Below are 56,224 nucleotides of genomic sequence, written 5' to 3' on the forward strand. Positions count from 1 at the left end.
GACAGGCCGCGACGAAGATCGACTTGCCGGCCTCGGAGAAGGTGTCGAGTTGCTTGTTGTCCTTGTCGAGGAAGAGGTCGGCCAGGATCGAGACCTCGGTGAAGCGCTGCGCGAAGCTCGGGGCCTTGGCGATCCGGGCCAGAGGATTGTAGCGATGCGTGGCATTGGCCCAATCAAACGGGCTGAAGCGATAGACCTCGTCGCCATTCAGCGCCCGCAACCGCGCTGTCTTCTCGAAGTTCTCACCCTTCACGTCGAGCACCACGACCGAACCCGCGAAGCTTAGGAGGTTCGGGATCACGAAGCCGACGCCCTTACCGGCGCGGGTTGGGGCGACCATCATCACATGCGGGATCGTGGTCGAAGAGATGAACTCAGCCTTCGAGGTCGGCGCGCCGAGTTTGCCGCAGACAAAGCCCTTGCCCGGCGCCTGCAACATGTCGTTCTTCTTCAGCTCCGCCTTGGTCTGCCAGTGTGCCGAGCCGTAATCGTCCCGCTCTTTCTTCCAGGTCCAAGCCAGCGCCAGGGTGCCGAGACCGATCGCGCCAAAGCCAACGGCCCCGAAGCCCACCTTGAAGGCTTCGGGATGTACCGCGCGGGTGCTGGCGCTCGCCTTCCAGAGCGCCAACATGTCGAAACTCTGAAACCCCGTTTTCAGGGCCAGGGTCAGGTAGAAGGCGGCAACGATGGTGCCGATGACGGCGCCGCAGATCACACCGAAGAGGAGCGCTGCCCAGAGGGGAAGTGTCTTGGTCATGGTGGTCATCTCCCCTTTAGAATTCCATCTCGTCATCGAGACCGCGGTCCCGACCGAGATCACGCCCCAACTCCTGCACCTCCTGCTGGCCGCGCAATCGCGCCACCTCGGTCGCCTTATCCTGCTGCAACCCGGCAGCGCGGTCGGTGAAGACCTGATCGCCGGTTTCCTCAAACGTCATCTCAAGGAACTCCTGCGTGACGGTGATCTGATCGAGCTTGCTCGGCAGCGCCGCGTCCAGCACCTCGTAGTTGCCGCGGCGAAGCTCGGCCAAGCCTTCTTCGCCCAACTCCTTGAAGAGCTCGGATTGCAGGGTCCGCTCGACCGTCTCTTCCTGTTCCTCGCTGAGCTTGCCGTCGCGCAACATGTGGGCGAGGTCCTGCAGGTAGGGATTGGGCGTCCGGTCGTCCTCGTCGATGAGCGGCAGCGTCGCCTCTTCCTCGTCCGCGAGGGTCCGACCAATCTCGACACCCAGTTCCTTGGCGCGTTCCATCAGCGCGTCCATCACGCCGTCGACCTTCTCGAGCGCGGCGTCGAGTTGGTCGTCACTCGCGGTCTCCACGCTCAGACCGTCCTTGGCCAGCACCGCGTTCATGTCCCGCTCGACCCAGTCCTGTGCCATGCCGTAGTTCCGCGTGCCGCCGGCACTGATCCGCGCCACCAGTTCCTCGCTATCCATCCCGACCTCCTCGGCCCGCTCGAGCACGTCACGCAGCCCTTCGTCATTGCCCGACTGCAGCGCGGCGATCAGAACCTCACTGCCCGCCCCCGGCGGATAGGGTTCTTCGAGCTGCTTGCCGAAGCGCACGCGCAACTCCGGGTCCGGCACCATCTGCGAGAGGTCCGCGATGATCGGCGCGGCCTTGGCCTCGAACGCGGCGCGCTCGGCCGGGTCCAGTTCCTCGGCCTTGAGCCTCAGCGCCTCGATCGTGCGCTCGGAATAGTCGATCGCATCACCGACGGTCTTGATGTCCTTCATGTCTATCTCTCCTTCGGTGAAGTTCCACGGCGTGCCCGAGCCCAGTCCGTCCGCCATGCCGCGCACGGCGCGCGCCATGTGGCGCTGGTCCATCCGGTCCAGCAGATCCGCGAGGTTCTTGTAGTCCTTGGCGAAGCCCACCACCTGCGCCTGCGCGATGGCAGTTTCCTGGGCCGTCATGACGATCTCGCGCGGCAGGCGAGCCTCTTCCTTGGCGCGGTAGATCTCCTCGATCCCGGCGGGCTTCTCGAAAATGCCGCGCTCGAGCCGCGTGGTGGCATCAAGCATCACGCCATAGCGTTCCGCAATTTCAGCCTGCTTCTCGCGCATGAGCTGCGGCGACATCACGCCCTCGGCCCAACACGAAAACCAGGTGCCCTTCTCGACGCCGCGATTGTTCAGGATGATATGCGCGTGCTTGTGCGCCCGGTCGTCATGAACCGCGAGGACATAGTCCCATTGGTCGCCGTATTCGCCGCTCTCGAAGAAATGCTCGGTCCAGTCTATCGCGATGTCGCGAACCTGATCGACCGTCACGTCGGTCGGGAAGGACAGCAGCATGTGCGAGGTGAACCCGAGCTTGGTCGAGCCGCGCCAGGTCCCGGCCCAGTCCTCGACGATGTCCTCTTTCTGTTCCTCAGACAGCACCGCCGCATCGGTCAGCGCGTTGGTCATCGTCGAATAGGTGTAGACCGCCTTGTCATTGATGTAGGAGATCTGCGCCCCAAGCGAAGCACGCGTCTTGCAGCCCCCTGCCCGGATCCGTTTGAACACCGCCGCTCGGCTCTGACCCGAGGCTACTTTCAGCGCGTTGCGCGCCGACATGGTTCCAACGCGCGCGAAACTCCGCCCCTGCCGACGCCCCGCCAACCGCGCGTCGATCCGCGCCGCGGCCTGGCCCCGGATGCGCTCATCCTCCCAGAGCCGCCCCATGACCGAGGTGTAGAGGGCGAGCGGATCAGCCATTCCTGACGAGCCTCAATCCGCGCTCGATCGCGCGCGGGTCATCCTCCAGGATCTCGTTCTCCGCCTCCTGCCCTTCTTCCTTTTGCGGCCATTCCTGATGACGCAGCGCCTGCGCCGCATCCTTCATCTGGCCCATCTCACGACTCATCGACTGCGCCAGATCGAGCAGTTCGATCAGCACCGCGCGGTCTGCCTCCGAGACCTCCAGCCGACCGCGATGGACCGCCTTGGCGAGCACCAGTCCGGCGTCGCTCATATCCTTCGCCTGACGCCATGCGGCGCAGAATTCCGAGACCAGATCACGGGGTATATCAAGGAACCCGCACCGTCCACGCAGCACCGCATTGAGCGCCTGTGATCGGTTGGCAAAGCCCCGTTCGCGCCACTCCGCATCGAAGGCGTCCAGCTCGGATCGGCTCGCCCGGAAGGCCACCGTCTCGCTTGGATCGCGCACCGCGATGCCCTCGCCCGCCTCCTCTTTCGCGAGCCGGTTCACGTGGCGCGGGGAGATGCCGAACGCCGCCGCCAGGTCCTTGGCGCTCTCGCCCGCCGCGAAGCGCTTTGCCACTTCGATGCGCTGCTCAAGCTTCAGGTTTTTCGCTGGCCTCGGCACTAGGACGTTCTCCCGCTTCCAGGGAAAAGATGCATGCGCAAACGCGCGCGAGGCAGCGATTGCTCGCAATCGCGTTCGCGTGCGGCGGAGCATTCAGCTTTGCGGGAAACGCCCATCACAGACCCCTCGGACAAAATGTGCAAACATTGGCCATATCCTGCCAACGTCTTCCTTCTCTCTTTTGCTTATACTTCAATACATCACATTGCGCAATATTACGTTTTGCATGATGTGTTTTTTTGCTTGCGATGAGGTGCACTCAAGACCGCTGGGCAGCGCGACATGGAGCGGTGCCGTCCTCATCGATGCGCGACAATCTGGTCGAATAAATCTGCTGAAACTTGCGCTGGAGCAGCACGCGATGTCAGGCAAACCGAGCGCCCGAGCCGGTCACGGATCGGGCGCCAGAAACACGAAAACGGCCCGCGCGGGATGGCGCGTGTCACGCCCGTTTGGGGCGTCACAATGTTGGTAAGGATCAGTGTCAGACCCCTGCGGATCCGAAGACCCGCAGGGGTGTCTGGGTCAGTGACCCAGTCCCTGACTGCGCAGATCGTCGTAGCGGCTGCGGGCGATCAGAGCCTCGGTCTCGAGGCTGTCGAGTGTCTCCGGATGGGCGTCTTCATCAAAGGCGGCGAGGTAGGCATCGAAAGCCATGTCGGCTTGCAGTTCGGCGAGGTCGATGGATTGTTCGAGTGTCATGGTGTGATCCTTTCCGTTGATCGTCGTTGGACGGATCGTGGAAAAGACCGGGGGCATGAGAGCGGGCTGCACCCGGCACGGGGCGGAATGAAATGGAGCACGCTGGGGGCAGGTTTGTTGTGAGCGATGCCCCGCAGCGCTCAAGGCGCCAGCCGTCCAGAAACCTGCCCCCGGCGTTGCCGGCCGCTCGACCCCGGGCTAGCGATCTCTAAGGCCAACAGGTCGACGGAAAGGCGCGCGGCGGTGACTCTGGCGTGAGACGTTGCCCCGGGATGCATGACGTTGATTTGCGACTTCCACCCTCGCGGCACAGGGTGAGTTCGGCGCCCCTGGTAGCTTCGCCAAGACGACCTAGGCGCGGGTTGTTCGACCGACGGAAGAGGTGCGCTTGGCTCGCTCAGTTGGCTCCCAGTTCTCCCTGCGGTCATTCGGTTCCGCCTCCATCGCGCGTGATCCACGCTGTCACTGAACTGAAAGATCGAAGCCGCGCCCGCGACCTATCCGGTCTGACGACCCGCCTCTGCGTCCGCTTCCGAAATATGCCGCGTTCTTCGGACACCGATAGTGCACCGGTCGAGGGCAAATTCCCCCGGAACGAGAAAAAGCCAGACCGCCGGAGCGGTCTGGCCTTTGGCTTAGGCGGCGTCTTTTGGGCCCCAGGGGATCACGGCCTGCAGGGACAGATCGTCCTGGTTCGCGGCCTTGCCGAGGTTGGCGTTGAAGCCGTGGTCGCGGATGGTCAGCGTGTAGTAGTCGGCGCCGGTCTCCTTGTTCTGCTTCTTCCAGATGCCGCCGCACTCGACAAGCTTGCCGCGCGGGGAGCGTCCGAGGACACGGTGCGTGGGGGCCATCGGGTTCGCGCTTGCGACGGGTTCGACCGTGATGTCGAGGTCGAAGGTCAGGGTCGAGATGGAGCCGACGCCCTTGGCGGTTTCGATGTCGGCGCTGGTGAATTTGATGCAGTTCGTGGTCATTGCTCTTCTCCTTGTTTGCGTTGCAATGATGGTCACCTTGCAGCTGGCCAAGGCCCGGTCACACCGAAGGCGAAGCGTAGCGGAGAGGGGCAGGCGCCGGTCTATTTGCTCCGCGCGGAATGGCCCGCAGGGACAGGGGAAAAAGATCGGCGACAACCTTTGTGGACGGGTCGACAGCTGCGACCAGCATGTCATGCAACTCAGACACCAGGAGAAGTGCGGTGGCCGCGAAGAAAGGAGGGTGAACAACCGAATGAGAGAAATGCCTGTGGTGGCGATATTTCTGTCCTCTCGCACCGAGCCGCATCCCGGCCAGTCAGAGCTTTGCTGACCCTGCCTCACGTGCCGCGACGGCTGGTTTCCGTGGCAACCCGATCTGTGTTGTCTGGAAGAGCTGCAGGGAGATCGTCGAAGCCTCGACACCGTTCCGCCCCCCCCGGATTTCGAACGGTCCCTCCACGGCACCCCGTAACGTGCGATCCGCGCAGCACGACCATCACCGGCCTGATGCCAGCTGCGGTCAAGGCAATCCGGCGGTCGTAGAACGCCGTTTGCGACCTATGATGACGGGGCGGCACGGCACGTCCGGCAAAGCAAGGAGCAACACCGGCCGAGACGCGAGATACGAGATCGATGTTGTCACGCGCCCGCCCAAGCGACCGTAACCGGAACGGCCGAGATGAAGCGTTGCCACGACCATGCGACGGCTGGCCGGGCTGGCTCCGGAGGAGACTGCACCGCCAGCAGCACGTCGCAGCGAGAGGCGGCGTTTCAGCTCGGGGCGGGCGGCTGCGTGCAGCCGACCGAGTAGGGCGCGGTCCTGACCAAAGGGCAGGAGGGGCCAATGTTCCCCTTGAATGCTTCAACTTAAGAATCAAAAGTTACTTCAACGGCAGGGCCATTGAGACAGGCGGAACACATTTTGATTGAGCTGAAAATCGAACTTGTTGGCATCAAACCACCCATCTGGCGCCGGATCCTCGTGCCGAATGACATCAGCTTGGACATCCTGCATTCCGTTCTCCAGGGCGCTATGCCTTGGCAAGACTATCATTTGCATGAATTCGAGATTGGCGAAGACAGGTTCGAGGCCCGCGACGAAAGTGACGACAGCTGGGACCCAAACGATGGCCGGAAGGACGAAAAGAGCTTTACTCTTGGCGAGCTGGTCAAGAAAGGCAATCAGTTCATATACACTTATGATTTCGGCGATGGCTGGCGGCACCTCGTCACTGTCGAGAAGGTTAGCAAACCAACCGGAAGACCAGATCTGGACTTTCCCGCCTGTGTTGCCGGAGCGCGAGCGTGCCCGCCAGAGGACTGTGGAGGGCCCTACTCTTACGAAGAGTTTCTCGACGCGCTGACCGACAAACGCCACCCGGAATATCGTGATACAAAGCAATGGGCCGGCGCGTTCGAACCGGAAGTGTTCAGCGTGCAGCAAGCCAATGCTGCCGTCGGTGCGATGTTCGTTTGGGCGAAAGAGTGTCGCGGTCTAAAGTGACTCCTGACGCTGGCTTGGCGCGCGATCCATATGGCGAACCTCGCAACCATTTTGAAGAACTGAGATCGAGGTACCGACGTGACCACAAGCTCGACCATCATGCAGCCGTTGGTGAAAGCATGGGTGGATCAATTCGAAGAAGCGGACCGGGCGGATGCCGCGATCCTCGCGTCCCTCATCCGGCTTGTCCCTGGTGATGCTTTTCGCCGCGATTTGACGCGGGTCCTTGAAGACCGCCTGAGGATCGGTCCCAACCCCGTGGCGCTTTACAACGAAACAGAGCGTAAGAAATGGAAAGGGCAACCCAACCGTTTGTTTCCCGAGACGTCCCGCGCGAGTAAAATTCAAAAAGGGAAGAAGACTGTGCGCGCATATGGCCGCGTCGGACCGCCGCTGGTGCCTCGTCAGCGACAGGTCGCCGAAGAAATAGGCAGTGAAGGGGTTGTCGCCAACGTCCTGACCCAGTTGCACAAGCGCCATCGAAGGTCGATCCTTCTCAACCCTGGGGCCGACATAATTCGCGAGAAGCGCGCGCGCCGGTTCGTTCTGGTAACGGACTTCATCGGAAGTGGAGATCGCGTCATCAACTATCTCAATGCCGCATGGAGGCTGCGGACAGTGCGCAGCTGGTGGTCGAGGCGCAGTCATTCCGGCCTTTGTTTCGAAGTGGTGGCCTACGCAGGGACAGAAGCTGGGGTCGAACGCGTAAAGGATCACGCCTCATCGCCCACCGTCAGCTTGGTGACACGATGCCCAACAATTCAAACGGTCTTTCCCCGAGGAAAAGTCAGGCGGATGGAAGAGCTGTGTCGTCGCTATGCGCCACCAGGGTCCAAACCCCTGGGCTATGGCGAAGTGGGGGCGCTTTTGGCGTTTGATCACGGCATGCCGAACAATGCACCTTCGATGTTCTGGAAGGATGCAAGAAGATGGTCGGCGCTGGTACCGGAGCGTGCATCCAGTACAGCTGGTTCCCCCTACCAAGAACCGCACACGCCAGAGAAAGAAAGAGCGCGTATTGAAGCGTCTGCCAAGGCGTCGGATACCGGGGCAATTCTGCGCCCGACGAGCTTGGAAACGATCATCCTGTCTGCACTGCGCCGATCTCCCCGTCATTCCGAAGCGATATCGGGTCGTCTCGGCATGAACATCGATGATGTGTGCGAAATCCTTGACCGCTTGAAAGGTTGGGGTTGGATAAACGCGTCGCATCAACTGACCGAACGAGGGCGGATGGTTGCGTCACGACTGATTCGCCAAGACCGCAAGAGCCCCCTTCCCCAAGGCGACGACACGATGTACTTTCCGAATGCGTTGAGAGCGCCACGCGATGTCTAGTGGTTGCCGGGGTAACGACCGGCACCGTTGGTGTCACGTCCTGCCCGCAGGAGGTGATGCCTGGGCCGTCGATTGCGATGGGCTCACGGTCAAGCTTTCGCTTGATGCTCAACTTGATCGAACCGCACGACCTTGCGGTCGCCGCAGCGGTAGGCTGACTTGCGATCCGATCAAGCTCACCCTGAAGGGTGGATAGTAGATGCGAACGTGGAACTCTCAACGCTACTTCGCCGAAGGCCTTGCGGCAGGAGTGGATGAATCCATCCTCAATAATGCAATCGCGACAGCTGAACACACATTGCGGCAGCCAAGTCCCGGCCCGCCGATCCTCACCCTTGGCCATCTGGGGCATTTGGCGGGCGTCGATGTCGGTATTTTGAAAACATATGCCTCAAGGCAGGATGCGGACCCTTATCGGGAGTTCTCGATCCGCAAGCGCCCGATCCCGGGCCAACCTCCGCGCTATCGAACAATTGCCGTGCCTGAGCCGCCCTTGCTGAGAGTCCAGACTTGGATCGCGTCCGAAGTCCTGCGCCACGCACCCTGCCATTCGGCGAGCACGGCGTTTGCACCAGGGTCTCGGTTGGCCCAGGCCGCGGCGCGCCACTGCCGCGCAGTTTGGATGGTCAAGATTGATCTGCGGAACTTCTTCGAATCGCTGACTGAAATCGACGTGCATCGGGTGTTTTTGGAGCGGGGCTACCAGCCGCTGGTCGCGTTTGAGCTTGCGCGCTTGTGCACCCGTCTCCGCGACAAACATCGCAACGATACTGCTGTCTTGCCTCAGCGACGAACGCCCAAGTTTCGGCACTCGTCCTTGACATCGCTTTATCCACGAGACCTGCTTGGCGTCTTGCCGCAAGGCGCACCAACCAGTCCAATGTTGGCCAATCTCGCAGTGCGCGACCTAGATGAAAGACTGACTGCTATCGCGAAGACCTTCGGCGTCCGATACTCGCGCTATGCAGACGATCTCACCTTTTCAACGACACGAAAGTCGTTTGGAAGATCCCGCGCACATGATCTGGTAGGGCGAGTCTATGAGACCCTGGCTGCTCGAGGACTGGCGCCGAACCAATCCAAGACGACGATTGTTTCTCCGGGAGCACGGAAAGTCGTGCTCGGCCTTTTGGTGGACGGAGACACGCCGAAGCTGACCCGCGATTTCCGCTCGCGGCTTCGAAAGCACCTGTATCACATAAGCGCTCCCGATCAGGGGCCGGTTCAACATGCAGCGCGGCGCGGATTCGCCTCCGTTGAAGGCCTCCGCCAACATCTGTTGGGCCTGATCGCGTTCGCCGGTCAGATCGATCCGGTCTATGCGGCGAAATGTCGGGCGATTTTAGACTCGTCAGATTGGTCGCAGACAAGGAGGTGAATTTAATCTGTTCGATGGGCGTCTTCTACCTACGGATTTTCATCAATTTGGAGAAGCTTCTGAGCTCAAATCACCACCGGAGAACCTAGAAGGTCTTTCCAGCCTGAGATCGCACTGATTTTGAACCGGTCCTGTGAATTAAGTGTCGGCCTTCTGCGTTGCTCCAGTATCTCTGAAATCCCAGTCACTTCATCAGACTGTTCGGGCCGCTATATCACCGCGCGTTTGGCCAAATAGGTGCAGACCGCGCAGGCTACACTGACAACCAGCTCGGCCTCTGGCGTATCAACCTGCTGTCCTTCCAACCCGTGACGAGCGTTGTTGGACGCATAGCCCCACAGTTTCTCGGCTGCGGTATCAAGAGGTTTTGGAAGGTCCAATCGCTTTACAAGCTGGCCGAATGTTGCTTTGGAATCGCCGGCCAGATCCCGCGCGGTCGCTTCCATCGCTGCGCAGGCATGCTGGATTGCCCCGGTCACATCCGGCTCTGGCCGCCGAGAAATATCGCGCAGCGCTTCGTGGATCTCGCGTGCGGCGGCACTGCGCCCGGTATGTTCGAGGATTTCGACGGCCTCTTGTGTCGCGCCGGTAAATGCTTCGGAGCCGCGATAGACTATCTGGCCGTCGTTCATATGCCAGCCGATGCCATTTTCGACAAAAAACTGGTTCAGCCGGCCATCGAACCTGCTTGCATTGTCGTTGAACCCTTGCGCGAGTGCCGTATGGAACGCTTCAGCAATGTCATAGACCTTGTACCAAGGACAGTCGGCAAGTAGCCCAACGACCTCTTCCCAGATGTTGGGGTGCTCCGACCAGTTGTTCCGGTCAGGCGGGACGAGCAACACCTGACAGATGATCCGGCGCATGGCGGACGGGCTCATGCCGATGTCCTGCCCAATCAGCGGGATCGCATAGCGCAGGTTTTCGGGCGCGTCCTCGTGAACGGTTATCTCCGCGGCTGCGCTGCGGTAGCCGTGCCGGTTCGAAAAACTCTCTGCCATTCTGCCAATCCCCTACGCTATCGGCACTGTGTGCAAATGGGCTTCGATCGCCTTGATCGCATCCGCGGTCAGCGGCAGGTTTCCCTTTTCGGCCTGCCAGTGCTCATGGAAGCGCGCGACAGTCTCGCGTGCGGTTCCCAGAACCAGCTTCTCGGATAAACCGGCGTTTGCAGCCAGGTGCGACAGCTCGTCCTTCGAGAACCCGGAGAACTTCTTGGTGCGGCTAAAGGTGAGCGCCGCCTTGTCGTCGTCTATGTAGGCAATGGTCGAAACAAAATCGTAACACGGCGCGAGCGCTGCCTGCCTACGATCCGGATAGATCAGCGACCAGTTCTTGAGGTGCATGTCGGCATTGCCGATCAGCACATTGAAAGTCAGCCGCCGGATAAACTCGGCGATGTCGGCCTCTCCGCATTCAGCGGCCAGTACCTGTGCGATGTTGCGCTGGCTTGCCTTCTCGTACTTGTCCTTGGGATAAACGCGAAAGACCTGCGCGAAGTCTTCAATGTGAACAGCGCTGCCATCACTTAGACGGTCAAATCTTTCGACCGCCAGCGCCTGACCGCTGACCTTATCCATGCCCTCGGGCAGGTTGCCGATGTCGGCAACATCGATCAGCCTTATCGGCGGAACATCCATGCCGCAGAGACGCGCGAGCGTCATCATCGAGAATTCATTCTCGGGGACAGCATCGAAGCCTTGCGCTGGCAACTTGACGATCCAGGAGCCGCCGACCCCCTTGGCCGGAATCGCAAGACCGCCTTGTTTGTCTCCCAAAGCCGAGAACTTCAACTGAACGCCTGCCAGCGAGAACCTCAGCGCCTGATCTCGATGATCATCGTGATGATCTTCACCATCATCAGCGTCGGGGGGCCACGCCTCACCATCGGCGGGCCGAACAGTGACCGCACCGGGAAGGTCCTCGCCGAGAACCCAGAGCAGGAAAAATTCACGGACGGGCTTCACGCCCGCGCGCTCGGCGAGATAGTCTCGCATGTGACCTTCGGGCAGAAGATTGGAGAAGAAGGGCAGCAGGTGCATGTTCTGCGTACCGAAATCAGTGGTCAGTTCCCCAAGCTCATTCTTGAAACCGAGGCTCAGAACCGGCCTGCCCGCATCGGCGACATAGCCTTCAGAGAAAGCAAAGAGCGAGGTATCACCGCTGACCCGCGTCAACGTACCTATCGGCTCTCCGTAGAGCAGGACTTCAAGGACACTGACATCAGCCATGATCGTCACCATCCAGACGATAGGCCGGACGCGGTAAGGATGGTGCAGATACACCCGCCCCATGGGCGAGTGCGTTGCGCAGCATGCGCAACTGGCTCTGCGCCTGCTCGACCGCTTCCAGATTGCGCGGATCGCTCAGGAACTCCTGCATGGCAGCAGACGCTTCTTGCAACTGAACAACATCATCGGCTGAAAGCTTGAAGTGCATCAATTCGCGCGCCCGGCGCTGCAACTCCTGAACGACAATCTCAGAGAGCGTTTCACTGGGAAGCGCTGCTATCTGGTCATCAAGGCGCTGCAATAGGTTCGTCGCCTTACGCGCGCTCTGAACGTCACGGTGACCATCATCATCACCGCGAATGATCGCCCGAACGGCAGGCAGCTTCTTGCGCGGGACCAGAGTCAATTCCAGATCAAGTACACGTGCAAGCTCGACCAGGCTGGACAGACGCAGATCGACCGCCCCGTTCTCGATCTTGGAGATGTGGCTCTGTGGAACCCCAGCCTTCGCACTGAGCGCGCGCTGAGAGATCCCTTTGCGTTCCCGCGCGGCTTTGAGCGACTCTGCGATGTGCTCTATTGCGTAACTCATGATCTATCTTGCTGCTTCGTTTGCCATCTATGATATTCATAAACATATCACTCACTGAAGCAGACTTCAAGATTGATGTAGAATTCTACATCAAGGCATGCGCGTGATGTTCTTTTATGTATCAAACGCCAGAGAAGTCACTTGCCGAAAAAAGATCCGCTGGAAACTTGGGAGCTTCGAGGATCGACGATCAGATGCTCTTAACAGCAGCCACGGAGCCGACGGCGTGCTCCGTGTGCAGCTTCTAAATGTACTTCCGATAGTCACTGCTGACCTTTTGCCCCGAGGGAACGTATTTCAACACGTCACCAACCTTACGGGCTGCTCGGATCGGAATCGGCAAGCGTTGGTTCATCTGGGTCGAGTTCCAGTTCACCTTCGTGAGGCTGAAAACTTCCTTCGCAATCTGTTCGATCGTGCTCTCGCTTTGCGGGTGCGGACAGAGCAACAGGGGGTTCGGGACATAGAGGCCAGGATAGGTCCCATAGTAGGGAATGCTGCCGTTGGTATAGAGCAGCCCATTGCCGTCCAGTTCAACGAAGGTGCCGCGGAGGACAGGGAAGTCGCCGTCGCGCAGCACCTTGACTGAATAGCTCTCATGAATCCAAACGAGATCGCGCAGTTCCACACCTGCCTCGTCGAGCGCCTTGCCAACACCCTCGGCCTCGTCCTCGCGAAAGCGCGACGTCTTCATGACGATCACGCGTGCCGGCATCGTTCTATGGACCGACTTGTAGGCGGCCAAGGCGCTCTCGGTAAGCTTGTGAGCCTCATCGATAGTGAGGAACGGGTGGCGACCCCGCGACTCTGACTGCGCAGGACCGCCTCTAAGAATGAACCCTCTGCCCCGCTCGTCGAACATTTGCGCAGCACTGGTCCATATCTCGTCGGTTTCGGCATCCTTGAAAAAGCTGATGCCAATGTAACAGGCGGTGAACTCGCCTTCTTCCGGCAATCTGCGCCAGGGCACCTTGCCGCTGCCCTTGTAGTAGAGCGTCGTCATGAGGTTCCATGCGAGGTCAGCTCGATCTTGGGTTTGGCGGTCAGAGTTCTCCTTGATCTTGCGAGGGATCTTGGCATCGGGGTTGATGACATCCTCCCAGACAATCTGAATTGAGAATCTGAGGTCCATCGCTCTGGCCTTGAGCAAGCCACGGAAGTTCGGAGAGGTTTCTCTGCCAGCTTTCGCGTCGGCCGCTTCGCCCTCTATACCTTCGTCATCGCGCGCCCGCTCGTTTCTCCAGACCCGTTCGATCAACTTGACAGGGAGAGAAACCATGACCACGTCCGGCCGTTCATGATGCGCCTCCAACTTTTCCAGTTGCGCCATAACTGCGTCGACGGCTATCTCCACAGCACGCGCATCGCTCGGTTCCTTGGCAATCTTCTCGATCTGACCTTTCGTCAGCACTCCATCTTCGGCAGCCACCATTTCAAACCGGCACCGATAGGGGTTCTGGTTTCTCAACCCAGGGAAGTCCGGGTGCAGGTTCGGGTGCTTTTCGGTCTTACCCTCGAACCCATCTTCGATCGCATTCAGAAACTCGCCTGATTTTTCGACGGTCAGAGCGCTGCCAACAACGCCGACTTTGATCGTGTCCCCCAGGTTCGTTTGCAACGGGCCCGCCTGTAGCAACCCCAATCGTGGATCAGGATGATGGTGTTGGTCACCAAATTCCAGTTCAGGCTCCGGGAAGATCTTTGTCTTGAAGTCGCTCATAGGTCAAAGCTGCCTTGTTCATTCGAGCCGGACGGCTTCTTCGACTTCTGCGCCTTCGCGCCCCACACGTCCTCGGGCACACTCTTTGGCAGTTCGATGGAAGGCGGGTCACCAAACTTGATGATACGATCCGTCTTGGTGTCGGGTGCCAGCAGTTCGCCGGCATCTTCAAATTCCATACCTGACAGCAATCGATGCCACATGATCACCTGGCCTCGAACGGTGTTGTTTGTGTCGAGGCGCTTCTTCCCGGACAACAAGGCATCCGGATAGTTGAGCGCGCGCTCTCCATCCGAAGTGAAATAGTAGGATGGGTTGATGATCAGGTACCATTGGTCCGCCAAGCGCTCGAACCGGGGATGGAATGAATGGTGCCGCACATAGTCGATGGGCCCCTCCCCCTTCGACTTCTGATAGACGCTGACAACGTCTGCCTGTGTCTTCTGCTTCGCACCAAGATAGCGAAACTTGCGCGCGACGCCTCCAGGTGTTGGCAAGAAGTAGAACTGCTTTTTCTTTCGGTCCCATCCAAGCAAATCCCGAAAGTCATGGCCCAGAGTATGTCGCAACAGACCCGCAAATTTGTATTGCTGATCCACTGCGTCGTGTTGTGCCAGAAAGTCGGTTTCGATCCGTTCGACCTGATCCCGTTCGACCAGGTCGCGAACGGGTGTGGTTAGTGGGTCGCAGAATGTCCAAAGCGAGGTTTCATCGACCATCCAATCGTACCGCTGGCCGTCCCGGACCTTATTCATCCGGGCGAGCGCCTTCTGGGTAGAGAGCTGTGTCTGTGCGACGAAGATTTCCTCAGGAAGCTGCAATGGCACCATGTTGATGATCGCTTCCTCCCCTCCCCCAAGTGGCGGGACGTAGTAACCGTGTCCTTGCTTGGCGACGGTCAGGGCAGCGAGGTGATTCTTCGCACGTCCGTCCAAGACGTCGCGCTCCTTGTCGAACTGCAATGTGCGTTCGGCCTCGCCAACGAGGTTTTCGAGCGATTTCCAGAAGAACGTGTCATCTGATTGCCTGTAGAGAACAAGGATCACGGGTAGGTTGGAGCCGCGCCAGTAGTCGAAATCTGAAGCGCGGACACGATAGGTGAAACCGGCGTCCGTCTCGCCGACATAGCTGCCACGCTCAGTAGCCTTGACCTGAACGGCAATCATCTTCGCTGTCGGCTGATCATCGTCCATCACCTCAGCGATGCCGTCTATCCCCGCTTCCAGCCGTGAACGCCCATCGAATTGGAACCCAATTCGCAAGAATTGAAGATTAGCCGCCTTCTCCCCGATTTCGCCAATGCGCTGACTGGCAGTAATCTTCTTGTTCACGCCAATAACCCGTACCTTCCATATGAAAGAGATAGCACTTCAATCAGCGTTTCGTAAGGCCTCGGATACTACATGTAGGCCATGATGGATTGAATGATCGCAGATGAACTGGGTAGGCGACCCTTGGACTGACCGGTCAATAGGTCTATCAAGCTTTCCCGACCAGATTTCAAAACGACTGACGTTGTCCTCACGATGGAATTCGTTGCTGCCGACGATGATGCCCAGAGGTAGATTCCGCGAGAGCAAAGTCGGGATGAATTCTATGCCGAGGATTCCAGTTCGTCAGCCGACGCCCACTTGAAGCAGCTACCCCACAACCCCCGCATCCTCCAACTGCTCCCGATCGGGAAGATCGTGCAGACTCTCCAACCCAAAAGCGACCAGGAACTGCTCGGTGGTGACGAAGGTATAGGGGGCCCCTCGCCTGGGCGACTTTGGCCCGGTCCCGATCAGGTTGCGCGAATGCAGCCGCCCTATCAGGTCGCGGCTGATCTCCTTGCCGAAGATGTCCTTGAGCCCGTCGCGGGTGATCGGTTGATGGTAGGCGATGGCGGCCAGGACCGCGACGTCGAACTCGCTCAGATCCAGAAACTGGTTCCCGACATCTGCCGCTGCGCGGATCGCGGGCGCGTAGGCGGCCCGCGTCCGGAACATCCAGCCGCCAGTGACCCGAGCGATCTCGAAGGCCCGCCCTTCCAGATCGGCGGCAAGGTCCTCGACCAGCAATTCGACCGAAGCCGCCTGCCCCACCACGCGGGCAAGGTCTTCGCGCGGCACTGGCGAGGCACTGGCGAAGAGCACGGCCTCGATCCGGCGCATCCATTCCCGCCAGCGCAGCTCGGGCGGCAGATCGGACAACTCGCGGTCAAGCTCAAGTTCGGGGCGATCCTTGGCCATCACTATACCCCGTAAAGCCGGAAGGTGTCCCGCCCGGTCAGCTCGCGCACAGCGCCGAGGTCGACCAACCGATCGCAGAGCCGCCGCGCGGCGCGATCCGGCAAGGGCAGCGCCGAAGGGGCAACCGCATCGCTGGTCAGGAACAACTCGACCGCCTGCCCTGCCCCCTTGGCCCGGAGTTTCGGCGCGACGGATTTCAGATGCGTCGTTCGGCGCTCGAGGTCAGCGGCAAGGCGCACGGCCTCGACTGCCGATGAGACGAGCGCCCGATGACAGGCGAGACGCAGGTCTTCGCCATGCTTGCGCAGGTCGGCGCGTTTCAGGGCTGGGGCCAGAAGCGGCACGAGATGATCCCAGCCGAGTGCCTGAGCGAGGGCCGCATCCGCGAGGATCAGTCCTACTACATCTGCGCGCGGCACCTCGTGCAGTACCGCCTCCAACACCTTCGCGGCCCAGGTTACCGGCGCCCCTTTCCCCACATCAAGCCACGCGGCAATTTGGCGGAGGTCGAAGCTGGGCAAGGCTCGACCCAGAGCCTTGATCGATACCGGCCGTTCCACAGCGCGTCGCCAGGCGAGGCTAGTTTCGCCCGCCGGTCCGGGCAGATCGCCGGGTCGCAGCAGGTGCACCGCGTCGCGCAGCTCCCCTGCCCGCTCCGGCCGCCCAGAGAACGCGATACAAGCCTCGGCCGCGCGCAGCGCGAGCCGGTCCCGAAACAAGGCTTGGGGCACCTCCGCGCGTCCCAACATAAGATGCAGGTGGTTCAGCGCCGAACCCGACAAAAACGCAACATCTTCAAGGGTTTCAGCGCGTGCAGAGGTGACCCAGGCGGGCATCCGGGGTAACGTGTCGAGGTCGACGATGTGATCCGGCCGGGCAAATGTCATGCCTGCAGCCTATATCAGCGCGGCGCTTTCTACCAGAAAATAGCACATAAACCGCCCCACCTTGTCGCTCGCAGTCATGTCCAATAAGTTTGCATTATCGGACACAAAAAGTTATGCTGGGAAGCAGTTCAATTTCACCGCCGGATTCACTGGAAAGATGCCCTCAGAGACCGAGAAATCAACGTCAGCGCCCTCTGATGAGCTGAATGATGCTCGCGTCGACGAGAGAGATCAAGAGGAAAGCGATGACATCGCCCTGCCCTCCCATGTCGCCGGTTCCGGCACACTGGATCGCCTGGTCGACACCGCCCGTGACTACGCGCGCGCCGCGGCCTCGGACAATACGTTGAAGGCCTATGCGAAGGATTGGGCGCATTTCGCGCGCTGGTGCCGGATGAAGGGTGCGGACCCGCTGCCACCATCACCGGAAATGATCGGTCTCTACCTCGCGGATCTGGCCTCCGGGTCGGGCTCCTCCCTTTCGCAGGCGGCGTCCCGCCCCCTGTCCGTCTCGACCATCGACCGCCGCCTGTCAGGCCTCGCTTGGAACTACACGCAACGGGGGTTCACTCTCGATCGCAAGAACCGTCACATCGCCACGGTGCTGGCCGGGATCAAGCGTAAGCACGCGCGACCGCAGGTGCAGAAGGAAGCAATCCTGGCGGAAGACATCCTCGCAATGGTCGCCACCCTGCCCTATGATCTGCGCGGGCTGCGAGATCGGGCAATCCTTCTTCTGGGATACGCCGGAGGCTTGCGCCGCTCGGAAATCGTCAGCCTGGACGTGCACAAAGACGATACGCCCGACAGTGGCGGTTGGGTCGAGATTATGGAGAAAGGTGCCCTCCTGAGCCTCAATGCCAAAACCGGTTGGCGCGAAGTCGAGATCGGTCGCGGCTCGAAGGATCAGACCTGCCCCGTGCACGCGCTCCAGCAATGGCTGCACTTTGCCAAGATCGATTTCGGTCCGGTCTTCGTTGGCACCTCACGCGATGGCAAGCGCGCCCTCGATGCCCGGCTCAACGACAAGCATGTCGCCCGCCTGATCAAGCGCACGGTCCTGGACGCCGGCATCCGGTCCGAGCTGCCCGAGAAAGAACGACTGGCGCTGTTCTCAGGTCACTCGCTGCGTGCCGGCCTCGCTAGTTCAGCGGAGGTCGACGAACGCTATGTCCAGAAGCAGCTCGGTCATGCCTCGGCCGAGATGACTCGCCGCTACCAGCGCCGACGCGACCGGTTCCGAGTGAATCTGACCAAGGCCGCCGGTCTCTGACCCCCTGCCCCATCACGCAGCCTGACCGCTGAGCCTGCCATAGAAGCTGCGCTCGAGATGCAACTCCCCTGCCCCGGCCTTTTCGACCATGCCGCGCAGATAGCCGCCCGGCGAGGAAACCTCGCCCGCGCAATGCTTCTCGAAGACAAGCGCCAGAGCCGCTGTCGCCACCTGCTTGCCCAGCCGGTCCTGCGCCACGTTCCAGGCATGCTGGGAGACCCCGATCATCGGCCTGAGTTGCCCTGCAACCCGGTGCAGATCGCCCCAATCCTTGAGGAACCCACCCATATTGCGGGCCCATGACGCGAATTCGGGACAAGCTTGCATGACAGTGGGCAAATCCAGCGCAGCGCGCTTCTTGCGCACTTCGGCAACCCATTCTTCCAGCTCCCTATCAACCTGATCTTCAGGCTGAGCATTGGGCACCACGGCCGCGACTTCCTCATTTTCTGAGGAATTACAGATTACAGGATTAAGTTGGGTTGTAATTAGTATATGGGGGCCGGAAATGACCTCCCTGGGGTTCATTTCTTGAGTCTTTTCGGAAGCTTGTTCCCTGGTTTCATTCATGTTTTCCACAGGCTCGACGACCTCGGTTGCCTTGAGATAGGCAGCCTCCACACGCTTCTGGAGCTCCTTGAACCAGCCCAGCAGCCGTGCAAGCTGCTCGGACGCTTCATGGCGGCGCGGAAGCCGGCCCAGAAGCTCCTCGAAGAGCCCCGTGAACTGCGTCCAGGGCCCGCGCAGCGCGCTGCTGACGGCCGCCTCGATCCGCGCGCGGATCATCCGGCGTGCCACGGTGATCTGACGCTTCAGGCGCTGGCAGAGCTCGCGTTCAGCCTGCAACTCGGCATGAAGCTCCTCGAATTCCTCGACACGCGCCGACAGCGGCGACAGATCGAAGCCATAGGCCTCGACGATACGCCCCTCGGCGTCCCTGCGGCCCCACCGCTTGCCGTTCGGACTGTCCTGAAAGGAAATCACACCGATCTCGGCTAGACGCCGTGCATGGCGCTTGAGCGCGGAGAGCGAGAACCCGGTCTGCTCCATCAGGTAGGCGTTCGACGCCCAGACGATAGGGCGTTGCCCCTCCTCCCAGTCTTGGGCCTGCGTAAAGGCCCCGAGCGTATCGAGGAGCATCATGTCGCCGGCCTTGAGGCCAATGTAGGCCCCTACCCGCTTCACGGCGACGAACGCCCGTGTTTTGGGTATAGCTACCTGTTCACCGGCTTGGGCAAGCTGCTCTGCAATGCCAAGACCCGGTGTCGGCTTGCGCCAACCTGTATGTTTCATGCCTGTTTCTCACCTCCAGTTATGTGGAGGCAAAAGAAAGCCGTTCGCTCAGAAGCGTTCGTCGTTGACAGTGATTCGAGAGAGACTTATCTTCAAGGCGACCAAACCAATAAGATCAGCTCTCAGGCCCTCAGCTTGGGGGCTTTTCTTTTGCCTTTAGATCACATTCTTCCTTCTTGCTCGTTGCCTCAATGTATGGAGATGCACCGGTATTCAGGCTTTAGCCCGTCGGTGGAACCTCCTTATTCTTTGCCAAGAAGTCCGCAATCAGATCGCTCAACTCCTCAAGCTTCTCTTGGCTCAGCGGTACGCTTGCGGCTTTGATCGAGAGATTGCCGTTCGCTGACGTGAGCGAGAGATTACGACCCCCTACCTTGCGCTTGGCGGTGATTTTCTGAGCAGACTTTCTGACTTGCTTCTTCGGCTTGCCCTCAAGGCTGGCCAGCGCTTTTTGCAGATCCTGGAAGCTCATGTCGTAAGCGTTCTTGAACGCGTTCAAGATTTGATCTCGAGCCCCGAAAACTGCGCGAGCCCGCGACACGATACTCTCGTGGACACCAATACGCGCAGCAAACGCCACCGCGGTCGTCTTCTCACCAGATTCACGAAGCGTCTCGTACATCTCTCCGATAGCCAGTAGGCGCTCGAAAGCGCCAAGGTTTTCCCGTTCCTCGTTTTCCCGGAAACGAAGAAACAGCATCTCGAACTGCGCGTTCTCCGCGCCTCGCTTATCAGGGGACGCCAAGATGGCTCTTAGCTTAAGCCCCAAGGTCTTCGCCGCAGCATGACGACGTCTGCCGGTCAGCATGATAAAGCGAGCATCCGCGACGTCAGTCGGGTTCAACGGGTCAGGCTTCCAATTCGGATCCTCTGGCCAAACAAGGATGGGCGTGTCTTGGCCGTTGATTTCGATGCTCTTTAGTAGCGTTTGAAAGGCCTCTTGTGCCAGCCAGTCATCACGACGATCTGAACCTAACGGATCCTCCACTTTTTCCGGTGAAATCTGAAGCTCGTGACGGCCGTTCAAAATGTCTTCGACGAGCTGCGCACGACCCTGCTCTACCGCTGCCTGCGATTGGGCAAGTGCGCCGGCCTTCCATGCACTACCCGCTCCCTTGAAAGCTGCAGTAGTAGAAGGCGGTGCAGTGTCGACCTTTGCCTCGTCGTCATTGCCACTCGGCTCAGCTGATTGGTTCAAAGCTTTCGAAACCAGCGACCTCGGGATAGTTCGCTTCATGCTGCGGTCTCCCCGTCATCGTCATCATAGAACGTGTCCATCCAGGCATTCGCATAACCACGTTCGAGGCCTGGCCACAGACGGCTGACGATTGCATCGTTCACCGCGTCTGCGTTCTCGATAAATCTGTTGATACCTTTTCGCTTGCCAGGCGTGTCAGGCTCATATTCGTAGACCGACTGATAAACGTCCGAAGCGTTCGAAATCGCGTCTGACCGAAGATAGAACACGGGCAAGATCTCCGTGGGGCAGTGCTCGAGAAGATTGCCGATGTGATTGAGATCTTGACCGTTGGAACGCTGCACAATGGTTGGCAGAAGCATGTTGGCACCCGAGCCAATATCGATACGCTCATGTGCTAGGATGTGCTGCAGCATACCTAGCAGGCCGGTGACAAAGGTCGACAGCGTCGCGATGTCGAACCCCTTCATGGTCTGAGGAATGACGAGGGATGAAGAAGCTATCACATTGTTGAGCTGGAAAAGCGTCAGCGCCGGTTGATAATCAATGATGATGCAATCCAGCGTTTCGTTCAGCGCATGCTCAAGTCGGACAGGATCGACCTTACCATCCGTAGCAAGTTCATTGGGAGCTGTTGCCGGAGGGTGCGCTTCTTTCCAGCGATCAATCGCGTCCCGAAGGTAGCGGTAGAAACTCTTCCCTGCAGGAGCTTCGCGAACCAAGCGGGCGATCTGAATTTCGCCCTCAGAGGTCTCTCCGTGCGCTGGAACCAATCGAAGCCCCGGCCAAGAAGTCTTCAAAAAGAAGCTATCCAGCGTCTCCGCAGAGTGATCCGTGTACGGCGCCTCCTCAGACTGGAAGAGGCCCGCGAAGTCCACCATCGATGGCGTTTCTTCAGTAGGCATTTGAGACAACCCCTCACCGCCTACAAAGTAAAGTGTGATCGTGCTCTGCGGGTCCGCATCCATCACGCCAACGCGCATTCCGTAGTGTAGGCTTAGGTACTGTGCGAAATGTGCAGCGCTAAGGCTCTTGGCAGTTCCGCCCTTTTGGCTGGCAAATGAAATGACTGGAAGCGGATCGCCAGGCTTGCGCCACGCAAGATAGTCAAAAGGACGCTTTGCAGACGCCGCCATCAAAGCGCGCATATGCATCAGTTCATGAAGGTTGAAGACACGCTCGCGTCCAACGTACTCACCCTTTGGAAAGTCTTCGTTGCCATTCGCGAACTTGGTCAAATATTGAATGCTGACGTTCAAGAAGCGAGCGCACTGTCGCATCGACCATGTGCGCTTGATACGATGGCGCAGCGTCAACTCTTTGTTGACGGCGACCATTGTGCGCTCCAGACCTCGTGACAGGTCGGTCAAAAACTGTTCTAGACTTCCGCTCATATCGCTGCCCCGACTTCGGTTGATTCCGAGTTCGACTCGTTTCGCCACTCATAGTAGCACTATTATGGGCGCAATTGGAAGATACCACGCGCCTACCTGAATTCAGGAGTATGATTAGAGGCGGTGAGGCGCAAAACGATCTAATCTTGAACGCGTTCAAGATCGACTTGCGGTTGCTGGGCCCGAACGATGTCGGGCCCAATTCTTCAGATCACGCGGCGTCTTTCGGCCCCCAGGGGATGACGGCCTGCAGGGACAGATCGTCCTGGTTCGCGGCCTTGCCGAGGTTGGCGTTGAAGCCGTGGTCGCGGATGGTCAGCGTGTAGTAGTCAGCTCCCGTCTCCTTGTTCTGCTTCTTCCAGATGCCGCCGCACTCGACCAGCTTGCCGCGCGGGGAGCGGCCGAGGACGCGGTGCGTGGGAGCCATCGGGTTCGTGCTCGCGACGGGTTCGACCGTGATGTCGAGGTCGAAGGTCAGGGTCGAGATGGAGCCGACGCCCTTGGCGGTTTCGATGTCGGCGCTGGTGAATTTGATGCAGTTCGTGGTCATTGCTCTTCTCCTTGTTTGCGTTGCAATGATGGTCACCTTGCAGCTGGCCAAGGCCCGGCCACACCGAAGGCGAAGCGTGAGCTGGAGAGGGGCAGGCGCCGGTCTTTTTGCCTCGCGAGGAATGACCCGCAGGGTCAGGGGAAAAAGATCGGTGACAACCTTTGTGGAGGGGACGACAGCTGCGACCAGCATGTCATGCAACTCAGACATCGGGAGAAGTGCGGTGGCCATGAAGGAAGGTAGGGGAACTGCAGGCAGCCAAGAACGCCGAAGCGTGCCTTGCACTGTCACGCCTGATCTTTCGGTACACACCACGACCCGTCGCAACGCAACACCGGCCCGTGTTCAGTTCCTCGGTCGAGTCACCCAGGGGCCTCAAGCAGAAAGTGATCTGACAGGCTGGAAAAGATGAAATGCAAAGACGAAGACATGCGCATCTCTTTTCGACGACTTCAATCCCGGCCGCGTTGCGAACTTCGAGGATGTCCCGTATGGCATCGCGAAACCGAGCAACGACGCATACGACTCGGAAGATCAGGTAAAAGCTCGGGCCCGCTCCAATCCTGTTGCGTGTCGGCATATGTGAAGAGGGAAAGCCGTTGGACGGCGCAACACCGAATGTGGTCACCGAAGATGGCCTGCGCGATCTGCTCTCAGATAGCTACCTCATCGAGGTGATCTGCAACCAGACTGCCGAGAAGCGCCATAACAGTTGGTCTGGCTCTTGGGTCGTGCACGCAGTAGCGGAGGATGGCCAGGATTCGAGAATGCTTGTCACAAGCCGCAGCGTCTTCAAATTGCGCGAGTTCAAGACGATCGTCGGATTGGTCAGTTTCCTGGCCGACATGGGGTGCCTTTCGGCGAACATCCCGCTGATCGCGGGACGACGAGAGCGTCACGAGGCTTCAGGACGTCCCGCGATTGCGACCAGCTAGAAATACTCATCCACACACTCAGCAGTCTGCCGGACCAAATCCCGCAGAACTGCGCACTTCTGCGAACTCATAGAGCGAACCGCATAAGGTGCTCTGACTGATGTCATTGTAGAACCGGGGCCTAAGCCCCGATCCTCTTAATGCGGATCCCGAGCTTGCGGGCCTTGTCGACGATGTTCTCGGTGATGCCCGAACCGGGGGTGGCGATCAGACCCTGCGGCATGGTCTCGAGCATCTTGTCGTTGCGCTTGAAAGGAGCGGCCTTGCCGTGGCTCTTCCAGTCGGGCTTGAAGACCACCTGGGCGACGCCCCGTGTATCTGCCCAGCGGGCCGCAATTATCTCGGCGCCTTTGGGCGTGCCGCCGTGCAGGAGCACCATGTCCGGGTATTTCGCATGGGTGGCGTCTAGGACGGACCAGATCAGATCGTAGGCGTGATAATCCCCGCCCGAGAAGGCTATCCGCGTGCCTTCGGGGCAATGGACCTCGGTCTCTTTGCGGCGCTTGGCCGAGAGATAGGCCCGGCTGTCCACCACGGCGGAGGTGAGACCGCGATGTGAGACCTTGGATCCGGTGCGGGGTAGCCAAGGCGAGCCAGTGGCGGCCGAGAAGTGGTCCACGGCCAGATCGCGCATCTGCTCGAAGGCATCGCGATGGTCCCAGAGCTTGAGCCCGATCATCTGGAGGCGCTCGAGCTCGACCGAGGCGACCTCTGAGCCGTCCTGGATGGCCAGACTTTCCCGGACCTCGAATTCGTTGTCGTCGAGAAGTTTCTGGATATGGGAGAGGCGGCGATGGAAGATCGAGGTGAGGGACCAGAGCATCTCTTCGAGATTGTCTTCCAACTGGCTGCCGGTGAGGAGGCCGATGGTGGTGTCAAAGAGCGTCGCCATGGCGAGCTCGACCTCGTCGGGCTGGGGCAGGGGGCGATGATCAGTCTCGCCGGCCCCGGGCGTTGCGCCATGAAGTGCAAGGTGGTCGAGGATGGCGGAGGTCACGCCGGTCTCCTCTTGGATGTCTGTCTGATGGGGCATTGTCTGGTTCCTCTGTTTGATCTGACCCGATTTGGATGGGGCGATATGAGGACCAGCGGCGACCGGGCCGCATCCGTCAGGATCGGAGCGCAGCGGAGAATGCGCCGCGGGCCGGAAAATTGGTCCCGCGAGGAATGGCCCGAAGGGGCAGGGGAATTTTCCGGGTAGCGGCGCATTGCTGCCCGGGCGAGGGGCGCTCAGCCCCGACCCGCCGGTCCATCGCTCCCAATATCCAAACGGGATCAGATCGAACCCGCGGAACCTTTGCCCTTTCGGACTTCGCTGAGGAAGTTGGCGGTCACCCGTCCTCGATTTCCAGACCTTGTGCTTTCATGGCCTCTATCAGCGACCGGCGCAGCGCATCCTTGCCGAATGCCCGCAGATCGTCGTTGAAATCACCCATGTTTGGCACGAGATCACCACAGGTAATTTCACGCGATTCCAGTTGCTTACGCAGTATTATTGATGCGTTACATCCGGCTTCGTCATTGTCCCACGCGATCCAGATACGCTTGATCCCCGGCGGCGGGATGAAGAGGCCGAGATGGGTGGCGGTGAGACAGGAGGCGAGATCGAACTCGGGGAGAGCCGTACCGACCGAGAGGGTATTCTCGAGACCTTCGCCGACGATGAGATCGCAGCGCGTGGTCCCGGACCAGAAACGGATGGCATGGCCGTGCAGCTGCCCGAGGATCCGTTTCGGGCTCTCGATTTCGGCCAAACCACCGGTGGACGGGTCGAGATAGAAGCGTGCGCATCCGGTGACCTGGCCCCGATTATCGGTGATCTTCGCGAGCAGGGCAGGGGCCCGTCGCGGCGGATCGGCGTCGTCCTCGCCCCGTCGCAGGAAGACCCGCGGGTGATAACGGAGGGCAGGTCCAAGCCGTGTGATCCCGCGCCCCTGCAGATAGGTGGCTGCTAATGTGCCGAGAACCGGCTTGCCTGCGGCGAAGAGTTTTCGCGCCCGCGCGATGCGTTTGGCGGAGGCTGTATCAGGGCACTCCGCCTTTCGAGGTTCACGAGGCATGGCAGGGCAGGGGAAAACGCCCAAAAAGGACCGGGCCTCCCTCAGCGTTTCCTTGAGCGTGACCGACCCGAGCCGTTCCTGCAGCAGGTCGATCAGATCGCCATACTCACCGGTCGCGAAATCCTGCCAGGACCCGGCTTTGCGCCCACCTTGCGCCTGCAGTCGGATCGCGAGACTCTGCCCCTTTGCGCCAGAGGTGTCGCCAACCTGCCAGTAATTGCCCTGCTTGCGCCCCTCGGGGAAATACTGGCGGCAGAAACTCTCGGCCCGGTCTGCCAGATCGGCCGAGAGGTCCGCAATACTGCGCCGCGCGTTCATGCTGCGGCATCCGCGGCGCTGCCACCAACCGGATGTTCGGCGAGTACACGCGCCAGCACATCGATGCCATCCACCGGGATGAACACCCGCGTTTTCCACTGGATCACCTCGGTGAAACAGCCCATCGCTTTCAAACCGGGCAAGGCCGAACCCGACGCGCCGATCAATTCGAGCCTTGGCTGTCTCATGACCAGCGACCGGCGCAGCTGGTAGCCGCCAAGCAGGCTCAGGGTCGTTCGCGCCTCCATCACCGCGGCGAAGACCTCCTGTGGCGTCATCTCGATCAGACAATCGAGCCCAAGCCGTGCGTAGACGTTCAGGAGTTGCTCCTGGCTGACCAAACGACCGATGGCGCGCTCCCCGTCCTCGGTCTGCAGGCGATAGATGCGCATGTTATCGGCGGGCAGCCGGTCCCAGATCGGCAGGAGCAACCCACAGATCAGCGTGATCTTGGAGGTGGTGAACTCCGGCACCGCCTCGACCTCGGCCTGCCAGAGCTGTTCGAACATCGCATCATCGATCTCCTCCCAGTGTGATTTCGAAAACTCGGAAAGCGCGAGGATCTCGGTCGCCATGGGCCGCAGCAGTTTTACCCGCAGGATCGGCACGCCGTCTTCGTCCATGAAGGCTGGCGCCTTCACCATCAGGGCCGCGCGTTTGGAGGAGGTGTTCCAGCACAGCGTCGCGCCCTTCGTATCTGCGCAGATCTGTTTGACCCGGGGCAGGGTGAGCGGATCGTTGCGATCGGTCCGCTCGACGGTCAGGGCGGTCGCCGTCGCCCCCGTCGCCTCGTGCTCGAAGATGACCTTGCGGTCGGCAATTTCGAATTTCTCGGCGCGCAGGGTTTCGAGACCGACATCGAGCGTGCCCGCCTGGCGCGCATCTTCGATGATGGCCGAGAGGAACCCGCCGAAGGCCTCGAAGATCGCATCCTGCATGTCGATCCGGAGCGCCAAGCAGCGGTTCAGGAACTGCTGGATCGGCGGCAGGTTTTCTTTCATGGTGCCATCCGCCTCATCGAGCGTCAGCCCGGTCATTTCCTGAAACATTGCGTAGGAACAGGCCTCGATCTTGCCTGCGCGCAGCTTGTAGAAGAACTGCCGCAGCGCCGCCCGTGCGTAAGGGCTCTCGAGGTTGTCCTCTGCGCGGAACATGTTCTGCCCGCCGGTCTCGCGTTGGCCTTTCGTGATCGCCCCGAGCGTGTCGAGGCGGCGCGCGATGGTGGAGAGAAACCGCTTCTCACCCTTCACATTGGTCGCCACGGGGCGAAAGAGCGGCGGCTGCGCCTGGTTGGTGCGATTGGTGCGCCCGAGCCCCTGGATCGCATTGTCGGCCTTCCAGCCGGGCTCAAGCAGGTAATGCACCCGGAGGCGCTGGTTCTTCGCGCCAAGGTCAGCGTGATAGCTGCGCCCGGTGCCACCCGCATCGGAGAAGACCAGGATGCGCTTGGCATCATCCATGAAGGCTTGCGTTTCACCAAGGTTGGAAGAAGCAGGGCGGTTCTCGACCTTGAGCCGACCCTCGGGCGTCTTCACGATGCGCCGCTTGCGCCCGGTGACCTCGGCGACCGCATTGCCCCCGAAATGCCAAAGGATCTGGTCGAGCGCGCCTTGCACCGGGGCGAGGGCACCAAGATGCTCGACAAGTTCATCCCGCCGCCGCTCCGCCTCGCGGCAGATGATCGGGTTGCCGTCGCCATCAAGCGCCGGGCGCGAGCGCAGATCGCCGTTCTCGTCGGTGTAGGGCTCGAAAAGCTGCGTCGGAAAGCTATGCATCAGGTAGTCCATGATGTTCTCCCTCGGCGTAAAATCGACCTGAAGATCATCCCACTCGGAGGGCGGGATATCCTCGAGGCGGCGTTCCATCACCGCTTCGCTGGTCGAGACCACCTGGATCACCGCCGAATGACCCGCTGCCAGATCTGCCTCGATGGCGCGGATCAGGGACGGGCATTTCATGGCGGTGATGAGATGGTTGAAGAAACGCTGCTTGTTGCTCTCGAAGGCCGAGCGCGCGGCAGATTTCGCCTGAGGGTTCAGCGTACCGGTCTCGGAGGAAATGCCCGAGGCCTGAAGGGCGGCTTCAAGGTTGTTGTGGATGACCTGATAGGCATCGGCATAGCTGTCGTAGATCGCGATCTGGGCGGGCGTCAGCTCATGCACCAGCATCTCGTATTCGACTCCGGCATAGGAGAGGGACCGCGCGAGATAGAGACCGAGCGCCTTCAGGTCGCGCGAGATCATCTCCATGGCCGCAATGCCCCCGGCCTCCATCGCGGCGACAAAATCGGCCCGCGTCACGAAGGGAAAATCCCCGGTGCCCCAAAGCCCTAGACGCGAAGCATAGGCGAGATTGCCGACGACCGTCGCGCCGGTGGCCGAGACGTAGAGCACGCGCGCATCAGGAACCGCGTTCTGCAGTGCAAGGCCCGCGAGTCCTTGTTGGGACGCCTTCTTGTCGCCGCGGTCCGACTTTTCGCCCGCGGCATTTGCCATGGCATGGCTCTCGTCGAAGGCAATGACCCCGTCGAACCCTTTCCCGAGCCAGGACGTCACCTGGTCGAGGCGAGAGGCCTTGCCCTCGCGTTCTGCCGAACGCAGCGTGGCATAGGTGACGAAAAGGATGCCTTCGGGCAGACGGATGTCGCTCCCCTGGCGGAATTTCGAGAGCGGCACGATATCGCTCTCGCGCCCGCCGAGCGCCATCCAGTCGCGCCGGGCATCTTCGATAAGCTTGTCGCTCTTGGAGACCCAGACCGCCCGGCGACGCCCCTTCAGCCAATTGTCGAGTATGATGCCGGCCACCTGCCGTCCCTTGCCACAACCCGTGCCATCGCCCAGGAACCAGCCCTTGCGGAGGCGAAAAGCGCCTTCGTCGCCCTCTACCGCTGCCATCAGCTGGCCTTCGATCTCGCCACGCTTGAACCAGCCCTTGAGATGCGTCTCATGCGCATTGCCCGCATAGATGACACTTTCGAGCTGCGGTGCGGAGAGAAGGCCGTCCGCCACAAGGCTCTTCGGAAGGAGCGGGCGATAGGTCGGCACAGGCGGCGGGACCGATCCCATGGCCGCAGATTGGACAAGCGCGGTCGGATGCACCGCCGCGCCATTTATCCGGATCGCCTGAAGGTCATAGGCCTCATAGACCGTGTCCTGCAGCGTGCCGTCGGGTTCGCTCCAGGCTTTCGGAAGATAATCGAGCGGAGCCGTCTCGATGTCGTCGAAGGGATGTTTCGCGCGTTCTTCAGCGAGGGCACGGGTTTCCTGGCGGGCGGCATTGCGCAGGGCGTGGAGGTTGGTGCGGGTCGGCTGAGACGGGACCGACAGGGCCGATGTGGTGGGGCAGGGCGGGGGGCTGCGGCGCTCCGGGCAGTTAGTCAGAACTGACGCGAGGAGATCGGCCGTTGTTGCGCAGATCGGATGATAGTTGCTCTCGACGTCGACCGGCGCGGTCGCTTCAGCGCCAGCCGCGCGCTTGTCGATTACCGTGAGCCGCGTGTTGATCGTGGTGCCATGACGCGCAAAGACCTTGCCGTCGATCGCGGCGGAAAACACGACATCGGCGCCATGTGCGATCCGCTGAAACGTCGGTTGAAAGCTGCTCAAAGAGGGGCGGAAACTTTCGCCCGTAATGACGACAAGGCGCCCACCCGGCGCGAGGCGCGCCAGCGCGGACAGAACATGCTGGCTGGTGGCCTGCCGGAACTTACCCTCGACATGGTTGGCCGCGGAGAAAGGCGGGTTCATCACGATGACCGAGGGCACGATGGACCGGTCGAGGCGGTCGTCGATCGATGCGGCATCGTGGCCTGATACGGCGGCATCGGGGAAAACTTGTCCCAGCAGGGCGCGGCGGGTTTCCGCGAGTTCATTCAGCGCCAGGCGAGCGCCTGCAATCCGGGCGAAAATCGCCAACAGGCCTGTGCCGGCCGAGGGCTCGAGCAACAGGTCGTCATCCCGAAACCCCGCCGCCTGTGCGACGATGGCGGCGAGCGGCAAAGGCGTTGAGAATTGCTGCAGACGGACACTGTCTTCGGAGCGCCGTGTGTGGGACGGTGCCAGACCGGCGAGGCGTTCGATCATGGAGAGGAAGGCCTGCGGCGAGGGTGCCTGTCGCTGCATCAACGCGCCGTAGCGCGAGAGCATCAGGATCTGGGCGATCTCGGCGGCCTCGTAGGCATCCTTCCAGACCCAGGCACCGCTGGCGTCGCTGGCGCCGAAGGTATCTTCCATCGCGGCGCGCAGCGCGGCAGCGTCGATGGACCTGCCGGCCTCGAACAGGGGGACGAGGGTTCTCGCAGCCTGGATCAGGTTGTGGGCGAAGCGCGAAGCATCAGGCAGGGCAGGGGCCTCGGCGTCGGTTGCAAGGGGGGTGGAATGGGGGTGAGCGTTCATCGGCAATCTCCGGGGTTGAGGGTTGGCCCCAAGCCCCGTGCGCACTCTCTCACCCGGGAGGGGTCACCCCTCCCGCCCTGCCTTTCGCTCTTTTATGGCTTTGAAGATCTCCGCCTTAGCCTCGGAAAGTTATCCCCAGAATCTGGGGATGGGGCTGTGGGCGCTGTCGCGGAAGTCCTTGTCAGCTTGAAGCTATATCGGTGCGCCCAAGTTTTGGGCAAGGTGCGACCTCGGCATCCAACTAGTGGGCACCTCATTGACCGAACGGCGACCGACAAACCGTGGACAACCTTCAGAAAGAGCTCTGAAAAAGAAAGAGGCGGCATCCGGGAGGAAGTGGATGCCGCCGTTTAGCTTGGATCGGCTCAGGGAGGAGGAGAGAACCGATCACATTCCAAACATAGTGGTCATGCTGCGACCGCACAATAGCCGGGCCATGATATTTCTGCATTGCAGCAATGCGAAGCCGATTGGGATTCCCGCAATAAAGGGAGCGTATGCCACCTGTGCCGGTTCCTAAGGGTGAGCCCGCTCTTGAGCGGCAGCGGACTCGCGTGTTTGACTCGGCAATGGTGCTGGCAACGCTCGGCGCGCCTCGAGCAGACAGTCCAACTCATAGTCGCCGACAAACCCCCAGCAGGCGTCGACCTCCTCACCGTCCTGCTCAATGACGTAGCCATAGACCCGGCCGCCAAGATAGGCGTCGTAGCTGACAATTTCCGCGCGCAGGATGTCTGCCGCCTTTTCGCGCAGAGCCTTGGTGACGCGTTTCGCACCGAACTCCGTCCGGACCGCCTCAAGCTTCACATATACATAGCCGACCTGCCCGGAATCCCACGGGCAGTGGAACCCGATGGTGTTCATGGCGAGGCCTGAATGATCGTAGAGAAACACGGGCAGCAGCACGGATTTGCGGTCGGCGCGGTCGCGCAGCCGATCCAGCGAGAGGTCGCTCTGATGCGAAACATCGGCAAGATCGCGCAGGAACGCCTCGGGGCTTTCGAACTGATGGCTGTCACCCAGCCGATAGCGCCGATGCCAGCAGATGAGCGTGCCGAGGTTGGACCACTCCCGTGGGCTTTCAGCATCCGGGTCATGGTAGATCTTGATGGTGTGGCCTTGGTAGGCCTCCTCATAGACGGGGTCTTGCATATCGATTTCCTTTCTTGAAACGCAATCGACCCGCCTGGCCAGTTAAGGCGCAGGCGGGTCGATTTGGACGTGGTCAGATGGTTGACGAGTTTGCTGACCGGCGGATCAGGCGGCGACGCGGTTCTGACGATGCTGGACGTGCTCGACAGATACTTTGAGCAGCCAATTTTCAAACCCAAGAATTGTCTGGTGATTGACCACCGCCTCGATCCAGACCGCGCGTGGATCGCTGCCGATCTGCGCCGGATCGTTGTCGATCCGGCCATTGGCCATCCACGGCTCCGGCTGAATGCGACCGAGCCAATCCGCAAGCGACGGGATCCGCCCCTGGCAGTCTTCGCGCACATGCTGCTCGCCGATCCAGCGGATCGGGACGACCCGGCCCGCGCTGTTGGTCAGGCTGTGGCCAAACAACCGCTCAGCCTCGAAGATCCCGAGCGTGTGGTGCCGATGTGCGCGATGGGTAAAGATCGCGAGGTGTTCCTTGGACGCATCGAACCAGTCATGCACATGCCGATAATCATCTGGAACACCGCCAAACTTTCGGGCCGAGCTTTCGGCGTGGTGGAGGGGATGTGCCATGTCAAAGCCCCTCGTGTTCGGTGGTGTTGGTCTCAATATAGCGGTTCGAGTGGCTGACATCGATCTTGTCCGCCTCTAGCGACCAGGTCATTTCGCCGTAGCCGCCCTCGTTGTTCTCGAAACCGGGGCTCAGCGCATAGGCAAAATCCCATCCGAAATCTTCGACCCGGCACCGCAACTCCTCGGTCAGGGTGATCGTGTCTGGGGTCACGACGACATCCTCGACATTGCCGGAATCGCCGTAGCCTTCGTATTGCACCTCGATGCTCCTCACGCCGAGGGCGCGCAGCTCGGAGAGAAGCGCCGCACGGGTCTCGACCCGCTGCTCGGCAGCACGTCTCTGAGTTTCGAGCATTTGCGCGTAGAAATCAGTCGCGTGTGTCATGTCTTTGGTCCTTTGGAATTGGAAGAGGGGAGGGCGACCGTTACGCGAGGCCGCCCCGGAGTTTCCTTTGGGGGCTTCAAGCCGCAGCGTCGCCGCGGGCTTCAGCTGTCCGATCAACCAGGTTGAAATAGAGGTTCTCGGTCGCACGCTTGAACCCCGGCGGTTTGCGTGGGGCGAGGCAGCGCACCGAAGCGCTGCAGCTCTCGCCATGCTCCATCGCGAACTGCGTCACCTGGTCGATCAGGTCATCCATGCCCGCGGCCTGGATGCGCCTTTCGGGGTAGCTCGCCATCATCTGGAACTGGGTGACGACGAAGGCCCCATCACGATGCGCGGGATAGAGGGTGATCTGGTAGTCGAGTGTCTTGGCCATCTCTGGTCTCCTGCGGCGGGTGGGGCACGGGCGTCGCGCCCCTTCAAAACCCGCCAGCCCGAAAGGACCGCCCTTTGTGCAAGGGCGATCCGTGGCGATGTCGGTGAAAAAGGGGCGTCAGTATTCCGACGGGAGAAGCAGGGTCAGCACGCGACGCGTCTGCGCGGGATCGGAGGGCTCGGGCGAGCCATAGGTGTAATCGACGTCATACAAGTCGAGCTTGAACCAGACTGTCGTACCATCGAATTCGATGACACCCATTTCGTGCCATCCCTGCGGATCACTGTCGGCATTGAACCCGTCGAACGTGGCGACGCGGCGGGTCAATTCCAGTTGGGCGTCGGGCCCAAGCGCCGCAACGCCGCGTGTCATCACGAACTGGCCCAGCGGGGCATCGGTGACAGGGGCAGTGCCAAGAATGGAATGGCGAAATGCGTCATTCTGGGCGGCGATCAGTGCAGCTTCACGCACAGGCTCTAGGTCAAGGGTGGTGGTCATGGGATATCTCCGGGACGGGCCAGCCGATCCGGTATCGGCTGTAGGCAACCCGCCAGGCGGAAAGGGCCGCCCTCGATGTGAGGACGGCCCAGAGCTCAGGTCAGGTTCAGATCGGTATTCGGCTCGTCAGGCCGCATCCCCGCTGAGGAAGGCGGGCAAGGACGACGGTTCTTCGCTCTCCGCCTCGGCCGGAGCGTCTGCGGCGGGCACGTCGCCTTCCTCGGCCTCGAGCGCATCGTTAACCATGTCGGCACCGGCCTCCGTGGCACCGACAAACACCATACCCTCTGGCAACCAGCGCGTCGTCTTTGCAACCGTTGCGGCGTCGAAACCTTCCGTCTCGCCGGCCGTTTCCGCAAAAGCCCGCTCCATAGCGGCTGCGATATCGCCCTTACGCTCACGATTGCGGTCCTCGGCGTAGTCGTCACCGATCAGCTTGCGCGCCGTGGTCACTGCATGACCCTTGTTGACCCGCCCCCAGTAATTCTGAGCGGTCGGGCGCCAGCAGGCCGCCACATCGACGTCAAGCCGCGCGCCGATCTCTTCGATGATCGGAGAGGGGCGATTGTCGGAGGAGAGCTGCGGCTTGACCGCTAAACCCGTCGCCCAGGCGAAAAGCGCCTGCTTGTCGGCAACGGGTAGCGCTGACATCGCCCGGAAGTCCTCAGGCTTCTCCAGCGTCATCCAGTCCGTGGCAAGGTCCTGTTCCAACGCCTCGAGCATCTTTTGGGCGACAGTATCCGCGTGCAGCACCTCACGGTTTTGCGCCTGGAAAGGACGGATCGAGATTTCGAGCGCCTCGTTGTTGTAGGACCGCCCCAAAGCCTGCTCACAGAGAGCGTAGAGCATCGCATCGAACGCCACCTCGAAATCCGCCGCCAGATGCGCCCGCAGGATGTGCTGACGCGTGGCACGCAGATCGTCTGCGAGGCTTGCAGAAATCCCATCCGCCTTGCGCAAAGTCGCGGCCGGGTCGGAGCTCGGTACCGGCGTCGAGGATGTCGGCGGCGTTACCTGCGGCCGGGCAGGGGAGGGGGCATCACCCGCATCTGCAATGACCTCGTCGGACTCGGGCGCTGCTGGAATATCCTCGGGACGCACCAGGCCTTTCTCGACCCGAAGCGCCCCGTCATGACCGATGGTCAGAACGACTCCGGCGATGGTGCGATCTGCGTCTGCGTAGGGCTGCCGTTCGCGCTGCAGGGCCTCGATCTCGCGCAGGCGCGGCTCGATGGCGTAATATTCTTCGGTTTCGGCATCGGTCCAATCCTCACCGTCATTCTGCGCCGCCAGTTCTTCCTCGCGCGCAATGAGGCGTTCCTCTTCGGCGAGCAGGTCCGGATCGGGGTCGATATCCTGCGGATAGACCCGCCCGAAACTGCGAAACGCGCCGTAGTCCACCGAGAGATGCACCTCGACCCATTTCCAAGCCGCCTCGAAAGGTTTGGCCGCAGCTTGCAGCTTCTCGATGGCGAGACGCTCGAGGAGCTCGGGGTTTTCCATGTGGGCGCTGGCACGATCATCGAAGAGGTCGCGCAACATAACCCCGCCCGCCGCCTCATAGGCCTCGATGCCGACAAAGCGCCCGAGGGCAGAGTTCGCCGAATGCGCCGTCTCAGTGAGCTGGCGTTTGATGCTCTGCGGATGGATGTGATAGCCGCCCTTCACCGCGTTCCAGACCGCCAGTTGGCGATCATGGTCGTCGGTCAGCGTAAAGGCCATCACGCATTCGAGGGTCAGGTTGCCCGCGCGGAACTGCTCGATGATTTCGGGCGCGACACGGGCGAGTTTCAATCGACGGCGCACCAGGTCCATGGAGACGCCGAACTTCAGCGCGATTTCGTCCTCGCTGCGGCCTTTAGCGATCATCTTGTCGAAAGCCTCGAACTGGTCCGCCGGGTGCATCGCAGCACGCTGGAGGTTTTCCGTTGCGGAGGTGAGGACGGCGCTGTGCTCGTCCTCGACGAGGCAGGGCACGGGATGATCTGCGGGGATCACACCGTCCTCGGCGAGTTGTTTCAGCGCCTTGAGGCGACGACCGCCCGCATCGACGGCAAAACGTGTCTCAGACAAAGCATGAACCACCAGGTTCTGTTTGATGCCTGTCTCGCGGATGCTGGCGAGGAGTTCGGCATCGTCGCTGGCGCTGGCGGCCACCTTGCGGACATTGAGCGGGCTCGGCTCAAGCTGGTCGAGCGGGATCATTCGGATGTCGGCGGCGCCGTCAGGCGCGGCCAATCCGGATGCTTCGGCCGTCTTCGCGGTGGCGGGTTTGGAGCGCGTTGTGGTCTTGGCCATGGTCAGGGTCCTTGTCACGCCGGACCCGGATGAGCCTCTCTCTATCCTTTCAAGCCCGGCACCCGGGCTTCCCTTTCTCTGGCTTTTTTCAATTGCGGATCACGTCACCAATCGACCATTTAGTCGAGAAGCTCGCTCGCCGGGTTCTCAGCGACGTCGACATCGTCGTAATACTTCTGCGCCTGTGCCGGCGAGCGATGTAGAGAAAGCCGCATCGCGGCGGGCAGGGGAGTACCGGCAAGGGCTGCCTGGGTCAGGAAGCCAGAGCGGAGCCCGTGTGGGGATGCAAAATCCCTGTCGATTCCGGCGGTCTCCAACAACCGTTTGACGATCTGATTTACCGATGCGTCCGACAACCGCTTCTGCCCCAGGGCTCCAGTCCGGGTGATCCGTCGAAACAATGGTCCTTTTTCGATCTCGGCCGCATCAATCCAGGCGACGAGCGCCCGGGCAGCGCGGCCCTTGAGCACGAGTTTCGGGGTGCTTCCTGCATCTGTCGTCTTGGTCCCGGGCAGCTGGATCCAGACGACACCCGTGGCGTCAAAGGTTTCCAGATCAATGTCGCGGCGATTGAGACTGACGATCTCAGAACGGCGGCGGCCGCCCGACGCCCAACCCAGCAACAGAATTGCGCGATCACGAATGCCGCGAAGTCCGGGACCTGCTGCCTCGGCGAGTTGCAACAACAAATCTCTCGTGATCGGATGAGCCGATTTCGGGGCAGGGGGCCTTGCCGCGGCTTTGCGCGCCTTCGCGCGAGCCTGTCGCACCAGCGGCGCTTCAAAGGGTGATGCGAGATTTCGCATCCGGTGAAACGCCCGCCAAGACGCGATGCGTCTATCCAGCGTCGAGGGAGCGGGGCAGGCGAGGCTCTTGCGCAGTCCTATGGCAATCAGCGCTCGCGCAACCTCACCGGCCTTCCGTGCATCGTTGCTCAGATCGCGACTGTGATCGAGGATGAAGCGCAGCGCGACATCTTCGCTTTCGGGCCATGCCAACGCCGGTTCATCAGCAAAGCGCATTTTCTTCCAGGCCGAGAGATAGATCAGATCCCGCTCATAGGCCCTCCTTGTGTTTTCGGGTGTGCCGCGCGCGTAAAGATCGTTGAGCGCCTCGCGGTCCTCGGCATCGAGACGCGGAGCCCGATAGGGCAGGGGGCTCTCCCTCGTCGCGCTGAGTAATTTTGACCGTGGTTTCATGCGCTGAGGGTGACGAGAATGGTCGTTTCTGTCAACATACGATAATTGTATCTTATCGTATCTTACATTGCATTCTGCAAAACTCTTGAGTAGATATCAATATGTCCCTATTTTGCTCATTATGCAGCGTCATCCCTATATTTTAGAAGCCGGTAGCGAAGAGTCCGAGCGCGGAATCTACGATCCGGAGCCAATTCAAGATGACGACCTCTGGTTCATGCCTGCCAGTTTTAGTGGGGAAGCTGACGACCTCGCGCCTCCGCTCCCCCGGGCAGATCACTCCAGGCTCATTGATGTTGACGCATGGCGTGAGGCGGAGGCCAGTCTTGCCGTATCATTGGCTAAGGTCGCGGCGAAGCTTGGGGCCCTCGACGAAAGATTGCGCCGGGCCCCAGAGGGCTGGCGGCACCGGCTCGCGCTGATCGAAGCATCTGGCGTGAGCTGGCTCGGGACCGAACGGATCTCGGCGGAGCGCCTGTCACTTTGGCGGGCCGTGCGGCTCAGTGGCGTCCAGGAAGACAACCAGGCACTCGCGCGGGCCGATTGGGCCTGCCGCCGACTGACGGCCGGGCCAATGCCCGACGTGACGTCGGCTGAGAGTGTCATGGACTTCCTGGGTCGCCAGGAACCCGCTGAGGTGGATCATATTCTTCATCCTTCCGGTGAGCCGATCAGCGACCAGTTGGCCGCATGGTGCGAAGAAATGAACCGGGCCGGGGACCTGCATCCGATCAGTCGTGCCGCATTTGGGCAATACCTGTGGGGGCCAACCGGCCTGCTGGCTCATGTGCCAGGCGCAGAGATGGAGGCAGCAGTACTTTCTGCGAGGATCGCCACCGACGGGTTGACGGGCGGGGCGGTGTTCCTGCCGCTGGCGGGTGGCGGGCTGTCTGGGCTCCGTCGCGTCGGAAATCCGGCGGAGCGGCTTCGGCGGTTTTTGAAGGGGGCAGAGGCGGCGATACTGGCTACGCTGCGACATCTCGATCAGCTTGAGGCGTGGCAAGGCAGGGCGTCGCACGCGCTGAAAGGCCGATCGGGACGCACGCCGAAGCGAATGGTTGAAGTTCTCTCCGAATGGCCGCTGGTTTCCGCGCCGATGGCAGAAGAAATAACCGGGGCCAGCCGGGCGGCCCTTCAACGCAATCTCAATGATATGGCTCAGATGGGACTCATCCGCGAAATCACCGGGCAGGGCCGATACAGAGTGTGGTGCGCACTTGTATAAAAAGGTGTTCCCTGGAACGAACCCCGGGCCTGACTGCCAAATCCGAAGGCCTAACCGGCCGCCTTCGCGAGCCCCCGGCGTATTTCTGGAATGACGTTTGCGCCGAGAATCTCGATGGCCTCCAGCATGGATCGGTGATCGATAACGCCCACCCCGAATTGCAGCAGGATCCGATCAAAACGCAAAACCTCATGGGCGGCGAGAATCTTTTCGGCCAATTGCGAGGGGCCACCGGCAAAATAGCCGCCATTGGGACCGGAAAACTTCTCGAACATCTCGCGGCTCTGCATGGGCATGCCGCGTTCGCGGCCGAGTTTGCCCATCTTCGCCGAATGCGCTGGATAGTAGATGTCCAGCGCGGATTTCATGCTGTTATGCACAAAACCATGGGCTGTCAGCGATGTCATCAGGCGCAGTGCCCTATGGCCCGCCTCATGCCCGGCCTGGTGATAAAGCTGGAACATCGGCGCGACACGCTTCCATTCGCCGCCCAGAATCAATGCCATCGCCATCGGCAGTCCCATGGTGCCGGCCCGCATGGCCGATTGCGGCGTGCCGCCAACCCCCAGCCAGATCGGCAGTTGCAGCTGAACCGGCCGCGGATAAACACCGAGCCCATCGAGAGGCTGGGTGTGGGCGCTCCCCGGCCAGTTTGCGTGCTCGGCCTTGTTGATCTCCAACAGCATGTGCAGCTTTTCGATGAACAGATCATCGTAGTCGTACATGTCATAGCCAAAGAGTGGGAAGGATTCAGAGAACGCCCCCCGCCCGGCGATGATTTCGGCGCGACCATCGCTCAGACCATCCAGCGTGGCGAATTGCTGAAACACCCGCACCGGGTCATCGGAACTGAGCACCGAGACCGTGCTGGTAAAGCGGATGCGCTTTGTCTGTGTCGCCGCGGCGGCGAGGGCAACCGCGATAGAGGAGACGGCGTAATCGTCCCGGTGATGTTCGCCGAGTCCGTAGACATCAACCCCGACCTGATCGGCCAGAGTGATCTCTTCGACGATGTTGCGCAGGCGTTCGGGCGCGCCAACGACCTGCCCGGTAACCGGGTTGGGACCTATATCGCCAAAGGTAAAAAGCCCGATTTCCATTGCGGTTCGCTCGATTGTTCCAGGGTCCGGCTCAGCTTATCGCAATAATGAGCTTGCCGGTTACACGGCCCTCAGCGCTGAGTTCATGGGCTGGGCCGACCTGATCCAGGGAGAAGGTTCTTTCGATGCGTAGATCCAACGCGCCCTCGGAGTAGAGCCGCGCTGCCTCCTGTAGCGCCTGTTCCGGCTGTGCCTGCGGGGTGGGCGAGAATTGGGCACCATATTCGGGGGCGGAGAAATCGACGATTGAGATAACCCGCGACGCCTCGCCGGTGATTTGGATCAGTTCGGGAATGTTGCCCGCGCCGACCAGGTCGAGGGTCGCGTCGATCCCTTCTGGCGCAAGGGTCTTCAACCGGTCGGCGAGCCCGGGTTCGTAGGTGGTCGGCGTTGCTCCGAGACCGCTCAGATAGTCATGCTTGGCTGCGCTGGCTGTGCCGATGACGGTGATCCCGCGCGCCTTAGCGACCTGGACCGCGACCGAACCGACGCCGCCAGCCGCGCCGGAAATCAGGATCGTCTCGCCCGCCTTGGCTCCGACATAGTCGAGGCTGCGAATGGCGGTCTCCGAAGCGACTGTCATCCCTCCAGCCACGTCAAAGGGCATCGCATCAGGTTTGGCCGTCCAGTAGTTCAGCACTGCATAGTCCGCGAATGTGCCGATACCTGCACCAAAAACGGCATCGCCCACGGCCACGCCGCTCACGCCTTCACCAACCTCATCGACCATTCCGGAGGCTTCGAACCCCACGCCAGCGGGAAACTCAACGGGCATGAAATCCTTGAAATACCCGGCCCGGATCTTCCACTCCGCCGGATTTACCCCGGCTGCGCGGACCGCAATCCGCACCTGGCCGGGCCCGGCATGGGGTTCGTCAACTTCGACCAGTTCAAGGACTTCAGGTCCGCCGAACTCATTGAATTTGATTGCTTTCATTGCCGTCTTCCTTAATTTACTCGCGAGCGGGACTATCAATTTCTATGTGGTTTGCCAGGTCGGCATTTTGTCAACTTTGATCCGTAGGCCTTTCACCCGGGGTAGACTTTCAGCGCGACCAGGGTCTCCAACATCTGGCTCTTGTCGTAGGAAACGAAATCGACGCCGGTCACTGCCGGATCGGCAGCGATTGCGGCGGAAACCAGCCCAACTTCCCCATTCGCAACCCAGTTCGGATCAACGTGTTCGCGTGCACGTGTAACCACTGGGCCAAGGACCTGCGACGCGACGCGAAGCCGGTCACCAAGTTCAGCGGTCAGCACCTTGCGCATCATTAAAAGCGCCGCCTGCTGCATGTTGATAATCGACGCGCCGGGCACCGGCATCTGGGCGCTTCCCCCGAGGATCAACTGGTAGGTTCCAGATTGCGGCAGATGGGGAACCCAAGCGCGAACCGTCGCGACATGGGCGCTACTTACGCTGACAAAGAAGCTCTGCCAGTCTTCGTCCGAGATTTCCCACAGGGGGTTTTTCTGCCACCATCCGCCGATCGAAGCAACGATATCCGTAACCGGGCCGAATTCGCTAATGACGCGCTTGGCCATCTCCTCAGCGTCTTCGAAGCTGGCGGAGTCGCCGGATACAAAATCCACCCTTCCCGGACCTTCGAGATCCGAAAGGATTCCTCGCAGCTCATCGATCTTGCGATCGGTTCTGGACGGAACGACGACATGTGCACCAGATTTCACCCATGCGCGAATAATCCCCTCGCCAACATCTCCGGTTCCTCCGGCAATGACCACACGGCGGTGACCTAAATCTGGATAACGGGCTTTTGCCAAATCAATAATCTCAGCCAAATTGAGCGCTCCTGTTGTTTGTAGCAGTCAGGCAAGGCCCGATGCTTGTTCGAGTTATTCGTTCAAAGTGCCTTCTCAGTGGCGCGGACCGTTTCGGCCCAGGGGGTTGTCGGGCGCCCGATCAACTTTTGAAGCGTGTGGCTTTCATCCATCAGCGCACCCTTGGCTGCATTGGCGTCGCTGTCGGCAAGCAGCGCGGCAATCGGGGCGGGCAGGCCGGCGCCTTCCAAAGCGCCAGCAAATTCCGCCTCGCTCATGTTGACATAGGCGACGGGCTTTCCGGCCGCCGCAGAGATCACCTCGACAAACTCGGCCATCGTGTAGCTTTCGTCCCCGGCCAACTCGTAGATCGCCCCGGACTGAATGGTATCGGCGGCCAAAACGGCAACGTCGCCTTCTGCATAGTCCTGACGGGTCGCGCTAGAGAACAGCCCGTCGCCAGCCGCGCCGAGATAGGCCCCATGTTCGAGCGCGGGCGGGATCGAAGCCGTCTGGTTCTCGGTATACCAGCCATGGCGCAGGAAGGCGTGAGGCAGGCCGGAGGCCCTGATCGCCGCTTCGGTTTCGCGATGGTCGGCGGCAAGTCCGATGCTGTTCGTCTCGGCCCTGAGAACCGAGGTATAGGCAAGAAAGCCAACACCGGCCGCCACAGCGGCATCAACCGCATTCTTGTGTTGCTCGGCACGTCTGCCCATTTCGGAAGCAGAGATCAGGAGCAGCCGGTCGATGCCCTGAAAGGCCTGCTCGAGCGATGCGCGGTCGTCGTAGTCGCCGATGCGCACTTCAACGCCGTGCCCTTCCAGAGCGGCAGCCGCGTCGGGTCTACGCACAAGGGCCACGACGTTCTTGGCCGGAACCTTGCCGACCAGTTCGGCAACGACAAGCGCGCCGAGTTGGCCCGATGCACCTGTGACGAGGTATTTTGCCGTCTGATCCGCCATGAACATGTCCTTTACTTTGATTCTGGTATACATATGAGGTATGGTCTCTTTCAGTTACCTACTATTGCTCAGCATTGGAAGAAGGCAGTTGCAAATGACCAGGGAACACCAAAGTAACCCTGCTGATGTGCTCGGTGACCTCATCAAGCATTTCGAGACCAGTCCGGAAGGCGGCATTGATACGGCAAGTTGTCCGGTCCGCGATGTGCTGGACCGTATCGGAGACAAATGGTCGGTTCTGATCCTGACGCTGCTCGCTCGTGAGCCAAAGAGGTTCAGCGCATTGAACAGGGTTGTCGGTGACATCTCCAAGAGGATGCTGACCCAGACGCTGCGCTCGCTGCAGCGCGATGGGCTGGTTGAGCGGACCGTCTACCCGACGACACCGCCGATGGTCGATTATCGTCTGACGGATCTTGGCCGGTCCGCGCTCGAACCTCTGGCCGGGCTGATTGTCTGGGCCGACCGAAGCCATGACCAGATCCGCCAGGCGCGTGAGGCGTTTGACCATAAGGGAGAGGATATGCCCCTGGTTTCCTAGGGTCCGGGCCCCTGCCTTCAATGACCTGTCAGGTTTGTCACGGTCGACACGCCGGATGAGCCAGTCCTCGGGTCAACACATATGTCGATCGGCCCAAACGAATGGGCAGCCTTGGAAAGGTTCCTTTCATGCGCAGTTTCTATCTCACAGCCCTCGTCCTGGGCCTGCTGACTGCGGTCGGCCCGCTGGCGATCAACATGTATCTGCCCGCGCTTCCAGTCATCGAGGATGTCTTTGACACCGACACGGTGACCGTTCAGCTAAGCCTTCTTTCGTTCTTTGTCTCCATGTCACTGGCTCAGCTCATCTATGGCCCGCTTTCGGACATGTTCGGCCGCAGGCTGCCGCTATTCATCGGTCTGACACTCTATCTGCTGGGGGCGGTCGGTTCCGCGCTGGCCCCGGACATTCAATGGCTGATCGCCGCGCGTGCGCTTCAGGGGCTGGGCGCAGCAGCGGGAATGGTGATCGCGCGTGCCGTCATTCGAGATCTCTATACCGGCCCTCAGGCCGCGCAGCTCATGGCCACGCTAATGCTGGTGGTCAGTATTGCGCCGGTCCTCGCTCCGCTGGCGGGAAGCGCTGCGCTCGCCGCAGGTGGTTGGCGCACGATCTTCTGGTCGATGGCGGCGGCGGCCATCGCGGCGCTTGTGCTTCTGACCACCGCGCTCAAGGAAACCCGCCCCCCCGAACAGCGCGGCGACAGCAGCCTTGCACGCTCGCTCCGGGACTACGCAAGCCTTCTGCGCGAACCGAGGTTTCTCGGCATCGTCTTTGTTGGTGCATTCGGGTTGGCCAGCTTCATGGCCTATGTGGCGAACTCGTCCTTCATCCTGATCGAGTACTATGGACTGAGCCCGACGCAATACAGCCTCGCCTTTTCGATCAACGCCGCAGGGTTTATCGGCGTCGCCCAACTCAACGGGTATCTGAGCCGACGCTTCGGGCTAGGGCCGATGATCCGGTTTGCGACGGCGGCGAATGTGGCTGTCATGCTGCTGCTGCTGATCACGGAACTGGTCGGGATCGCAACGCTGCCGGTGATGATTGTTCTGCTTCTATGCGGCTATGCGTTTCTGGGTCTCGTCGTGCCGGGCACGGCGGTGCTCGCTCTGGAAGATCATGGAGAAAAAGCCGGAACGGCGTCAGCGCTGATGGGTGCACTGCAATTCATGACGGCGACGGTCATGATCGGGATTGCGGGCGCATTCTTTGACGGCACGCCCATTCCGATGATCGTGGCCATCGCAGCCTGTTCCGTGATCGCTTTTGCTCTGGCGATGCTTTCTGTACCTCGAAAGGAGGCGCAGATCCCCGCTGAATAGGGTGTCGGCGCCGGTCAGGCTGCGCCTGCGGCCACCTTCCCGATCCGGTAGGTGCAACGGCGGCCACCTCTCACAATATGCTCGACCCTCTCGATGGCGGTACCAGGGCCCAGAACCTGCTCAAAAACCGCCTGTTCGGACCGGCAGAAACCTTGACAGAAACGCGCGGCAGCGCAGATCGGGCAGTGGTTTTCGACAAATAGGAACGTCCCGTCACCGGCATCCTCGAAACTCGCCATATAGCCTTCGTCAGAGCGCAGTTCAGCCAGTCTGGCGACGCGCTCCTTCAGGCTGCCGCATCCCACCATCGCGGCTTCGTATTGTGCCCGTGTCCTAGTCTCTCTGGCCGAGATAACCCGATCCAGGGCCTCCGCACCCAACTCATCCTGAATGCTGCTCAGGATTTCAACGGTTAGCCCGGCGTGGGTATTCGGAAACCGTGCCTGCCCCTTTTCGGACAGGTGCCAGTAGGTCGATGGACGGCCTCGGCTCGCACTGCGCCGCTCTTCGCGGACCAGCCCGTCATTCGAGAGCTTCATGAGCTGCTGGCGCGCGCCCTCACCGGTGATCCCAAGCCGTTCGCCGATCTGCGACGAGGTCAACGCGCCCTGCATCTTCAGGGTCATCAGGATGCGATCCGACGGCGCACGTGGTGCATCCGGGTATTTTTCCAAGTGATCGCTTGACATATTGGCCGGATTGTTTTTCAAAGTCTTCACTTGTTTAATTACCCGCTCACGTACCATGACGCAAGCCGGACCCGATAAGGAGAGACATGATGGCCTTTGAATTGCCCGCCCTAACCTACGACCACGCAGCCCTTGCCGCGCGGGGGATGAGCCAGGAAACGTTGGAATTGCATCACGACAAGCACCATCAGGCCTACGTAACCGCGCTCAACGGCTTTGTGGACGCGAACGCCGACCTGCAAGGCAAGACACTGGAAGAAATCATCGCGCTCACCTATGGCGATGCCGATCGTGCGCCCGTGTTCAACAATGCGGGCCAACACTGGAACCACATTCATTTCTGGAACGCACTTTCGCCTGCGGGTGGCGGCATCCCGGGTAAACTCGAAGGCAAGATTGTCGATGCCTTCGGTTCGGTCGAGCAATTCAAGGCCGATTTCAAGACCGCAGCCAACGGTCAGTTCGGCTCCGGCTGGGCGTGGCTGATCCAGAAATCTGATGGCACATTGGCCGTCACCAAAACACCGAACGGCGTGAACCCGCTGGCTACAGGAGAGGGCACGACGCTGCTGGGCCTCGATGTCTGGGAACACAGCTACTACGTCGACTTCCGCAACCGGCGGCCCGACTATGTGACCAACTTCCTCGACAACCTGGCGAATTACGAATTTGCCGAAGCCAACCTCGCCTGAACGCGAGTCGGTCTCGGCGTCGGGGCCCAGTTTGAAACAGGCTTTCTGCGTTCCGAGTCGGCTCGACAATTCGATGCGTATCGGCCATTTCTTGATCTCAAACTCAAGAGAAGACCAAGTGAATACTCTTCTCGGATCTCACGTCAGACTTATGTAGGGCCTCCTTCAGTTGCCTTCCTCAAAAAAAGGCCTGGGGACAGCCGGCTCAAGCGAAGGAGAGTCACCAATTAGTGACCTAGCGACGGCGCATGGCAGAACGTTTGGAGGTGGGTGACACCGGGTGTAGCGCGGCTTATAGCATGAAATCGTCCAAGCAGTTTGGGCGATTATTCTCAAACAAGGAGGACGGGAACTGGATTTGCCAATTTCGCGACGCGCACCGAAACTCGTGATTTTTGACTGTGACGGTGTGCTCGTAGACTCCGAGCCGACCTTCAATCGCGTGCTGCACGCTTATTTGCTTTCGACTGGCGCAAGCTTGTCACTCGTTGAATGCCACGGCTTGTTCGTCGGCAAGAGCAGACATGATGTCGAACGTTATGTGAGCGAAAGGGGATTGCGCCTTCCTGCGAAATGGCCACACGACTTCTACGACAGAGTTCTCGAAGCCCTCGGAAAAGAGGTCGAGCCGATCCCGGGCGCCCGTGAGGCGGTGACGTTGATTTCGTCGGCTGGCATTCCGCTCTGCGTAGCCTCAAATGGGCTTCTGGCAAAGATGCGTGTCACACTGGAACGGTCGGGGCTGCTTCCCTGGTTCGAAGGAAATATGTTTTCGGCTTATGATGTCGGCGCCAGCAAACCCGCGCCCGATGTGTTTTTGCATGCGGCCGAAATGAATGGCGTTGCGCCAGAGGATTGCGTGGTAGTCGAAGATAGCATGAGCGGATTCGAGGCGGCCTCCAACGCTGCGATGACCTGTTTTGCCTACCTCCCGAAGACAGCTTTGAATCCAGAGAACGTCTTCGGTGCGCGACGGCTAACCGATATGGCTGACCTGCCGAAACTGTTGGGGCTTTGAGTGGTCAATCCATAGACGGCAACCAGCTTCGCATGGACCGGACGACGTATACCCGGCTGCAAATCTCCATCGGAACAAACAAAGTTTGTGACCTGCGAAGGAACACGGCCATCAAACAAGATAGTTGTTAAATTTTTGTATCCGCTTCACCAATTCTTGTTATTGATTGACTGAGCGAGCAGCATGCACCCAACCCCCTCGCGGTTGCCATCAGCATTTGGGGGAGGACCATCCACTCCAAAGCCCAGGCTGCACCCGACCGTTCCTGTTCATGGATCAAGGCATGATGCATAGCCGAGACCTGTACCGAATTGAACCGTGCCAACGTCACCAAGAGCTCGGCAGCAATCGGGTTGTTCTTGTGAGGCATGGCGGACGAGGTACCACCTCCTGAAATCGCGATCACACCGATGCCTTGCTGCGCCATGAGGGCGATGTCCTGCCCAATCTTGCCTAGAGTGCCAGAAATCATTGAAAGCAGAGACGCATATTCCACAATCCCGTCACGCATCGTGTGCCAGGCCTTTTTAGTCGGCGCAAGATCGAGCTGGTTGGCGACATCGGCGACAACTTCATCCGCCTTATTTCGGAGAGCCTTGCGGTCGCCGGAGGCCCCGCCAATCTGTACCCGCTCGATACGGGGACGGATTTGATCCAGCCGCACCCGATGCTCGGCCAAAGGCAGGCGCCAGGGTAGAACCCGATCACGTACCTTGATCACCGTGGCGGCCTGCATTCTTGTGCGCCCCATTAACGGTTCATCCCCGAACCGCTCTTCTAGCTCCTTGAGGAATTTCTCCAATTCAATCAATCTGTTGGTGATGAGCAATGAAGCCTCTCGCAGAACCAGGACTGTCGTGGTGTCGACCACATCCTGAGAAGTAGCGCCCATGTGGACGGCTTCTTCAGGTGCGATAGCCTTAAGCTGTTTGACCAGACTCGGCACCGGCAGACCATCCTGCGCCGTACCTTTGGTAAGATCGGTTAGATCGGGTTTGGCAACTTCGATTGCTTGTGCAGCTGTCTCGGCCAGAGTTGCGTCAATCAGTCCTGCCCGGCCACAGGCCCGCGACCATGCCGCCTCGAAGGCGAGCATGTGCTGAAGATGCCGTTCCGGAGAGAGGATCGCTGCCATAGCGTCATCGCCGAACAGACCGGATAGCCACGGACTCTCAAACACTGAAGCGCTCATAGCGAGCTCCTTATGGTGCGCCGAAAGCGCGGGATGACCAATCTATATGATGCCGCTTTCCCCGATCTGGTCAGATGTCGAGGAAAACCGTCTCGCCCTCGCCCTGTAGTCGAATGTCGAAGCGGTACTTGCCGTCGCCGGTTTTCTTGGCGATCAGGGTATTCACCCGTGGTCGCTGTTCGATTCGGATCAGCAACGGGTCATTGGCGTTGTCCTCGTCTTCGAAATAGATCCGGGTATTGAGACCTACGTTAATCCCACGTGCGACGACCCAAAGGGAAATATGAGGCGCGCTCTCGACTCCACCGCGCCCCTGGTAAGAGCCAGGTTTGACTGTGCGCAAGGTAAACTCGCCGCTTTCCGCGTCGGCCGCAAAGCGGCAATGGCCTGTAAAGGCCGGATCGGCGCTTTTATCGCCCGGAAACACGCCCCCAGCATCGCATTGCCAGCTCTCGATCAACGCATCTCGCATCGCCCAGCCGGTGCCGTCAAATACGGAGCCAACGATCTCAACGATCTCACCCTTGGCCTTGCTTTCATCCAGAAAAGGCGTGGTGCCAATCTCTTCGTCATAGTATCCTGCGTTTCCCGCATAGGTAGGCATCAGGCCGATATGGACATAAGGACCCGCCGTTTGCGAGGCGCTTTCGATCAGTGTTTCAAGTTTCTGAACCATTTCACATGCCCTCCAGCTTGTTTTCAAACATGGTCTGACGGCGACCCCGCAAAACAATGTCAAATTTATAGGCGAGAAAATCGAGTGGGCGCGATTTCGAGAAATCGAGCGGCGCGACCAGCCGGTCGAGCTGGCTGCGATCCTTGATGGTCGCGGCGATCGGGCAGTGATTGATGAGCGGATCGCCCTCGAAATACATCTGCGAGATTAACCTTTGGCCGAAGCTGTGGCCAAATATCGAAAAGTGGATGTGCATCGGACGCCAGTCATTGGCACGGTTAGGCCAGGGGTAAGCCCCTGGACGAATGGTCAAGAATTCGTAGTATCCGTTTTCATCCGTGATGGTCCGACCGCAGCCGCCGAAATTTGGGTCGAGCGGTGCGAAATAGGTGTCTTTCTTGTGCCGGTAGCGCCCACCCGCATTAGCCTGCCAGATCTCTATTAGCGCGTTCGGTATCGGGCGGTTCATCTCGTCCAGCAAGCGGCCATGCACCAGGATGCGTTCGCCCACGGCGGGAGCAGCACCCTTTGTCCAGTTCAAGATCAGGTTGTTGTCGAGCGCGCCGAGCTTCGTGTGGCCGAATCTCGGACCAGTCTCTTCCGAGGGAGTGCTCTCCATCGAAAGCAACGGCAGGAAGGGCGAGCGCGCGACGCTCGTTTTGTAGCCAGGATCATAGGGCTCGGGGTGGATCGCGCGGTTGCGCGGAATCAGTGGTCCATGGTCAGTCATTAGATACTTTCCTCCATTTCCGCATAAGTCTGCTTGGCCAGCTTTAGCGCGTGGTTGGCTTTCGGCACGCCAGCATAGATCGCGACGTGTTGCAGCGCCTCGGCGACATCCGCTTTCGAGGCACCGGTATTGGCGGTAGCCCGGATATGCATTGGAATTTCCTCGAAATTTCCTGTCGCGGCCAGCAGTGCGAGGGTCAACATCGAGCGTTCGCGTCGGGTGATCCGCTCCGACGCCCAAACAGTTCCCCATGCGCTTTCGGTGATCAACGACTGAAACGGCAAGTCGAATTCGGTCTTGCCTGCCTCTGCCCGGTCCACATGGGCCTCGCCCAGCACCTCGCGGCGCACTTGCATGCCTTTGTCGAACGTCTCTGTCATGGGATGATCCTTTCCACGAAATTCATCAGGGTGTGGGCAAATACCTTTGGCTGCTCTACCGCAGGAAGATGGCCGGAGCGGTCGAACATGACTAAATCGGAGCGGGGCAGGGCGGCGGCGAGCTTTTCGACCACGTCCGGCGGCGTCGCCTGATCGTGATAGCCGCCGATCACCAGCGCGGGCTGGGTGATTTCGCGAAGGCGGTCGGTGATGTCGGTGCCGGCGATCGCCGCGCAAGTGGCTATATAGCCTTCCGTATCTGTCCGGGTGAGCAGCGCCCGCCACAGATCGGTTTCAAGAGTCGCAAGCATATCGGGGCCGAACCACCGCTGTAGGATGCCGTCTGCCATTGCCGCCATGCCATTAGTGCGTACACCCTCGATCCGACTCAGCCAGCTATCCGCATTTCCCAGCATTGGGGCGGTATTCGAAAGCACCAAGCCGATCACCCTATCCGGCGCCATGAGCGCGATGTGCTGCGCGATCAGGCCGCCGATGGAGCAACCGACGATCACCGCCTGAGCGAGACCGATATGGTCCATCGCGGCCAGCACGTCCTCGGCCAGCTCTGGAATGCCATATCCCCGCGGCGCGGTACTGCTCAGCCCGTGACCGCGCTTGTCCATGCGCAAGTTCGACCAGCCCGCGGGTAGAAGCGCGACGACATCGTCCCACATCCGCAGGTCTGTGCCGAGCGAATTGATGAAGACAAGCGCGACACCTTCGCCGTCAGTGGCGCGCAGATGCGTGGTGCCCCAATCGCGTTTCAATGCCTGCATGGTATCCTCCTGCCGATAATTTGGCATAACTTTTCCCTTTACAAAAATATGATCTTGGCCAAAAGCTATAACCAAATGGATATACCTAATGGTCTGAAACTGCGCCATCTCGAAGCTTTCCTGACCGTTGCTCAAGCCGGAACAATCTCTGCTGCGGCGCGGCAACGGAACGTGTCGCAGCCGGCATTGTCAAAAACGATCTCGGAACTGGAGGGGCTGCTTGGCGCGCATCTCTTCGAGCGTACAGGGCGGCGGGCCGTCTTAACCCCGGCAGGTGAGAATTTTCGTGCTCATGCCCGCGCCGCGCTGCAAAGCCTCGAGGCAGGGGTGCGCGACCTGTCGGGGCAGGTGGCGGCGGGGCTGGTGAAGGTTGGGTTGCTGCCGACCGTGGCCGGTGGGTTCTTCCCCTCGGTCGCTCTTGCATTCTCGCAGGCGCGCCCGGATGCGCGGATCGGTATAATCACTGGGCCGAACCACTACCTGCTCGAACGACTGCGCGGCGGCAAGATTGACCTTATGGTCGGGCGCATGCCACGGGCAGCCGACATGGCAGGCCTGTCTTTCGAGTATCTCTATGACGAGCCGATCTTGCTGGTGGCGCGCGCCGGACATCCAGCGCTGGATCTGCCGGTGACCGACGCTCTGCTACGCTATCCCCTCATCCTGCCCAACCCCGGTGCGATCATTCGTCAGAGCGTGGATCAATACCTTGCCGCGATGGGGTTATCCGATCTCACACCGGTGTTCGAGACGGTGGCCCTGCCGGCGGCGCAAACGCTTCTCGAAGGTTCTGAGATGCTCTGGTTCATCTCGCGCGGCGTCGTGGCGCGGGAAATTGCGCGCGGCAGCCTTGCTGCGCTCGATCTAAAGTCGGATTACATGGCCGGGGCGGTTGGTCTGACACGCAAGTTCACGTTCGACGAAGACAGCCATGCCGATCTGCTGGCGCGGCTTCTGCACCGGCGGGTTGAAGAGGATTGCGCCCGTCGTTGAGCCAGTCAGACGGCTTCTAGCGCAATAGCAATACCCTGTCCTACACCGATACACATGGTGGATAGCGATTTCTCACCAGGCTTGAGGTCAAGCATCGCGGTGCCAGTAATCCGCGCACCCGACATGCCCAGCGGATGACCCAACGCGATTGCCCCGCCATTGGGGTTCACACGCACGTCATCATCAGCAATCCCAAGATTACGCAACGTGGCGAGGCCCTGCGAGGCGAAAGCTTCGTTAAGCTCAATCACTGCGAACTCCTCTTGGCGCAGGCCAAGACGCGCCAGAAGCTTTCTCGAGGCCGGAGCCGGGCCGAAGCCCATGATGCGCGGCGCCACGCCGGCGGTTGCCCCGCCGAGCACTCTGGCGATCGGCTTAAGCCCATGCTTTTCGGCAGCTTCTTTCGTCGAAAGGATCAAAGCGGCAGACCCGTCATTCACGCCAGAGGCGTTGCCCGCTGTCACAGTGCCATCGGCTTTCACGAAGGGCCGAAGTTTTTTCAGGCCTTCGTATGTAGTCGTGGAACGCGGATGCTCGTCGGTGTCGATGACCAGAGGATCACCTTTGCGCTGCGGGATCGTAACCGGCACGATCTCCTGGGCCAAACGGCCATTGACTTGGGCTTTGGCCGCTTTCTGCTGCGAGCGCAAGGCGAAGGCATCCTGATCGGGGCGCGAGATGCCAAAATCTTCGGCCACATTCTCTGCCGTCTCGGGCATGCTGTCGACGCCATATTGTTCCTTCATCAGCTTGTTAACGAAACGCCAGCCGATAGTGGTGTCGTGGACCTCATTGGCCCGCGAGAAGGCGGAGGTGGCCTTGGGCATCACGAATGGCGCGCGCGACATGCTCTCTACCCCTCCGGCGACAAGCAGCTCGGCCTCGCCGGATTTGATCGCCCGAGCTGCAGTGATGACCGCATCCATACCCGAGCCGCAAAGTCGGTTCATCGTCGTACCCGGCACCGTCTCGGGATAGCCTGCGAGAAGCAGCGCCATGCGGGCGACGTTGCGGTTGTCTTCGCCAGCCTGATTGGCGCAGCCGAAGATCACCTCGTCGATCGCGGCAAGGTCGAGGCCCGGATTGCGCGCGGCAATGGCCCGAAGCGGAATCGCGGCAAGGTCGTCAGCGCGGACGGAGGAAAGCGCACCGCCAAAGCGGCCGATTGGTGTGCGGATGTAGTCGCATATGTATACGTCAGTCATGAGATTCCCTCGGGAACATTGAGTTCGGCAACTTCGCCAACAATGTGCAACGTCGCGCCAGTCACCGCCTGCAAGGCGTCCAAAGTGATGCCCGGCAGTTTTTCACGAAGCACGAATTTGCTATCTTCGATGTCAATCACGGCCAGAGAGGTGTAGACGCGGGTCACGCACCCGACGCCTGTCAGCGGGAAAGTACAGGCCTCGACCAGTTTCGGGCCGCCATCCTTGGTTACATGGTCAGTTACAACCGCCACACGCTTGGCCCCATGCACAAGGTCCATTGCTCCACCCACGGCCGGCACGCCTTTGGTGCCTACGCGCCAGTTCGCCAGATCGCCGTTCTGGGCGACCTGATACGCGCCAAGAACGGCCAGATCGAGGTGGCCACCGCGCACCATCGAAAAGCTGTCGGCATGATGGAAAAAGGATGCACCGGGCTTCAATGTAATCGCCTTTTTGCCCGCATTAATAAGATCCCAGTCTTCCTGTCCCTCCGCAGGGGCTTTTCCGAATCCCAGCACGCCGTTCTCGGTATGATAGGTTACATCGCGGCCATCGGGCTGGAACTTGGCGATCATCTCGGGAAATCCGATACCGAGGTTCACATAGGAACCATCTTCGATATCCTGAGCGGCACGCCACGCGATCTGCGCGTTCGTCAGTTTGTCTTCCATTAAATTGAAACCGGACATCAGTAGACCACCCCCCTACGCACGAGTACTTCTTCTTGTTGAGGCGCGGGAACCTCGACAATCTTGTCGACGAAGATTCCGGGGGTAACTACCGCCTCAGGATCGATGGAGCCGGGTGCGCGGAGGTTGGAGACCTGCGCAATCGTGCGATCGGCAGCCATCGCCATCAACGGATTGAAGTTCCGGCCAGCCAAACGATAGGTAAGGTTGCCGGTCTCGTCACCATCATGGCCTTTGATCAGGGCGAAGTCGGCCTTCAACCACAACTCTTGCACGTACATCTTGCCGTCGAACGTCTCTGTCGGCTTGCCTTCGGCAAGCTCGGTACCAAAAGAAGTTGGCGTATAAAAAGCGGGAATGCCTGCTCCGCGCGCGCGAATGCGTTCGGCCAATGTACCCTGCGGGATCAACTCGAGCTCGATTTCGCTTGCCAGGTATTTTTCGTTGAATGCCTCGGCGTTGGAGCTGCGCGGGAAAGAGCAGATCATCTTCCTGACCATCCCCGCTTTGATCATCGCGGCGATTCCGATCGCGCCGTTTCCCGCGTTATTGTTTATCACGGTAAGATTCTTGGGGCTGCCGGTGGCACGAAAGCGGTCGATTAAAGCGTGGATCAGTTCGATCGGGGCTCCGGAGCCTCCAAAGCCACCGATCATAACCTGTACGCCATCGGGGATATCCGCAACCGCGTCAGCGAGGCTGGGCGATGTTTTGTTCATCAGGATCCTCCTTACATTCACTTCGAAATATCCCTAGATTACCGCCGTAGCGAGTAAAATGTTCATATATTGATCTTTTTTCAACATGTGTATATCAACGTTCGCATGTTGAACAATCCCACCGACTACATCGCCTCGCTCGCCAAGGGGCTGAAAGTGATCGAAGCCTTCGGACCCACATCCCCGCGTCTTTCGATATCCGAAGCTGCCGTCGCCAGTGGCTTGGATCGCGCTGCTACGCGACGCGTACTGTTGACGCTCCACCGCGAAGGTTACGCCGACTATGACGGTAAGTTTTTTACTCTTACCCCGCGCATCCTACGGCTCGGAGTGGCCGCACTTGCTTCCCTACCGCTCTCGCAGATTGTCCAACCTTGGCTTGACCAACTCTCCGAGCAAATTGGTCAAAGCTGTTCCGTGGCACTGCTCGATGAGACCGAGATCGTGTATATCGCGCGCGCGGCGCAGAAACGTGTGATGTCCATCGGGCTCATGCCTGGGTCACGACTCCCCGCCCATTGCACCTCGATGGGAAGGGTTCTGTTGGCTGCGCTGCCTCGCGAAGAGGCTGACCTGCTTGTCAGACGCTCGGACCTTACCCCGCGGACCAAGTTCTCAATACTCGACCCAGTTCAGACCTTGTGCCGGATCGATGCTGCGAGAGAGGACGGATATGCGTTTGTGGACCAGGAAGTGGAAACGGGTTTACGGTCAATCGCTGTTCCGCTGAATGATCGCAAGGGTTTGACCGTCGCTGCTCTCAATATCGGTTTGTCGTCTGCCGGCTGGACACCGAAGCAGACGATTGAAACATACTTGCCGCACTTGCTTGGCGTCCAATCGGCCCTCGGGCGGGTTCTCTGATTGACATTATTTAGAAGTCTAAGTTATTAGGGCCTCAAGCCGGGAGGATACCTTAGATGGAAAATCTGAAACTAGACGCGAAGCTCTCTCTTCAAGAACCAGCCCATCTCTACTACGGCGGCGCATGGGTGCCGCCACTAGAGGGAAAGTACGAAGACACTTTCAACCCAGGAACCGGCGAGCGGATCGGGTCGGTTGCGACGGCAAGTCGCGCCGATGTCGATGCGGCGGTTGCGGCAGCGAAAGAAGGGTTCGAGGTATGGCGGGATGTTGTGCCGCTGGAACGCGCACGTATCCTGAAGGAAATCGCAAATCTCTTGCGAAAGCATGGCGATGAACTGGCGATGATGGACGCTGCAAACTGTGGCAACCCCTATACTGAAATGCGCGGCGACGCCGCGATTGCGGCAGCGCAGATGGAGTTTTTCGCCGGTCTTGTGACCGAAATGAAGGGTGATACGATCCCTATGGGACCAGAGCGCATCAACATGACCCTACGCCAGCCGATGGGCGTGGTTGCAAGGATTCTTGCCTTTAATCATCCGTTCATGTTCTGCGGCGGAAAGATGGCAGCGCCTCTGGCCGCAGGCAATGCCGTCATCATCAAGCCGCCGGTTCAGGCTCCGTTGTCTTCGCTGCGGCTGGCGGAGCTCATCGATGGCCTGCTGCCTAAAGGCACGTTCAATGTTCTGCCGGGCGGCGTCGAGGCAGGAGCTGGGCTGGCCGAACATCCCGACGTCGCCAAGGTCACACTCATCGGCTCCGTACCCGCGGGCCGGGCGGTGATGCGCAGCGCGAGCGACACCGTCAAACCAGTGCTGCTCGAACTCGGCGGCAAGAACGCGCTGATCGCCTATCCGGACAGCGATCCGAAGAAGATCGCCGATGCGATCGTCGGCGGCATGAATTTCGGCTGGTGCGGGCAATCTTGCGGATCGACGAGCCGCGCTTTCTTGCATGTAGACATCCACGATGCGGTCATCTCACATCTCAAAGCGGCTGTCGAACGGTACAAGCCAGGCATTCCGACAGAGCCGGAGACCACGATGGGGGCGATCGTCAGCCGGACACAGTTCGATCGGATCATGGACTTCATCGAATCCGCCATGAGCGAAGGCGCGCGTGCCGTAACCGGCGGCCATGCGGTGACCGAAGGTGCGCTGGCACAGGGAAGCTTCATCGCGCCGACGATTTTTGCGGATGTAACGCCGCAGATGCGTATCGCTCGCGAAGAGATTTTCGGGCCAGTTCTGGCGGTCCGCAAATGGTCGGACGAAGATTCCATGCTGAACGAGGTCAACGCACTTGAGCTGGGGCTGACCTGCGCAATTTGGACTCGGGACTTGGTTACGGCTCATCGCACGGCTGCTCGTGTCGAGGCCGGGTTTGTTTGGGTTAACGAAGTTGGCCGGCATTTCCTTGGTGCCCCGTTCGGTGGGGTCAAACAATCGGGTATCGGGCGCGAAGAAGGTATTGGCGAGCTGATTTCCTTCACCCATGAAAAGAATGTGCATATCAATCTGTCGGGTCAGTAACCCGGTGCAGAGGTAATGTGCGAACGGGGTCTGGGATCCAAAAGCTTTTTCTTTATTGATTGCTTTGGCCGGGATGAGACCATCCCTTCCTACCCTTTCTGCAAACCGACAAGGATCTGAAAAATAATGAGCAATGTTGCGAACGTCCCCGATATCATCCTCGAACCTATGGTTCGGAACGCCATTGTGGAGGACCTGGGTGCAGCAGGCGACGTGACAACCCGTTCCGTTCTGCCTGAAGGCACGCGCTACAAGGCGCAAATGCGTGCACGGCAGGACGCGGTTGTTTCTGGGATGCAGGTGGCCTCTCTGGCGTTTCGGCTGATTGATCCCGATCTTATTGTCGAGACTGTTGTC

At 60.2% G+C, this 56,224-nt stretch carries 53 protein-coding genes (2 of these 53 only partly in view); 14 read left to right on the top strand and 39 right to left on the bottom strand.

The window, feature by feature from the left end:
- The 5 genes from AC5SSZ_RS12640 to AC5SSZ_RS12660 all read right to left on the bottom strand — a co-directional run.
- On the bottom strand, positions 1-757 hold the start of the coding sequence (locus AC5SSZ_RS12640) for a type IV secretory system conjugative DNA transfer family protein (RefSeq protein WP_027246185.1). 1,157 nt of this gene lie to the left of the window's left edge; 757 of the gene's 1,914 nt are visible here — the first part of the coding sequence; its start codon is at positions 755-757; its stop codon lies off the left edge, out of view.
- 16 nt (positions 758-773) lie between these two features.
- A complete protein-coding gene (locus AC5SSZ_RS12645) occupies positions 774-2,702 on the bottom strand; it encodes a relaxase/mobilization nuclease domain-containing protein (RefSeq protein WP_008335610.1) in 1,929 nt (642 codons plus the stop codon).
- Positions 2,695-3,315, bottom strand: coding sequence for a helix-turn-helix domain-containing protein (locus tag AC5SSZ_RS12650; protein ID WP_008335612.1), 621 nt, complete (start codon positions 3,313-3,315; stop codon positions 2,695-2,697). Before AC5SSZ_RS12650 ends, AC5SSZ_RS12645 begins: the two co-directional genes overlap by 8 nt.
- Before the next feature lie 525 nt (positions 3,316-3,840).
- Positions 3,841-4,017, bottom strand: coding sequence for a hypothetical protein (locus AC5SSZ_RS12655; RefSeq protein ID WP_165198475.1), 177 nt, complete (start codon positions 4,015-4,017; stop codon positions 3,841-3,843).
- Positions 4,018-4,652: 635 nt separating this feature from the next.
- Positions 4,653-4,991: a DUF736 domain-containing protein gene (locus tag AC5SSZ_RS12660; RefSeq protein ID WP_008335621.1), complete on the bottom strand. Its 339-nt coding sequence runs from the start codon at positions 4,989-4,991 to the stop codon at positions 4,653-4,655.
- A 922-nt stretch (positions 4,992-5,913) separates the two neighbouring features.
- On the opposite strand from AC5SSZ_RS12660, the gene AC5SSZ_RS12665 reads away from it, so the two are divergent.
- The 3 genes from AC5SSZ_RS12665 (at position 5,914) to AC5SSZ_RS12675 (ending at position 9,211) form a co-directional block, all read left to right on the top strand.
- Positions 5,914-6,495 (top strand): plasmid pRiA4b ORF-3 family protein, encoded by a 582-nt coding sequence (locus AC5SSZ_RS12665; RefSeq protein ID WP_200813253.1) that lies wholly within the window; start codon positions 5,914-5,916, stop codon positions 6,493-6,495.
- Between the two features lie 78 nt (positions 6,496-6,573).
- Positions 6,574-7,833 (top strand): phosphoribosyltransferase-like protein, encoded by a 1,260-nt coding sequence (locus AC5SSZ_RS12670; RefSeq protein ID WP_139199595.1) that lies wholly within the window; start codon positions 6,574-6,576, stop codon positions 7,831-7,833.
- Positions 7,834-8,032: 199 nt separating this feature from the next.
- A complete protein-coding gene (locus tag AC5SSZ_RS12675; protein WP_050772053.1) occupies positions 8,033-9,211 on the top strand; it encodes a reverse transcriptase family protein in 1,179 nt (392 codons plus the stop codon).
- A 209-nt stretch (positions 9,212-9,420) separates the two neighbouring features.
- On the opposite strand, the gene AC5SSZ_RS12680 is transcribed toward AC5SSZ_RS12675, so the two are convergent.
- The 7 genes from AC5SSZ_RS12680 to AC5SSZ_RS12710 all read right to left on the bottom strand — a co-directional run bounded on the left by AC5SSZ_RS12680 (position 9,421) and on the right by AC5SSZ_RS12710 (position 16,872).
- The gene (locus AC5SSZ_RS12680) at positions 9,421-10,212 is read right to left on the bottom strand and encodes an AbiJ-NTD4 domain-containing protein (protein WP_008335632.1); all 792 of its coding nucleotides are present in this window, start codon (positions 10,210-10,212) and stop codon (positions 9,421-9,423) included.
- 12 nt (positions 10,213-10,224) lie between these two features.
- Positions 10,225-11,442: a type II toxin-antitoxin system HipA family toxin gene (locus AC5SSZ_RS12685; protein ID WP_027246249.1), complete on the bottom strand. Its 1,218-nt coding sequence runs from the start codon at positions 11,440-11,442 to the stop codon at positions 10,225-10,227.
- On the bottom strand, positions 11,435-12,034 hold the full coding sequence (locus tag AC5SSZ_RS12690; protein WP_008335637.1) for a helix-turn-helix domain-containing protein: 600 nt from the start codon (positions 12,032-12,034) through the stop codon (positions 11,435-11,437). The genes AC5SSZ_RS12685 and AC5SSZ_RS12690 overlap by 8 nt, the downstream gene beginning before the upstream one ends.
- A 244-nt stretch (positions 12,035-12,278) precedes the next feature.
- Positions 12,279-13,754: an argonaute/piwi family protein gene (locus tag AC5SSZ_RS12695; RefSeq protein WP_008335638.1), complete on the bottom strand. Its 1,476-nt coding sequence runs from the start codon at positions 13,752-13,754 to the stop codon at positions 12,279-12,281.
- Complete coding sequence (locus AC5SSZ_RS12700; RefSeq protein WP_008335641.1) at positions 13,751-15,085, bottom strand: DUF4365 domain-containing protein; 1,335 nt, start codon at positions 15,083-15,085, stop codon at positions 13,751-13,753. The genes AC5SSZ_RS12695 and AC5SSZ_RS12700 overlap by 4 nt, the downstream gene beginning before the upstream one ends.
- Positions 15,086-15,394: 309 nt before the next feature.
- Complete coding sequence (gene scpB / locus AC5SSZ_RS12705) at positions 15,395-15,985, bottom strand: SMC-Scp complex subunit ScpB (protein ID WP_027246250.1); 591 nt, start codon at positions 15,983-15,985, stop codon at positions 15,395-15,397.
- Between the two features lie 2 nt (positions 15,986-15,987).
- Positions 15,988-16,872 (bottom strand): DUF1403 family protein, encoded by an 885-nt coding sequence (locus tag AC5SSZ_RS12710; RefSeq protein ID WP_008335645.1) that lies wholly within the window; start codon positions 16,870-16,872, stop codon positions 15,988-15,990.
- A gap of 157 nt (positions 16,873-17,029) precedes the next feature.
- On the opposite strand from AC5SSZ_RS12710, the gene AC5SSZ_RS12715 reads away from it, so the two are divergent.
- The gene (locus AC5SSZ_RS12715; RefSeq protein ID WP_065331502.1) at positions 17,030-18,145 is read left to right on the top strand and encodes a tyrosine-type recombinase/integrase; all 1,116 of its coding nucleotides are present in this window, start codon (positions 17,030-17,032) and stop codon (positions 18,143-18,145) included.
- A gap of 12 nt (positions 18,146-18,157) precedes the next feature.
- Here AC5SSZ_RS12715 and repC read toward each other — a convergent pair whose 3' ends face one another.
- The 4 genes from repC to AC5SSZ_RS12735 all read right to left on the bottom strand — a co-directional run bounded on the left by repC (position 18,158) and on the right by AC5SSZ_RS12735 (position 22,580).
- A complete protein-coding gene (repC, locus tag AC5SSZ_RS12720; RefSeq protein ID WP_065331503.1) occupies positions 18,158-19,438 on the bottom strand; it encodes a plasmid replication protein RepC in 1,281 nt (426 codons plus the stop codon).
- Positions 19,439-19,658: 220 nt separating this feature from the next.
- The gene (locus AC5SSZ_RS12725; RefSeq protein ID WP_065331504.1) at positions 19,659-20,675 is read right to left on the bottom strand and encodes a ParB N-terminal domain-containing protein; all 1,017 of its coding nucleotides are present in this window, start codon (positions 20,673-20,675) and stop codon (positions 19,659-19,661) included.
- The gene (locus AC5SSZ_RS12730; protein ID WP_197922756.1) at positions 20,672-22,030 is read right to left on the bottom strand and encodes a ParA family protein; all 1,359 of its coding nucleotides are present in this window, start codon (positions 22,028-22,030) and stop codon (positions 20,672-20,674) included. The genes AC5SSZ_RS12725 and AC5SSZ_RS12730 overlap by 4 nt, the downstream gene beginning before the upstream one ends.
- Positions 22,031-22,241: 211 nt before the next feature.
- A complete protein-coding gene (locus AC5SSZ_RS12735) occupies positions 22,242-22,580 on the bottom strand; it encodes a DUF736 domain-containing protein (protein ID WP_017470241.1) in 339 nt (112 codons plus the stop codon).
- A gap of 599 nt (positions 22,581-23,179) precedes the next feature.
- On the opposite strand from AC5SSZ_RS12735, the gene AC5SSZ_RS12740 reads away from it, so the two are divergent.
- Complete coding sequence (locus AC5SSZ_RS12740) at positions 23,180-23,515, top strand: hypothetical protein (protein WP_370001438.1); 336 nt, start codon at positions 23,180-23,182, stop codon at positions 23,513-23,515.
- Positions 23,516-23,636: 121 nt separating this feature from the next.
- Here AC5SSZ_RS12740 and AC5SSZ_RS12745 read toward each other — a convergent pair whose 3' ends face one another.
- The 10 genes from AC5SSZ_RS12745 to AC5SSZ_RS12790 all read right to left on the bottom strand — a co-directional run bounded on the left by AC5SSZ_RS12745 (position 23,637) and on the right by AC5SSZ_RS12790 (position 36,774).
- Positions 23,637-24,548 (bottom strand): DUF2493 domain-containing protein, encoded by a 912-nt coding sequence (locus AC5SSZ_RS12745; protein WP_370001436.1) that lies wholly within the window; start codon positions 24,546-24,548, stop codon positions 23,637-23,639.
- Positions 24,549-24,846: 298 nt separating this feature from the next.
- Complete coding sequence (locus tag AC5SSZ_RS12750) at positions 24,847-25,893, bottom strand: DUF7146 domain-containing protein (protein ID WP_370001434.1); 1,047 nt, start codon at positions 25,891-25,893, stop codon at positions 24,847-24,849.
- Positions 25,890-30,287 carry a strawberry notch-like NTP hydrolase domain-containing protein gene (locus AC5SSZ_RS12755; protein ID WP_495438352.1) on the bottom strand — a complete coding sequence of 1,466 codons (4,398 nt, stop codon included), beginning with the start codon at positions 30,285-30,287 and terminating at the stop codon, positions 25,890-25,892. Before AC5SSZ_RS12755 ends, AC5SSZ_RS12750 begins: the two co-directional genes overlap by 4 nt.
- Positions 30,288-30,803: 516 nt before the next feature.
- Positions 30,804-31,439 carry a hypothetical protein gene (locus AC5SSZ_RS12760; RefSeq protein WP_495438353.1) on the bottom strand — a complete coding sequence of 212 codons (636 nt, stop codon included), beginning with the start codon at positions 31,437-31,439 and terminating at the stop codon, positions 30,804-30,806.
- Positions 31,440-31,544: 105 nt separating this feature from the next.
- Positions 31,545-32,021: a DUF6915 family protein gene (locus AC5SSZ_RS12765; protein ID WP_481692770.1), complete on the bottom strand. Its 477-nt coding sequence runs from the start codon at positions 32,019-32,021 to the stop codon at positions 31,545-31,547.
- Between the two features lies 1 nt (position 32,022).
- Positions 32,023-32,406 carry a DUF6878 family protein gene (locus AC5SSZ_RS12770; RefSeq protein WP_481692769.1) on the bottom strand — a complete coding sequence of 128 codons (384 nt, stop codon included), beginning with the start codon at positions 32,404-32,406 and terminating at the stop codon, positions 32,023-32,025.
- Between the two features lie 76 nt (positions 32,407-32,482).
- On the bottom strand, positions 32,483-32,779 hold the full coding sequence (locus AC5SSZ_RS12775) for a hypothetical protein (protein WP_481692768.1): 297 nt from the start codon (positions 32,777-32,779) through the stop codon (positions 32,483-32,485).
- Between the two features lie 117 nt (positions 32,780-32,896).
- On the bottom strand, positions 32,897-33,277 hold the full coding sequence (locus AC5SSZ_RS12780; protein WP_481692767.1) for a DUF3768 domain-containing protein: 381 nt from the start codon (positions 33,275-33,277) through the stop codon (positions 32,897-32,899).
- 126 nt (positions 33,278-33,403) lie between these two features.
- A complete protein-coding gene (locus tag AC5SSZ_RS12785) occupies positions 33,404-35,575 on the bottom strand; it encodes a ParB N-terminal domain-containing protein (RefSeq protein ID WP_495438354.1) in 2,172 nt (723 codons plus the stop codon).
- A 119-nt stretch (positions 35,576-35,694) separates the two neighbouring features.
- Complete coding sequence (locus tag AC5SSZ_RS12790) at positions 35,695-36,774, bottom strand: tyrosine-type recombinase/integrase (protein WP_188678896.1); 1,080 nt, start codon at positions 36,772-36,774, stop codon at positions 35,695-35,697.
- 85 nt (positions 36,775-36,859) lie between these two features.
- On the opposite strand from AC5SSZ_RS12790, the gene AC5SSZ_RS12795 reads away from it, so the two are divergent.
- On the top strand, positions 36,860-37,999 hold the full coding sequence (locus AC5SSZ_RS12795; protein ID WP_229678656.1) for a helix-turn-helix domain-containing protein: 1,140 nt from the start codon (positions 36,860-36,862) through the stop codon (positions 37,997-37,999).
- 50 nt (positions 38,000-38,049) lie between these two features.
- Here the strand turns inward: AC5SSZ_RS12795 and AC5SSZ_RS12800 are convergent, their stop codons facing one another.
- From AC5SSZ_RS12800 to AC5SSZ_RS12815, 4 genes are all read right to left on the bottom strand, one after another.
- Positions 38,050-39,099 (bottom strand): LLM class flavin-dependent oxidoreductase, encoded by a 1,050-nt coding sequence (locus AC5SSZ_RS12800; RefSeq protein WP_188678894.1) that lies wholly within the window; start codon positions 39,097-39,099, stop codon positions 38,050-38,052.
- A 31-nt stretch (positions 39,100-39,130) separates the two neighbouring features.
- Positions 39,131-40,036 (bottom strand): NADP-dependent oxidoreductase, encoded by a 906-nt coding sequence (locus tag AC5SSZ_RS12805; RefSeq protein WP_188678893.1) that lies wholly within the window; start codon positions 40,034-40,036, stop codon positions 39,131-39,133.
- Positions 40,037-40,128: 92 nt separating this feature from the next.
- A complete protein-coding gene (locus AC5SSZ_RS12810; protein ID WP_188678891.1) occupies positions 40,129-40,896 on the bottom strand; it encodes an SDR family oxidoreductase in 768 nt (255 codons plus the stop codon).
- 62 nt (positions 40,897-40,958) lie between these two features.
- Positions 40,959-41,837 carry an SDR family oxidoreductase gene (locus AC5SSZ_RS12815; RefSeq protein WP_188678889.1) on the bottom strand — a complete coding sequence of 293 codons (879 nt, stop codon included), beginning with the start codon at positions 41,835-41,837 and terminating at the stop codon, positions 40,959-40,961.
- A gap of 94 nt (positions 41,838-41,931) precedes the next feature.
- Between AC5SSZ_RS12815 and AC5SSZ_RS12820 the strand changes: the two genes are divergently transcribed.
- On the top strand, positions 41,932-42,378 hold the full coding sequence (locus tag AC5SSZ_RS12820; RefSeq protein WP_076626044.1) for a winged helix-turn-helix transcriptional regulator: 447 nt from the start codon (positions 41,932-41,934) through the stop codon (positions 42,376-42,378).
- A 128-nt stretch (positions 42,379-42,506) separates the two neighbouring features.
- Positions 42,507-43,703: a multidrug effflux MFS transporter gene (locus AC5SSZ_RS12825; RefSeq protein ID WP_076626045.1), complete on the top strand. Its 1,197-nt coding sequence runs from the start codon at positions 42,507-42,509 to the stop codon at positions 43,701-43,703.
- 14 nt (positions 43,704-43,717) lie between these two features.
- Here AC5SSZ_RS12825 and AC5SSZ_RS12830 read toward each other — a convergent pair whose 3' ends face one another.
- Positions 43,718-44,329 carry a helix-turn-helix transcriptional regulator gene (locus tag AC5SSZ_RS12830; protein ID WP_206512216.1) on the bottom strand — a complete coding sequence of 204 codons (612 nt, stop codon included), beginning with the start codon at positions 44,327-44,329 and terminating at the stop codon, positions 43,718-43,720.
- Positions 44,330-44,481: 152 nt separating this feature from the next.
- Here AC5SSZ_RS12830 and AC5SSZ_RS12835 point away from each other — a divergent pair, with 152 nt between their 5' ends.
- Together AC5SSZ_RS12835 and AC5SSZ_RS12840 are read left to right on the top strand one after the other, a co-directional pair.
- Positions 44,482-45,084 carry a superoxide dismutase gene (locus AC5SSZ_RS12835; protein WP_188678904.1) on the top strand — a complete coding sequence of 201 codons (603 nt, stop codon included), beginning with the start codon at positions 44,482-44,484 and terminating at the stop codon, positions 45,082-45,084.
- A gap of 358 nt (positions 45,085-45,442) precedes the next feature.
- Positions 45,443-46,102 (top strand): HAD family hydrolase, encoded by a 660-nt coding sequence (locus AC5SSZ_RS12840; protein ID WP_188678887.1) that lies wholly within the window; start codon positions 45,443-45,445, stop codon positions 46,100-46,102.
- 127 nt (positions 46,103-46,229) lie between these two features.
- Here the strand turns inward: AC5SSZ_RS12840 and AC5SSZ_RS12845 are convergent, their stop codons facing one another.
- From AC5SSZ_RS12845 to pcaD, 5 genes are all read right to left on the bottom strand, one after another.
- Positions 46,230-47,294 (bottom strand): 3-carboxy-cis,cis-muconate cycloisomerase, encoded by a 1,065-nt coding sequence (locus tag AC5SSZ_RS12845; protein WP_076626048.1) that lies wholly within the window; start codon positions 47,292-47,294, stop codon positions 46,230-46,232.
- A gap of 70 nt (positions 47,295-47,364) precedes the next feature.
- Positions 47,365-47,970, bottom strand: coding sequence for a protocatechuate 3,4-dioxygenase subunit alpha (pcaG, locus tag AC5SSZ_RS12850; RefSeq protein WP_076626049.1), 606 nt, complete (start codon positions 47,968-47,970; stop codon positions 47,365-47,367).
- Between the two features lies 1 nt (position 47,971).
- On the bottom strand, positions 47,972-48,700 hold the full coding sequence (gene pcaH / locus AC5SSZ_RS12855) for a protocatechuate 3,4-dioxygenase subunit beta (RefSeq protein WP_076626050.1): 729 nt from the start codon (positions 48,698-48,700) through the stop codon (positions 47,972-47,974).
- Complete coding sequence (gene pcaC, locus AC5SSZ_RS12860) at positions 48,700-49,080, bottom strand: 4-carboxymuconolactone decarboxylase (RefSeq protein ID WP_076626051.1); 381 nt, start codon at positions 49,078-49,080, stop codon at positions 48,700-48,702. The genes pcaH and pcaC overlap by 1 nt, the downstream gene beginning before the upstream one ends.
- A complete protein-coding gene (gene pcaD / locus AC5SSZ_RS12865; protein ID WP_076626052.1) occupies positions 49,077-49,859 on the bottom strand; it encodes a 3-oxoadipate enol-lactonase in 783 nt (260 codons plus the stop codon). Before pcaD ends, pcaC begins: the two co-directional genes overlap by 4 nt.
- Before the next feature lie 75 nt (positions 49,860-49,934).
- Between pcaD and AC5SSZ_RS12870 the strand changes: the two genes are divergently transcribed.
- Positions 49,935-50,852, top strand: coding sequence for a LysR substrate-binding domain-containing protein (locus tag AC5SSZ_RS12870; RefSeq protein WP_158524502.1), 918 nt, complete (start codon positions 49,935-49,937; stop codon positions 50,850-50,852).
- A 5-nt stretch (positions 50,853-50,857) separates the two neighbouring features.
- On the opposite strand, the gene pcaF is transcribed toward AC5SSZ_RS12870, so the two are convergent.
- From pcaF to AC5SSZ_RS12885, 3 genes are read right to left on the bottom strand one after another with little or no spacing between them, the layout of a single operon-like run.
- Entirely contained in the window at positions 50,858-52,057 is a 1,200-nt protein-coding gene (gene pcaF / locus AC5SSZ_RS12875) for a 3-oxoadipyl-CoA thiolase (protein ID WP_076626053.1), read from the bottom strand.
- A complete protein-coding gene (locus AC5SSZ_RS12880) occupies positions 52,054-52,731 on the bottom strand; it encodes a 3-oxoacid CoA-transferase subunit B (protein WP_008335453.1) in 678 nt (225 codons plus the stop codon). The genes pcaF and AC5SSZ_RS12880 overlap by 4 nt, the downstream gene beginning before the upstream one ends.
- Positions 52,732-52,748: 17 nt before the next feature.
- Positions 52,749-53,468: a 3-oxoacid CoA-transferase subunit A gene (locus tag AC5SSZ_RS12885; RefSeq protein ID WP_007803187.1), complete on the bottom strand. Its 720-nt coding sequence runs from the start codon at positions 53,466-53,468 to the stop codon at positions 52,749-52,751.
- 105 nt (positions 53,469-53,573) lie between these two features.
- Between AC5SSZ_RS12885 and AC5SSZ_RS12890 the strand changes: the two genes are divergently transcribed.
- The 3 genes from AC5SSZ_RS12890 to nadC all read left to right on the top strand — a co-directional run.
- On the top strand, positions 53,574-54,332 hold the full coding sequence (locus AC5SSZ_RS12890) for an IclR family transcriptional regulator domain-containing protein (RefSeq protein WP_008335451.1): 759 nt from the start codon (positions 53,574-53,576) through the stop codon (positions 54,330-54,332).
- 56 nt (positions 54,333-54,388) lie between these two features.
- On the top strand, positions 54,389-55,867 hold the full coding sequence (locus AC5SSZ_RS12895; protein WP_007803185.1) for an aldehyde dehydrogenase family protein: 1,479 nt from the start codon (positions 54,389-54,391) through the stop codon (positions 55,865-55,867).
- A 126-nt stretch (positions 55,868-55,993) separates the two neighbouring features.
- Positions 55,994-56,224 carry the 5' end (the start) of a carboxylating nicotinate-nucleotide diphosphorylase gene (nadC, locus tag AC5SSZ_RS12900; RefSeq protein ID WP_007803184.1) on the top strand. The gene runs 621 nt beyond the window's last position, so only the first 231 of its 852 coding nucleotides appear in the window; the start codon lies at positions 55,994-55,996; its stop codon lies beyond the right edge, outside the window.

The organism is Phaeobacter sp. CC-HEC084, assembly GCF_059429255.1.

What these genes read in the sequence shown, in the direction of transcription:
- AC5SSZ_RS12645 (WP_008335610.1), bottom strand. Translation starts at nt 2,702, where the DNA reads ATGGCTGATCCGCTCGCCCTCTACACCTCGGTCATGGGGCGGCTCTGG.
- AC5SSZ_RS12655 (WP_165198475.1), bottom strand. Translation starts at nt 4,017, where the DNA reads ATGACACTCGAACAATCCATCGACCTCGCCGAACTGCAAGCCGACATG.
- AC5SSZ_RS12660 (WP_008335621.1), bottom strand. Translation starts at nt 4,991, where the DNA reads ATGACCACGAACTGCATCAAATTCACCAGCGCCGACATCGAAACCGCC.
- AC5SSZ_RS12675 (WP_050772053.1), top strand. Translation starts at nt 8,033, where the DNA reads ATGCGAACGTGGAACTCTCAACGCTACTTCGCCGAAGGCCTTGCGGCA.
- AC5SSZ_RS12680 (WP_008335632.1), bottom strand. Translation starts at nt 10,212, where the DNA reads ATGGCAGAGAGTTTTTCGAACCGGCACGGCTACCGCAGCGCAGCCGCG.
- AC5SSZ_RS12685 (WP_027246249.1), bottom strand. Translation starts at nt 11,442, where the DNA reads ATGGCTGATGTCAGTGTCCTTGAAGTCCTGCTCTACGGAGAGCCGATA.
- AC5SSZ_RS12690 (WP_008335637.1), bottom strand. Translation starts at nt 12,034, where the DNA reads ATGAGTTACGCAATAGAGCACATCGCAGAGTCGCTCAAAGCCGCGCGG.
- AC5SSZ_RS12695 (WP_008335638.1), bottom strand. Translation starts at nt 13,754, where the DNA reads ATGAGCGACTTCAAGACAAAGATCTTCCCGGAGCCTGAACTGGAATTT.
- scpB (WP_027246250.1), bottom strand. Translation starts at nt 15,985, where the DNA reads ATGGCCAAGGATCGCCCCGAACTTGAGCTTGACCGCGAGTTGTCCGAT.
- AC5SSZ_RS12710 (WP_008335645.1), bottom strand. Translation starts at nt 16,872, where the DNA reads ATGACATTTGCCCGGCCGGATCACATCGTCGACCTCGACACGTTACCC.
- AC5SSZ_RS12715 (WP_065331502.1), top strand. Translation starts at nt 17,030, where the DNA reads ATGCCCTCAGAGACCGAGAAATCAACGTCAGCGCCCTCTGATGAGCTG.
- repC (WP_065331503.1), bottom strand. Translation starts at nt 19,438, where the DNA reads ATGAAACATACAGGTTGGCGCAAGCCGACACCGGGTCTTGGCATTGCA.
- AC5SSZ_RS12725 (WP_065331504.1), bottom strand. Translation starts at nt 20,675, where the DNA reads ATGAAGCGAACTATCCCGAGGTCGCTGGTTTCGAAAGCTTTGAACCAA.
- AC5SSZ_RS12730 (WP_197922756.1), bottom strand. Translation starts at nt 22,030, where the DNA reads ATGAGCGGAAGTCTAGAACAGTTTTTGACCGACCTGTCACGAGGTCTG.
- AC5SSZ_RS12735 (WP_017470241.1), bottom strand. Translation starts at nt 22,580, where the DNA reads ATGACCACGAACTGCATCAAATTCACCAGCGCCGACATCGAAACCGCC.
- AC5SSZ_RS12745 (WP_370001436.1), bottom strand. Translation starts at nt 24,548, where the DNA reads ATGCCCCATCAGACAGACATCCAAGAGGAGACCGGCGTGACCTCCGCC.
- AC5SSZ_RS12750 (WP_370001434.1), bottom strand. Translation starts at nt 25,893, where the DNA reads ATGAACGCGCGGCGCAGTATTGCGGACCTCTCGGCCGATCTGGCAGAC.
- AC5SSZ_RS12755 (WP_495438352.1), bottom strand. Translation starts at nt 30,287, where the DNA reads ATGAACGCTCACCCCCATTCCACCCCCCTTGCAACCGACGCCGAGGCC.
- AC5SSZ_RS12760 (WP_495438353.1), bottom strand. Translation starts at nt 31,439, where the DNA reads ATGCAAGACCCCGTCTATGAGGAGGCCTACCAAGGCCACACCATCAAG.
- AC5SSZ_RS12765 (WP_481692770.1), bottom strand. Translation starts at nt 32,021, where the DNA reads ATGGCACATCCCCTCCACCACGCCGAAAGCTCGGCCCGAAAGTTTGGC.
- AC5SSZ_RS12770 (WP_481692769.1), bottom strand. Translation starts at nt 32,406, where the DNA reads ATGACACACGCGACTGATTTCTACGCGCAAATGCTCGAAACTCAGAGA.
- AC5SSZ_RS12775 (WP_481692768.1), bottom strand. Translation starts at nt 32,779, where the DNA reads ATGGCCAAGACACTCGACTACCAGATCACCCTCTATCCCGCGCATCGT.
- AC5SSZ_RS12780 (WP_481692767.1), bottom strand. Translation starts at nt 33,277, where the DNA reads ATGACCACCACCCTTGACCTAGAGCCTGTGCGTGAAGCTGCACTGATC.
- AC5SSZ_RS12785 (WP_495438354.1), bottom strand. Translation starts at nt 35,575, where the DNA reads ATGGCCAAGACCACAACGCGCTCCAAACCCGCCACCGCGAAGACGGCC.
- AC5SSZ_RS12790 (WP_188678896.1), bottom strand. Translation starts at nt 36,774, where the DNA reads ATGAAACCACGGTCAAAATTACTCAGCGCGACGAGGGAGAGCCCCCTG.
- AC5SSZ_RS12800 (WP_188678894.1), bottom strand. Translation starts at nt 39,099, where the DNA reads ATGGAAATCGGGCTTTTTACCTTTGGCGATATAGGTCCCAACCCGGTT.
- AC5SSZ_RS12805 (WP_188678893.1), bottom strand. Translation starts at nt 40,036, where the DNA reads ATGAAAGCAATCAAATTCAATGAGTTCGGCGGACCTGAAGTCCTTGAA.
- AC5SSZ_RS12815 (WP_188678889.1), bottom strand. Translation starts at nt 41,837, where the DNA reads ATGGCGGATCAGACGGCAAAATACCTCGTCACAGGTGCATCGGGCCAA.
- AC5SSZ_RS12820 (WP_076626044.1), top strand. Translation starts at nt 41,932, where the DNA reads ATGACCAGGGAACACCAAAGTAACCCTGCTGATGTGCTCGGTGACCTC.
- AC5SSZ_RS12825 (WP_076626045.1), top strand. Translation starts at nt 42,507, where the DNA reads ATGCGCAGTTTCTATCTCACAGCCCTCGTCCTGGGCCTGCTGACTGCG.
- AC5SSZ_RS12830 (WP_206512216.1), bottom strand. Translation starts at nt 44,329, where the DNA reads ATGACCCTGAAGATGCAGGGCGCGTTGACCTCGTCGCAGATCGGCGAA.
- AC5SSZ_RS12835 (WP_188678904.1), top strand. Translation starts at nt 44,482, where the DNA reads ATGGCCTTTGAATTGCCCGCCCTAACCTACGACCACGCAGCCCTTGCC.
- AC5SSZ_RS12845 (WP_076626048.1), bottom strand. Translation starts at nt 47,294, where the DNA reads ATGAGCGCTTCAGTGTTTGAGAGTCCGTGGCTATCCGGTCTGTTCGGC.
- pcaG (WP_076626049.1), bottom strand. Translation starts at nt 47,970, where the DNA reads ATGGTTCAGAAACTTGAAACACTGATCGAAAGCGCCTCGCAAACGGCG.
- pcaH (WP_076626050.1), bottom strand. Translation starts at nt 48,700, where the DNA reads ATGACTGACCATGGACCACTGATTCCGCGCAACCGCGCGATCCACCCC.
- pcaC (WP_076626051.1), bottom strand. Translation starts at nt 49,080, where the DNA reads ATGACAGAGACGTTCGACAAAGGCATGCAAGTGCGCCGCGAGGTGCTG.
- pcaD (WP_076626052.1), bottom strand. Translation starts at nt 49,859, where the DNA reads ATGCAGGCATTGAAACGCGATTGGGGCACCACGCATCTGCGCGCCACT.
- AC5SSZ_RS12870 (WP_158524502.1), top strand. Translation starts at nt 49,935, where the DNA reads ATGGATATACCTAATGGTCTGAAACTGCGCCATCTCGAAGCTTTCCTG.
- pcaF (WP_076626053.1), bottom strand. Translation starts at nt 52,057, where the DNA reads ATGACTGACGTATACATATGCGACTACATCCGCACACCAATCGGCCGC.
- AC5SSZ_RS12880 (WP_008335453.1), bottom strand. Translation starts at nt 52,731, where the DNA reads ATGGAAGACAAACTGACGAACGCGCAGATCGCGTGGCGTGCCGCTCAG.
- AC5SSZ_RS12885 (WP_007803187.1), bottom strand. Translation starts at nt 53,468, where the DNA reads ATGAACAAAACATCGCCCAGCCTCGCTGACGCGGTTGCGGATATCCCC.
- AC5SSZ_RS12890 (WP_008335451.1), top strand. Translation starts at nt 53,574, where the DNA reads ATGTTGAACAATCCCACCGACTACATCGCCTCGCTCGCCAAGGGGCTG.
- AC5SSZ_RS12895 (WP_007803185.1), top strand. Translation starts at nt 54,389, where the DNA reads ATGGAAAATCTGAAACTAGACGCGAAGCTCTCTCTTCAAGAACCAGCC.